The sequence below is a fragment of the Sphingobacterium sp. UBA865 genome, assembly GCF_002295765.1.
In the GTDB taxonomy this organism is placed as follows: domain Bacteria; phylum Bacteroidota; class Bacteroidia; order Sphingobacteriales; family Sphingobacteriaceae; genus Sphingobacterium; species Sphingobacterium multivorum.
On record NZ_DBGB01000004.1, the window covers coordinates 1 to 46,975 of the forward strand.

Here is a 46,975-nt window from a genome sequence, read left to right on the forward strand (position 1 = left end):
CTCTTTTAGTTGTAAATTTTTCTTTTAAAAAAGTCTCCGGTCAAATGTAGCAACTCAACTGGACGACTTGATAAAAGAGCTGGACAACCGGATCTTTTACAGGGCCAACCGGCAGTATGTTATCAATGTCAATGCCATTGAAAGTATATGGATATACGGTCGCAATCAGCTTCGTATTCAAACAAAACCGCAAAGTACAACGCCTATCCTGATCAGCAAAAACAAAGTGGCGGAATTTAAGAAATGGCTCGACCGATGATTAATTATATTTTGACTTTATGCTGCCGAATTTTGACTTTACGCTGGCGCAGGCATCTTTTGTTGTGATTGACCGGGAAAAATGAGGTCTATTTATTTTGAAATCCTACTAAATTCGAAGGGAATCTGGAGACTGTCGCCAGCAACATTGGCCTTCAACTTTTCACCTTCACGCCAGTAGGTAATTTTTTTAGGAAAGGGCAGCGAATCATTATTACACTCGAACAGGCCGTCTTTTAGCATGGTTATCTCAAATGCGATAAAATCTTTCTCATCGGGCGTTTTAACCAATAAATTCCAGTCGCCATCGTATTTTAATAATTGCATTTTTTCCTGATGGATGGTATCCAGGTTTTGCAGGGTAAAAGCAAAACCTGCATATTCAGTGTCTTTGATTTTCTGCCAATATTCAAAAGTCCGTTTATCTTTGGCTTCGTTGGTACGCTGCCATTTTCCCAATAACCAGTCGAAGTTTTCGGATGGCTCATTTTGAATTCCTAGGCATTGGACAAAAACGAGCAGCATGAATACTGAAATCCAAACGTTGATTAATTTTGCCATCTTATATTTCGTTTTAAAGTTTTATCAACTGATGATTGTAACTTGTGAAACAGGTATGCAACATAAACAAGGGGTTTTGTTGTCCCTATGTGAATAAATTTAATGAAAAAAAATCGGAGTTTGAAAAGTATTATCTTGGTAGTCACTTTGTTAATTTAGCTTAATGTTTGTTAAATCGGATCTACCCTAAGCAAACATTTATAAATAATTCGTTATTTAGGTATAAAAGGAAACAGGATGATGTCCGATTTTAAAAAAAATATGCACCTGGCAAATCGCGCCGGATTTGGGATGAGCCTAAAGCAGATTACGACTTTTGAACAGCAGTCTACCGCAGTACTCTGGAAGCAATATGCTCAGGAACATGAATTTCATCCCATCAGTTTCAATACGGACCAGACTGACGTCAATTATAATGCGCTTTCCAAGTTGAATGCCGCAGACAAAAAGCAGGTGCAGCAGCTCAACCGAAAGCGTAATATTGAGATCAACCTTAATTTCCTGAATGAAATGGTGCATAGCGAAGATCAGCTCAGGGAGAAGATGGCCTTTTTTTGGCACGGACATTTTGCTAGCCGGGTTATCAATTCCAATTTTAGCGCCCATATCCTCAACGAAATCAGAAAAAATGCGCTTGGAAATTTTCGGGATCTGCTGTTCGCCGTTTCCAAAACTCCGGCTATGCTCAATTTCCTCAACAACCAGCAGAATAAAAAAGACCATCCCAATGAAAACTTTGCCCGGGAAGTGATGGAACTCTTTACGATGGGGCGTGGCAACTATACGGAATCGGATGTGAAGGAAGCTGCGCGTGCATTTACGGGCTGGTCATACGATAAGGATGGCCAGTTCTTGGTGCGTAAAAAGTTTCATGACTCGGGCAGCAAAACATTTTTGGGAAGAACCGGAAATTTCGACGGCAATGCTATCCTGGAAATTATCTTGGAACAACCCGCTACGGCCCGATTTATCACCGATAAACTCTACCGTTTTCTGGTCAACGAACAAGTGGATCAGAAAATCGTCGACACGCTGAGTAAAGATTTCTTCGATTCAGGATATGATATCAGGCGGTTGCTAGACCGTGTATTTACGGCAGCCTGGTTTTACGACTCCAAAAATGTGGGCAACAAAATAAAGTCACCGGTGGAACTCATGGCTGGTATCATACGCATGCTGCCCATGGAGATAGCGAATCCCGAAAACCTGATTGTTTATCAAAAGTTGCTGGGACAGATGCTCCTGTATCCGCCGAATGTAGCGGGATGGCCATCTGGAAAAGCCTGGATCGACAGCTCTACCTTGTTGCTCCGGATGCAGATACCACAGATATGGACAGGCTTACGGCCGCTGGACCTTGATGCACAGAATGACGACGACCTCGATATGGGGCTGAAGCAGTCGCGGGCGCTGGCTAATGCCTACAAAAATCCCAAAATATCCGTTGACTGGGATGGGGTAGAGGCTGCATTTGCAGATCGGGATCCCTTTGAGCTCTTGTTGCAGCAGCAACCTTCCTTTGGTAAAACACTGCGCGATAGCTACGCTGGGGGAAGCCGCCGTAGGACTATTATTGAAGTAATGAGTATCCCCGAATATCAACTCTGTTAATCGTAATAAGAAAGCCATGATCATCAAAAGACGCCAATTTCTCAAAGCAGGTTCACTTGCAACAGCATCACTGCTGCTGCCCAATTTCTTAAAAGCCATGTCTTTGCCCGAAGCGCTGGAAAGGGGACATAAGGTGTTGGTCATCTTGCAGCTTAGTGGCGGCAATGATGGGCTGAATACCATTGTTCCGATGCGCAATGATATCTATTTTCGGGAAAGGCAGACGATTGCGGTCGATAATGCACTAACGCTCACAGATGAAGCAGGTATTCATCCGGCTTTACCTTTTTTCAAGACACTTTATGATCGTGGCGAACTGGCCGTACTCAACAATGTCGGCTATCCTGATCCCAATAAATCGCATTTCCGCAGCATGGATATATGGCATAGTGCGAGCCGAAGCGACGAGTATCTGGAGAGCGGCTGGATAGGTCGCTACCTCGACCAGGCCTGTTACGACTGCGGTCATCCGACGCAGGCGCTCGAAGTGAATGATATGCTGAGCCTTGCCCTCAAGGGAAAACAGAAAAAAGCGTTTGCGTTTAAAGACCCCAAGAAGCTTTATCAGACCAGCCGTGAAGAGTACTTTAATGCACTCTATCAGGAACATCAGCATCAGCATGATGAGGAGACAGTCGCCTATCTGTATCAGACACTGGGCGATACGATCAATAATGCCGACTATATTTTTGAACAGAGTAAAGCCAGGAAGACCGCAGCAGCGTACCCCGATTCGGTGCTTGGAAAGGATCTGAAGACGGTATCGTCGTTGATTAAATCGGATATCAATACACAGGTATACTATCTGCAGATCGGTAGTTTTGATACGCATATCAATCAGCAGCAGCGGCAGGAGAGTCTATTCCACACCATCAACGATGCCGTGGAGGCGTTTGTGGACGACCTCAAGAAAAATGGTCTTTTTCAGCATGTCATGCTGATGACCTTTTCGGAGTTTGGTCGTAGGGTGGCCCAGAATGCCAGCAATGGCACTGATCATGGTACGGCCAACCAGCTTTTCTTTCTATCCGGAGGCCTAAAAAAACAAGGCCTGCTCAATGCTTTGCCTGACCTAACCCAGCTCAATGAAGGGGATCTCCAGTATACGGAAGATTTTCGAAAAGTATACGCAACACTGCTGAAAAACTGGCTTGATGCGGATTCCACCAAAATATTGGGCTGGAAAAATGGGATTTATGATTTTATCTAGCCAACTGCGACGTCTTTCTTGTTTATTTTTCTTGTCACAGATTCCATATAAGGAATGATACAAAACCATATTGTTTCATTTTCATACGAACAATTCTACTGTTTGGTTGTTTAAATTAGAGAAAATGTAATTTAATGTGCTTTATATTAGAATAAAAGCAACATAATACTCTTTTTGTTTCTAAACCTTACATTTTTAATAAAATAAATACTGATATGAACAATTTAGAAGTGAACGATGTCCAGCAACATTGGAATAATTTTATTTCCTCTGCCATTGCCTGGGCGCCCCGTATTATTACTGCCGTAATTTCTGCTTTACTTATTTATCTGATCGGATCCTGGATCATCCGCCTAATCAAACGGATGATAGACAAGGCATTTGAGCGGCGACAAATGGATGTCTCCTTGCAGCGATTTTTAAGCAATCTCATCAGTTGGATTTTAAATATCTTATTATTTATCGTTGTCGTTACACAATTGGGGGTGCAAACCTCGGCATTTGTGGCCATTATCGGTGCAGCAGGTCTGGCCATAGGTCTGGCCCTGCAGGGATCCTTGTCCAATTTTGCCGGCGGTATACTGATTTTACTCCTCAAGCCTTTCCGCGTGTGCGATTACATAACTTCCACTACAAATATCGCGGGTACGGTGACAGAAATTGATATCTTCAATAACAAGTTAAATACACCACAAAATCGACAGGTGGTTGTTCCAAATGGGGTGTTGTCAAATAGTAGCATCACCAATTATACAAACTTGGAACACGTCGCACATGGTTTGACATTGGCGTTGCCTACGATGCTGATCTGAAACAGGCAAAAGAAATACTCCTCAATATCGTTAGAAGCAATGAATTTGCCTTTAAAGAGCCGGCGCCGCAGGTGGTGGTGACAGAACTTGACGACAGTGCAATCAATCTTTCTGTGCGCGTCACGACTTCCAACGAAAACTTTTGGACCATGCAGGAACAGCTGATCATTGACTGTAAGGAAGCTTTGGATAAGGCTGGGATTGAAATTCCATTTCCGCAGCGCGATGTACATATCCGAAATAATTCCTAATTGAGGAGAGAGGCTATCGACTGGTAGAAGAAATCCGCGCTATGTTAACTTTTTTCTCCATGCTGAATATAGTGCAGCACAAAGCCGTTTGAGCGAACTCAGACGGCTTTGTTTATTGAAACGTAAATGAATGTTACCCGGTAGAAGATTGGTGATTGTCCCCTATGTCCTTTTTTATCGGTTTATTATCCGGTTATGGAGGGCGCTATAGGGCTGATACTTTTACTAACCAAAAGTAGGTATTCAATGTACATATTTCCGCCAGCTTTTCTTTACCAATTTACTCAATTTTTAGTGGAAGAAAAGATAGTTGAAAATAAAGTCTACTAATATTGTAGATTTTATTTTATGTTTACTATATTTGTTTTATCAACCTAGGAGATAAGCTTGGGGCTGATCGCCTTCGGATTTATCAAGTTCTTTCCCATGCAGATGCCATTTCCATCACTTGCCAATCTGAATACCGATATCGGTGAATATGCCCCCTTTAAGTTGTATTGGCAAATCGTCGGTGTATCCTATAAATATGAGATCTTTTTAGGCTTTTTGGAGATAGCGGCGGGAAGCCTGCTCTTCTTTCGGCCCACGGTCGTAATAGGAGCCATTATCAATGCTGGAGTCCTCTTTAACATTGCCCACGCCAATATTGCCTACGATGGCGCAGTTCATGTATACAGTTCATATTTTGTATTGCTTTCCCTTTTTCTATTGCTGCAGTATCTGCCTGCAATCTGGAAGCTTTTTATCCTGCGCGAACCAGTAAGCACCTATTACTATGTGCCCAAGTTTGTCAGGAAGTGGAATAAGCCATTTTATTTTGGCCTAAAGGCGACCATTGTGGTCCTGTTTATTTTCGTTTATGGCTTTTATCGCTATGAACGATTCTATGATGAAGGGCGTCTAAAAGAACCCATACTTCCTGGGCTAGCAAAAGCTGCAGGACATTGTGAGGTTTCGAGTTTTCTGCTGAATGGAAAGTCTCAGGCTTATTCACCTGCCGATTCGGTACGCTGGCATGAGGCCTTTTTCGAACGATACTCAACCTTGGTCTACAAGGTCAATAAAGCCAATTCGATCGATCTTGGCAATGGTACCCCAGCTTTAAATGATGTGCTCAAAACTTACGAGTTTACAGGCCGGGCCGGAGGGAAGAACTACCTCTACTATGAAATAGACTCGACAGAACATGCACTGTATCTGATCGATAAAAATCAGAAATTTAGTAAGGAACAACGTAAAAAACTAGATGAAAAACTAGATGTGGGACTGAAAGCGCTGTATGGAAAAGCGCAGGGCGATAGTCTGCATGTGCTGAAATGGGTGTACGAACGACCAACAGCAGAACAGATCAAACTCAAAGGGCTGGATGCTAGTGGTAATAACCTCTAAATTACCCTCAATCGCGTCAAAGAATCCTATCTCACCGGTAAAGAATGGTATATGAAAAATACACTATTTACCTACTAATTGTCTAAAAAAAAGAATGTTATGAATAGAAGATCATTTATCCATCGTTCAGCTGTCCTTTTTACCCTTGCTTCGGCAGGTCAGGGGGTATTCTGTTTTGGAAATACCAATAATTTAGCGAATGGCTATAGCATCAGGCAGTTTGAAGATGAAGGCCTGGTACAGTTTTCCTATGCGATCTTGGCCGACAAGAAAATTGTGCTTGTGGACCCGGCCCGTGATCCAAGGCCCTATTACGCTTATGCAAAGGAGCAGGGAGCGAAAATTATCGCGGTTGTGGAAACACATCCGCATGCTGATTTTGTGAGTTCCCATCTGGAGATTCATCAGGATCTGAAAGTTCCGGTTTATGTCAGCAAGCTTGTCCGTGCGACCTATCCCCACCATACTTTTGACGATGGCGATACCTTAAAGATTTCGGACCATATTGTTTTGCATGCCATCAATACAGCCGGACATTCACCAGATAGCATCTCTGTTTTGCTAAAAGAAAATGGTCGCGATGTGGCGATCTTTTCGGGGGATGCGGTATTGATTGGTGGAGTTGGAAGGCCCGATCTGCGTGAGTACTCGGGAGAACAGGCTACGCAGCGTGAAAAACTGGCGCGGCAGCTCTACCACACCGTCCATGATATCTATGCAAGGTTAGGCGATCAGGTGCTTTTGTATCCAGCTCATGGCGCTGGATCACTTTGCGGAAATGCGATAAAGGGTGCTAAGCAAAGTACCATTGGTGCTGAAAGAACCCATAATTTGGCTTTTCAGCAAAAATCGGAAGAAGCGTTTGTCCAGCAGATTCTGGCAGACCGTCCGCCTGTACCGATTTACTTCCCTTATAATGTAGCATTGAATCGTCGGGGAGCAAAGCCATTATTGGCTTCTTTGTCGGGTATTTCAGTGGTTTCGGCAGCGGCGGTGCCCCAGGCGCTGAGCACTGTCCTCGATACCCGCCCCGCTTCAGAATTTAAGGCGTCACATTTTCCGGAGGCCATTAATATTCCCGAACGTAGCAAGTCAGAATCTTGGGTAGGGACTTTTATTGAACCGAAAGACGGCTTTTATCTTGTTGTCGATACCAAAGAACACGGTCAGGTGCAGCTCGAAAAGCTGGCTAAAATTGGCTATGAACAGTTTGTTAAAGGTATCGTGTTGTATGGGGATTTCGCGGGACAGCCTTCGACAGCTTTTGATCAGGCTGCATTTGACAGGGCGCAAGAGCAATATTTTATAGTCGATGTACGTACGGCCGAGGAAGCTAAGACTGGACCAGTATTCAAAGGGGCACATAACATTCCGCTGGCTGAATTGAAGGCACATATTGCCGAACTACCAGTGGATAAACCTATCGTTGTGCACTGCGCTTCGGGCTATCGCTCGGCCATTGCAAGCAGCCTCATCAGTGAATGGGCGCCAAAAGCGCAGGTCTGGGATATCGGTGAACATATTAAAAGCTATAAGCAATCGGTGAATTAACGAGAGGAATTACACTTAAATGCATACATGATATGAAAGATTTAAAATTATTGGCTAGCATGTTATTAGCAGTGGTGGTGTTGCTCAATGTGACCAACTGCCAATCCAGGCAGGATACGAAGGAAGCCGTAAAAAATAGTCAGGTTTCGTTTAAAAAGCAAGAAGGAGTTCGCTTTAAACAGGAACTTGAAAGCCTCAATGAAACAAACAAAGTGCCGGTACAAATTCCCGACAATCCGCGGATCGTCTATGCGACCGAACAGGATGTGCTGGAGCTGGAAAATGGTATTGTCCTTTTTGGATGGCCCAGCTGTCCATGGTTTCGGAATGCCATAACGCCGCTGCTGGAATTTGCCCAGGAGGAAAAGGCGGCTATTTATTACCTCAATATTCACGATATCCGGGATCTTAAGGAGAAAGATAAGGACGGTAAAGTGATCACGACCAAGGCCGGTAGCCCGGGTTATGAAGCTATTTTGGCAAAATTTCACGATATCCTAAATCCTTATACAGCTGTGGGGATTGATTCCATTAAACGGATTTCTTCGCCGACGGTATTATTTATTGAAAAAGGTAAAGGCGTGCATAAGGTTGTTTCTACGGTCGTTTCACAGACCGATCCGAAAATCAAGCTTGATAGTACACAGCGAAAGGAGCTAAAACAACGGTATCGCGCCTATTTTTTGGATGAACATATTATATAAATGATATTTCTTATAAAGTTGTTTGATAGGATTGTATATAAGTTCTAAAGATGGGTGCGGCCCGGAAAATAAATACTTTCAATGCAGGTGAAAATTTGTATCCAAGGGCATAAGTTATAGTAAGGGAATCAGTAGCTGAAAAAGCCATAAGGATACATGGTGTAAACATTATCGTAAATTAAATGGATAACATATGAAAAAAATAATCAATCTTGGACTTTTAGCGTTTGTTTTAACGACATTTACAGTCTCCTGCGGATCTGCAGGTAAAAAAAAGGATAATAGCAAATCGTTGTCCGATTCTACTTCGTCAAAGCGCTCAAAAAAGGAACAACCCAATACAGGCTGCGACTAGGAGTCATTAAAAACTAGCTTATGCGAAAATTTGATGCAATCATTATTGGTTCGGGACCAAATGGACTTGCTGCAGCGATTACCTTTCAGCAGCAGGGGCTGAGCACGTTGCTGATTGAGGGTGCCGATACAATCGGTGGGGGAATGCGAACCAAGGAACTTACAATTCCGGGTTTCAAACATGATGTCTGTTCGGCAATTCATCCCATGGCTATGGCATCGCCATTTTTCAGGAGTTTACCTTTGGAAGCATTTGGGCTATCTTTTGTTAAGCCTGAGTATGCGGCAGCACACCCATTGGACGAAGGGGAAACGGTGATTCTTTACCATAGTCTTGCCGAAACGGTAAAGGGTTTGGGGACGGATGGTGAAAGGTATCGTAAGCTGGTGGAAAAGGTCGTGACAGTTTGGGAGGGCCTTGCGACCGATATTATGGGACCATTATCCTTTCCGAAGCATCCTTTGTCTTTAGCCTCGTTTGGGCTGGATGCACTTCAGCCGGCAAGCTGGACAGCAAAGCGCTTTACTTCCGTGCAGGCACAGGCTTTATGGGCAGGGATGGCGGCTCATGGAATTCAGCCCCTAGACAACTGGACAACTTCTGCAATTGCCATTGTACTTGCGGCGGTAGGCAACAAATATGGCTGGCAAATACCGATTGGCGGCTCACAATCCATTGCCAATGCGCTGTTAGGCTATTATCAATCGTTGGGCGGGGAGATCCAAACAGGTTTTTGGGTAGAGGATGTTTGCGATCTGCCGTCCCATAAAGTTCTACTCTGTGATATCACACCCCGGCAGTTGTTGCAGCTCAAAGGTATAGGTCTTGCTAGCGGCTACCGCAGGCGCCTCGAAGGCTTTAGACAGGGAATGGGGGTATTTAAAGTCGATTGGGCGTTATCAGAAAAGACGCCTTTTAAAGATCTGCGCTGTCAGTGTGCGGCTACGGTGCATTTGGGAAATACCTACGCCGAAATTGCCGAAAGCGAGCAGCGGAGCCATCTTGGGAAGCAAGTGGATAAGCCTTTTGTGCTGTTTGCGCAACAGAGTGCGTTTGATTCCACTCGTGCTCCCGAAGGCAAGCATACGGGATGGGCGTACTGCCATGCTCCTAATGGGAGTAGGGTCGATTATACCGAAGCGATCGAAAATCAGATTGAGCGCTTTGCGCCGGGTTTTAAAGAAACCATTCTGGCCAAGCATAGCTTTTCTCCTATGGAGCTCGAAAAGTATAACCCAAATTACATCGGTGGTGATATCAATGGCGGTATTATGGATGTTTCGCAGTTGTACAGTAGGCCCATTTTGGCTCTAAATCCATACCGAACCTCTGTCGACACGATTTATCTCTGTTCATCATCGACGCCTCCGGGTGGTGGGGTGCATGGCATGTGTGGTTATCATGCTGCACGGACAGCACTCAAGGAACATTTCGGTTTGCTGTTGTAAACCACGCCGAATAAGCATTTCCTTATCTGCCTCTTTTTGTGGTACTTGTGGCTACAGGTTGGAAGAGAATACCTACTTGGATTTTAGGACAAAGGACAGTCTGTTATTCCAGGGAGCTACAAATTCTGCTGAATTGCAAGCTGTACTTGCCCAGTTGCCACAGAATAAGTGATTTTAGCCGTTTTTTTATTTTTCCGCAGCATAAAGTCTTTAGAAAAAATAAGCTAATGGCTGTGAGTTTCTAATTTCGGCAGTATTTTTGCAATATAGGGCTACGAAAACACCCCAAATAATATGTTGCATTAGGCCAAGATAATTTCTTGGCCTTTTGTATGTAATTCCCCCTTTCGTATGTAGACAATATCCCAGGTTAATACTTATGATGGCAATATCGGTTTCGATGTTGCTTTTTCTATCGCTAAATACTAAATAAAAAGAAATAAATCGATAAGAAGAAATAAATCGGTGCGTACGGCAAGTATAAACTTAGGAAAGACACTTTGGCCGGGGTAAGCTGGGCTCCTGACGCAATAAAATGCCTACCAAGCTATGATGCCGAAAAAGGAAACTTTAACACAGGTCAGGCAAAAGTTCATCTTGCCATCGCAGGGCGTACTACAGATGGATGGTATCCGATGGGTAAAGTTGATGTGTTATAAAGAGAACAATGTGTAACTATCTATTTATATTAACTAGGTCAAATGTCTTATTAATATAGATTTATTATTTTTTATTTTTGATATTGTGCCAGTTTGTCAGCCGTATACATAGGTACTCAATAGGCTTTAATGAAGTGTCTTGATTTCCGAAAGCAGTGTTTGTAAATAGGGCTATCCTAGACTTTGCTACAGGAGAATGCGGTCAACTTGTGCATTATCTTGACGAATGGGGTCAAGGGCCGGCTCACTTCGTTGTTTTTGTGTGCTGAACGCCTCAATTTAGCTTTTGTGGGGATGGATTAGACTCTGGTTTTTGCCATGGAAATGTCGATGGTGCGCTGTTATTTTATAGGGATGTCGGACTGGCTCCATTCGGAAAATCATGAGCCGTAGAGCAAATAAATTAGAGTTGTTGTGTTTTTAACAAATATGCTAATTATTTATATACAGTGTATTGTGTGTTTTATATCAATTAAAAGTATAGGTTTTGTTTTACCTCTTAAAGGCCGCTAAGGTGTCTTTGAAAAGACGATGTGTGGGATGAAAGGATGAAATGATTGTGGAAAAAAATCCATAAATTAGGGGAACTAAACAAGCTGTTTTATGAATGGAAAATTTATCCTAAAAGCTTTCTTATTATTTGCGCTTTGCCTGATCCATGTAATCGGTCATACGCAGGAAAGCAACAACAATAAGAAATTGTGGGCAAAATCAATTTTGAATCAAAAGGCGCCAAAACTTGAGGTGGAGCAGTGGCTCACAGATGTGCCTGATACAAAGGGTAAGTTTATCCTTATTGATTTTTGGGCTACTTGGTGTGGACCCTGCCGGAAAGTAATTCCCGAACTCAATGAATGGCATAAGAAGTATGGTGATAAACTCGTGATCATTGGCCTTTCGGATGAAAAAGCAGAGGTCATTAAAAAGGCGAAGGAGATTAAAATAGATTATTTCTCAGCGATTGATACGAAAGCGAAGTTGAAGAAACAGCTCGAAGTTCAGGGAATACCACATTGCATTCTAGTGGATCCTGAGGGCATTGTGCGTTGGGAGGGTTTTCCGACGTTAGAGGGGCATGAGCTCACCGATGATGTTGTTGCTCATATCATCAGAAAGTATTCCAGAAAGCGCGGGAGATTCAAGGATAGCAGTCCATACTTTCTGCGACAGGAAGAAGTGATGTTGGCTGGATTGTAAAAAGTCCTCCATATGCCAGACCGATCAATCGTCCGATTTTTTGCCGTACTTGGGTATGGAATAGATAAAAAAAAAGTGTAACGGTTGCCCGTTACACTTCGCAAGAAGATAAATAAATTATCTTCTTGTGTGTTTACTTAATTATGCGATACGTACGTTAACAGCATTAACGCCTTTTTTACCGTTTTCTACATCAAATGTTACACTGTCATTTTCGCGTACTTCGTTGATTAAACCAGATACGTGTACGAAAATGTCGTCTCCACCACCAGCAGGCGTAATAAAACCAAAACCTTTTGTTTGGTTGAAGAATTTAATAGTTCCTTCTTGCATTGTTTTATAAATTATATTAAAGTAATCTGTACTGCACTATTGTGATAAATGAATATGAACAATAGTTAATCGATTTTTTGCAAGAAATAGGATCTGATTTTAATGATCTTGGATTGACTCAAGTCCAAAAAGGTCTTTACCTCCGTTTTGCTAACAAAAAAGCTTCTGAAAATGCGAAAACTGAGTGTTAAGTATAACTTGACGATTTCAGATAAGCAAAGGCGGAGCCGATTATAATACAAATTTAAGTATAAAATATTGATATATACAGTGTTTTGTTATTTTTTATGAAATAAATCCTATGCAGGCTCTGTGTTAGCATAATAGCTACACGATGTAGTGGCAAAATTACATTAAACCCGATAAGTAAAAGCATTGATATTCATACCGGCGCCAACAGACGCAAATAGGATGATATCGCCTTCTTGAAGGGATTGATTGTCTAACTGACCACGGGCAATGAGATCATAGAGCGTAGGAATGGTTGCTACGCTGCTATTTCCAAATGTATGGATGGTCATTGGCATAATATCGGGCGGGGGTACTGTACTGTATAGTGCATAGAATCTCATCAGAATGGCTTCGTCCATCTTCTCGTTGGCCTGGTGGATCAGTATTTTTTTGATTGCCGTGATATCGATATCCGCTTTTTGAAGGCAATCCTGCATGGCTAAAGGAACTTTGCTGAGTGCAAACTCATAGATTTTACGTCCTTTCATTTTAATATACCGTATATCGGGGTTCTGCTCTTGTTGATAAGAGCTCCCAAAATTGAGATAGTTCGCTTCCTCAAGCGCATAAGTTGCACTTTCATGTGATAGGAGCCCTTGCTCTGTCGTAGTGGCTTCGATGATTACGGCGCCAGCGCCATCCGCATAGATCATCGAATCTCTGTCAAAAGGATCTATAACACGGGAAAGCGTCTCTGCGCCAATGACCATACAGCGCTTTGCCATACCTGATTTTATGAAAGCGTTGGCATGCAATACGCCTTCGTTCCAACCCGGACAGCCAAATAGTAGATCATAAGCCACACATTTTGGATTGCTGATACCGAGCTTTTTCTTCACCCTGCTTGCTAAACTTGGTACAGTATCCGATTGGATTTTGCCAGATTGCACATCGCCATAATTATGTGCAACAATAATATAGTCCAATGTTTCAGCAGCTATACCGGCGTCTTCAATGGCACGTTGACCAGCTAGGAAAGCAAGGTCTGAAGCCACTTGGTCAGGATCGGCGTAGCGGCGTTCCTCAATGCCGGTGATTGCCTTAAATTTTTCAATGACAGAAGCCGGCTCCTTGAACGGCAACCCATTTTCATCCAAAAAAAGATGGTCGGCGAAGTCTGCATTGGTTATTTTTTTTGATGGAATATAACTGCCAGAACCGATAAATCTAATGTTCATAATTGTTTCTCCGTACGTATTGTGTTTAAATATATTTCGACGATCATCCCCTTATGCTATGCTGATTCCTTATGGTCGTATACATTCACATTTCTGGCGGCTTATTTCCTTCTCAGCCTTAATTTACTAAATATTATCGGGATGGCGCTAATTTTCTTTCTCACACCAGTCCAGCAGTGGCTTGTATAAGCTCTGAATATCTTTCGGGTTATTGTCTTTATACAGGCGGAACAATTCGGCGTTAAATTCATCTGCTTTGGGAAATCCTTTTTTATTGACCATCATATCGTTGACGTTTTCAACAATCTGGCCAAAAAGATCATGATCATTTCCAAATTTATCGTAACAATATAAGATGAAAAGCCCCCAAGTTAAATACTCATCAAATACTTTTACCGGACTTGGATAATGAACTGTACTTTTGTTTTCTATATCGACCCATAAGTCCCTATTATTGAATATGGTATCAATCTGTTTTTTGTTTTTTTCGCTCAATGGACCTACGTAGTTGTGGTCTATCTCCGTAAAAATAATGCGTGTATTGAATGCTTTTTTGAATTTGGGGCTCCAGGATTCGTCTTCGCGGAGGGTGGGTAAAAAAAGCAAAATTTCTTTGAAACCTTTGTACTTGAAGGTGTGAGTAGCATTCATTCCGGCAATCAGGGGGGAAGTCAATACACGATAGCTATTGATTGTATAATCGAACTTCTTTTCTAACCATTCTTTTTGCTCGGCAATGGAAGCATACTCCTGATATGCTGTACGAAGGCTGTCGTAATAGCCTTGATGATCTTTGTAGAATGCCCGGTATCCGCTCTTTCTGGCGAATTCTTCCAGGTCGTTTTTATAAGCAGGGATAGGATTTGATTTCACTTGATAATTTCCAACTCCTCTCGCTGGAAAAATATAGATGTTTGTAGGTACTAATTGGTCGTTTTTGAACTTAAAGCCATATACATTGGCTGCTAAGAGGAAATAGTTGGTTAGATTCGCTCGCAGTTGCTGGTCAAATTTCTTTACGATAGGCAGATTGGAAAATGGGGTAAAATGCGCTTTGACCTCTTCAATATACGCCGTATTCTGCTTGGTCATGTTTGGATTTTCCTTACCAAAGTCAGTTATCGCAAAGATAATATAGATGAGTTCCTGTGCTTCATTGATTTCAACAGTTGTCTTGCCGTCGTTTTGGGCAATGTAGGCTTTGCTAAAATCGACGTCTTTTTCTTGGCAGATGGCCACGTTAGCCAGTAACACAAAGCATATTAAAATAAAAAAGATATTCCTTTTCATCGTATCGTTATTTCATATAATTATTGATAAGACATGTTGCTGACAACGTAACGTTTTACCGGTTATGGTCATGTCTGATTGGGGATTTCACTATGAAATGAAATATTCCCGACTGCAATTATAGGGAGATTTCTGCTTGTTTTATAATAAAATTTGTACAATTAGAAATGAATTCGGGTAATTGAAGAGGCTCTATATCATCAATAGCAAATAAATAACTTGCCAGGTTATCAGCCATAAGGGGTTGGAGCTGTATCACACAGTGGTTACAAAAGTACAAGGTGATGGGCAAGCCCGTATGGGGGAAGATTCGTACCTGCTTCGTACCTTATTCGGATGCGATACAGATATTGTACAGGTGCTGAACAGATATTGTCCAGACCCTAAACAGGAATTTTCTGGTGAAAAGCTGGTCAATAATTGTTGCAAGTCTGTTCATCTCCGAAGGTGGTACGAACACAATACGAACGCAAGCCGAAGACATTAGCCCACGACACAAAAAAACAACGGGTTAGCCTGCAGCAAAAAGTGGATTGGATTGGAAAAGCTCCAATGGAATTGAAGCCTTCATCTGGCGCCCTTTTTGAGCGTTAGATGAAGGCTTTATGTTTTAGTTAAATAGATATGCTGCAGGACTTCGCTGCGAAAAAGAATACAGCGAGCCATATGAGTCCTTTGGCCAGAAAGAAGAGAAATGCTCCAATTCCGGCACGCTTAAGCCATTTAGATTTGTTATCTTTTTGCTCCATTTATGGGATTAAACACGAACACTCCAATTTTAGTTCGCACTGGCAATAGGAGTGAATACTTCGCCAAAGTTATAAAAAGTTTGGTTTGCAATCTCTACTGCGCGATCGTAAGTCGCCGGATCTTCTGAATATTTGTTTAATACGGCTGTAAAACCAGCCCACATCTCACGGCTATTTTCGCCATAACCTTCGAAGAAAGAAGTTCCTTTGGTAACACCATATTTGTTGAGCATCTGCACGATATACGGACCACCCATGATTGAACCTTCCAAAACATATAATGATGCAAGTGCTTCCTGTACATTTGCTACAGCTGGAGCATTTGCTTCCGGCAGGCTATCTACGTTGCCACCCAGAGCTTCGATGTCGCTTTTGATGTAAGATGAGTTGCGGCGTTCGGCCAAATCTGGCAATACTTCTTCGGTTACAAAAGGAGCGATACTATCTTCTACGGCACGGAAATAAGCATAAAAGCCTTTCAATACTTCGGCGTAATCTGCTTCTGAACGAATATTTTTCAATTGGCGCACGATCGTTCCTTCTACGTTTTGGTGAGCTGCGTGCGTTTGCTCTTTGATATGTTGACTTAACATGTTCTTATTTTTATTTATAACGATTCTATACAAAGATTCGTATTTATTTCCACAAATTTATGCTGTTTTCTGCTTTATCATCTATGAAAAATGGTTTTAATTTAAACATAAGTATGACTAAATCCGGCTGCAATAAGTTTCTTACTTTAACCTAAAGTTTGTTTTAAGTAGCAAATTTTCGTCTGCTGGCATCGAAAAATAAGTAACCGACGAAATTGCTGTGCGGTTTTCGTCTTTTGTAATGTCCTTTAGCGCTGCTGCAAGCCAGGCTTCCTTTGGATCCCCGGGATGGCGGGAGGTTTCTACCGGAGCTAAGGCCAGGTCGACGGGTATGCCATCAAAATAATCACACCAGCCATTGGCATTCCGGATGAGAAATGAAGCTAGGTATACATCGAAATCTCCAATGTGGACTGAAAAAAAACCTACGGGTTTGCCAAATGTCTGCTGACCAATCAGGCGTATCGGAATATAAGGTTTGAAACTGCTGATCAGGAGTTCGCTTGCCGAAGCCGTGCGTTCTGATACAATGCATGACAGCTGCTGTAGTGAATTGAAATGTCCCTTTTTGATAAAGTAATGCGTATTGGCTTTTTCACTATAATCCACATCGGCGAGGGTGGCAGGGCGTCCTTTGTATTGGACCACTTTGCCATTGGCATCCAGATAGGGTTGCTTAAGGAGTAGTTTTGCTTTGCCTTGCTGTACATTCGGATGAAATTGTTCGCTGAACATAACTTTTTTATCCAGTTTGGCTGGGCTAATGAGGTTGGCTAAATATTCTGCCGTTTCCACATAACCGCCACCGTTATGTCGTAGATCGAGGATTAAATGAGTAACTTGCTTTTGAGCCAGTTGGGCTGAAAGCTGATCCAGTTCGGCCTTCACTGTCTGGAGCTGAGGAAAAGAGGGAATGTAAAGATAAGCAATCCGTTTGTTTCCCACAGACCAGTAGGACAGGTGTGTAGCATACTTGTAGGGTGTTTCTATGCTGGCTATGTGACCACTACTTTTCTTGTCGTTACGACGACGCTCCAGATATGAATATTTGGGTTTATTGGGGATGGTCGACAATTCGTAAGGTCTATCTTTCTTGTGCAAAGCGTATTGGCTGAGGGCAAAAAGTTCACGTTCATAGGCCGTTTGCTCGGGTTCTATTTGGGCATATTTTGTCCGCGGATCAAAGGTGGTATACGAAGGGAGAGCTTCCTGCCAGCGGTAGAGCTGTTTGGCATACAGGTAGATTGAGTCGAGCGTCAATTCTTTTTTTGTTCCTGTTTTTGGACTAATAAATTCATCGGGCAGCGTTGTTGTCTTACTGCCGTTCTGACAAGCTGTTATAGCAGTTATTGTAACTAATAGACCAACTATTGGGCGGATTCGATTCATGATTTGATGCGCATTTTGTTCCTTATGTCTGTAGTAGCTTCGCTACAAAATGGGTAATTATCTGAAATTTAATACTTTTTTACTTTTTTATTTCATATAAAAGCCTAATTTTGTGCCAATTTATTTAATTTTTGATGCCTCCGCTACTGTGGAGTACTCAAAATGTCCCAAAGGTATCCCCTTTGGGATTTTTTATTTTAGGGCAATACAGGTCGCTCTGTTTTGCTTGGCACATTGGATAAACTCTCCAAAAAAGCCAAGATATTTTCCTGTTCTTTACTACTTAATCGGACATTTTGGATATGTGGCGATAAGGTGCCATTGACCTGTTGTCCTGTCTTTTGGGGCATCCCTTGACTCAGTAGGTTGATCAGTTCACCTAAGCTCGAAATACTACCATTGTGTAGGTAAGGGGCAGTATGGACCACATTGCGCAGACCCGGTGTGCGAAATTTACCTTTGTCTGTTTCCAGGCCTGTTGCCTCAAAGCGACCATTGTCCAAGGCACCTTTGCTGGTAACAGCATAGCCCAGGTTATGAAAATCGAGATCGGTAAAGAAGGCACCATTATGGCAGTTGATGCATTTTCCTTTGGTCCGAAACAGATGTAGGCCTTCGAGCTGTGCATCGTTTAATGCCTGGTAATCTCCTTTGATAAAACGGTCAAAGGCGGTTTCGCCGCTGCTAATTGATCTTGAATACGCTGCTATGGCATCCAGCAATCCTTCGACGCTCATCGTCTGGCTCGAATAAGCCGCCTCATATAAACCGAGGTAGCCTGGTATAGCTTGCAGCTTAGCGGGTAAAGCAGCTGTATTTCCGCCCATTTCGATGGGGGAGTTGATGGCTTCGGCAATCTGCTCTCGATAAGTCATTGCGCGGCCATCGTGGAAGAGTTTGCCTTCCAGGTACCAGACATTTTCTAGGGAAGGTGTATTGCGGTGATGCAGTGCGATCCCATCTGCCGTTGTTTTTTGGTCGATCCAGTAGGTGTCCGGATGATGACATGAAGCGCAAGTCTTCATGCCATTACCGGTGCGGGGGTCGAAAAATAAGGCTTTGCCAAGTGCGATTAGCTCGGCCTTATCTTTCGATGGGTTTTCGGGTAAAGCGGCCAGTTCATGTACCTTGATATTGCTGTACCAAGCAGCAGCTGGCCATTGCGTTACCGATTTACTATATTGTTGGCGTAAGGTTTCTTCAGGTTGAGGGACAATCATTGGCTCTTCTGGTGTAGACTTACCTTTGCGGCAGCTGTATACAATGATAGCTGCTAATGCGATCATGATAAACTGCTTTGTTTGATTAGTGATAATCACGATTAAAATGAGTTGGTAAGGCGTATTAGTTTAGCGTGATATAATAAGTATCCTCTAATAATACTTTTCCTGATTTGTCTACCATTTTTAGCTTGTTGATTCCACTACCCGCTACGTTGGACGGTATAGGGATGGTGACCGTCATTGCGTTCACATCAAATACCGCATTGTTTATACTATATTCTTTATTCAGGTTATCCACTGCGATGAAATGGTCAAAATCGCTTTTAAAATAACGCTCGTAAAGGACTTTACTCTGCAAAGGAGCCACAAAGTTCTCTCCTTTTTTAACGCTATATAACAGATTATTCTTTATTAATACATTGAGGACGCTAGGTAAGACAGCCTCAAATGGATCGCTTACGATGGAATAACGGCCTGAGACCAATTTGACCTTATAGCCAGTACCTGCTTTGAAGTCATCTGGAGCAGCAAAAGTAACAGCAAAATTAGTGGGTACTATATTTTTGCTAATCGAAAGTAATGTTTCTTTTCCATCTTTATCTATTAAATAGCCTTTAGTTTGTGTCTCGCTAGGGATAATGTTTTCTCCGATAAAAGTAAACGTATTCGGATCAGTGATGTAGTATTGACCAGACGATAAACTATTGAATGTAGCTTGCACGAGGGGCTGATTGTATTGGAAGGTCAATGTATAATTTTTGCTGGATCCGTCCTGTGCGCGAACAGTATAGGTGATGGGTTTTTCGGATTGGAGTTTTATCGGTGTACCTGATGCCGGGGTAATAGTCGCTAATTCTGAAACTTTAATCGTAGGTGTAATGCTTTCGGGCTGCGCCACTAAGGGAGGCCAATATAAGATAATCTTGTCATTCACAATGCTGGCTGACAGTATTTTACCATTTGCATCCTGAATGCTAAAAGATTCGATGTCATTGTAGGGCAGGCTTGGGTATTCCGTTTTACAGGACCAGCATGTTAGTGCTAGCATAAAAATAGCTAGAAATTGAAGGATATGTGTTTGTTTTTTCAAAAATGAGTGTTGCATAATTTTTTTGGTTAAAAAAATCGTTATGCGGATGTTGATTAGGCTAAAAAGATCCGCAACCCATCCACCAGGTTGCGGAATCTTTCATTCATTAAATAGGAAGGACTATAATGCCTTAACTTCGATATTGGTATCTGCTTTTACTTGTAATTGACCTGCCACTACTTGTTGGCCAACATTTGTAAAGTTAATTAACTTAACAGCATACGAAGCTCCGGAAGAATTTCCGACCAATACGGTCAAAGGTTGGATTGCTTGGTTTGCATGGCTATCTAAATCATATTCATACCATTCGCCACTGCCCTGTGATGATACTGGAGTCGCTGTTGCCCAATCTGATGCTGTAACGGAAGAGATGTCTTTTGCTACCGTTCTGATCGAATAAGATCCATTAGCCTTGATCGAACCATTTACATGGCTAAAGAATGCAACCTGACCAGAGCTACTCAAGCTTTGTGCACCTGTAGCAAGGTCTACATATACCGCAGGCCAAGTTGCTGCAGCGGCTGGGCTCCACCATTGACCTACAACAGAGTAGTTACTATTTGCCTTAGCTTGGTTCAGCGCCAAAGGAGCTGTTGCTGATTCTGTTGTTGGGGCTGCTGCCCATACTGCTGCCGATAGCACAGTCACGGCCATCGCTGATTTTAAGATAGTTTTGATGTTTGAGTTCATGTTGAGATCTCCTCTTGTTTTAATTTATTTAATTTTGATGCCACCATGGCATACTGTGGATGCTTGTTTAGGATTCCGTTATTGTACTTGGAGACAGCTGTGTCTTTACAACATCGGCCCAGTCTTTAAATTGGAATTTGATCTGCAAATTATCAAAGGTTCCGATTGGCAGAGTCGCTGGTAATGAAACTGTCATTTCGGTACGGTTATAAGATTTGATTGTCAATGGATAATCTTTTCCATTAAGTGTCATGATAACGGCCGTAGGATCTAGAATAACCTTATCTAGGCCAGCTTTTATGGTCCAATCTTTATTTTTTGCGAGATTTAGACCCAATAAGCTAACAATTACATCAGGTTGACGATACGTAATTTTGAGCGGATTGGCTAGTGTAATGGTGTGGTTGATGTTGGTCACCTCCACATCATAGGTGCCTGCTTTAATATCGGACGGAATACGGTTTTCTCGTTCAGTTCCCGTATAACTTAATTGATAACCAACATTTCCTGATACTTTCAAGCTATTGGGCTTAGCCATCTTATAGCGTTCTTTGGTCTCTTGATTAATCAATGCGATACTGACCAATGCGGGATTGGTATGCATGAAAGTCCCATTTATCGCTGGAAATGCACCTCCAGGCCCTTTTGTAAGTGAAATGGAAGATGTCGATGCAAAAGTCGCTTCAAAAGATGGCGTACTTTGTAGCTCAATCTTTAAGCTATAGGTTCTTGTGGTGCCTGTAGCGGACTTTACGGTATACGTCTGTTTTTTTTCATCTGTTTTAACGGGCAAAATTTCTTCTGTTAAACTGGCTCCGTTAGCAACTTTAATAGTCGGATCGATGACGAGCAAGCCATAATAATAAGGGAGATATACCGTAATGGTATTGGCCTCATTGTCAATGGCACCGTAAATGACATCATCATTGGGGAGGTTGGTGACCTTGTATTCGAGTATTTTATCTGCAGGAAGTAAGGCTAATTCTTCCGTTTTGGTGCAGCGGGTTAGCAGCAATCCTAAAAAAAGGAAGCTTAAAATGCTGTATAATCTTTTCATGTTAGTTTAGTGTCTAAATCAGAATGCGTAGCTTATCGTATTTAGTTAGCAATCACAAATTTGCTACTACCAGCTTTGGCAAGTACATATTGGAATGTAAAGAATGGTGTTGGTGAATCTTTAAACCAATCTTTTGGATCCAAAAGGTCTTTGTAGATACTTTGTATCTTGATCTTGGCGTAGTTCCCCTGGGCTGTACGGACGATCAATGTATTACTTTCGATGGGATAGCAAACGTGTTTTTTGTTTTCCGCTCCACCACCTTTGATTACGCCGTCAAAATCATATAAATACCAACCTAGGCCTTCACCAAACGCTCCTGAGTCATCTGTACCATAGGCTTTTTCACCTTTTCGGAATTCGGCATCTGAGGGGATATCGATTACATCTTCAAATTTTTTCTTGACAATTAAGATACCGCCTTTGCCTGGGCCTCCTTTACCAAATCCGTTTGCTGTGTTGTTGCAATTGATAAAACTGCGGTATATTTCTGAGCAAGAGATGTCCCATCGTGCGGTTAGTTTATAATCCGGTGTCACAGCTTTGTTCTGTTCCAAACTATAATATATTGGTGATTGCGCTGTGTTTGGTGCACTACCCGCGGGTAAATCTTCGCCAAAATTCTTAACCGTAATCAAGCGGTTGAACATAGCTTCTGGTGCAACAGGATCTGGTTCAGGCTCTACTGCTGTGGGCTCGCTTTTGCTGCAAGACCCCAACACAATTAAAAATGCCAATACCGGTATGAATTTTAATAGTTTACTGCGTTTCTTTATTGTCATTGTTACTCGTTTTTTTTGTTAGTTGATAACTTGTCCCTTTTCTATACATGCAGTAGGGGTATTAATACGTTATTTTTATTTAAATTGATTCTAAATAATAGTAAAGATAAAATCTTTTGCTGATAAAGTGTGTATGAAAATTGGTATTTAATATATTTTTTTCGGTTTTTGATTTTTGCTTAACAAAGGCAGCTGGAATTTTAACCAGCTGCCATGTAGGTATTATTTAAATTCTTGGTAATCGATGGAGTAGAAAAAATAATTGTTTGGTGCGATTTCACGATTCATCGTTTCATTCTCATAAACATTATTCATCCTAATTTTAAAAAAGGGTTTACCTTCCTTTGAAATGATAATTGTTCGATTTGCTACAGCTAGAACTTGGTGATTTGGTTGTCCTGTATAATTCGCCCAACCAATTACATTTGGGGCGTAAGACGATTGAAGTCCTAAAAGATTATTTGAAGCAGACGTAAACTGGTCGGTAGATTTTACATCTTCAAAAGCTTTGTCAATAAAGGATAAGGTGTAGCCTTTAACATTATTTGTTATTAAATCTACATTGGAGCTTTTCGCGTTAAAAGAAACAATAAAATCGCTCGCATTTAAGCCATCATTCTCTTTAAAATCAAAATAATAGGTTTGCGCTGCAGTTGTTGTTGCTTTTCCATCTTCACCGATAGTAAATTGTTTGAAGTTACGTAGTGAATAGGTATTGCCTGTACGCTTGATTGTTCCTTGTGTATTGATCGTTTTGGAAACCTTTGTTAAATCAACAGTTTCACCGTCTTTGACCATAACCTTAGCTTGGTATTCCGGCTCGACTTGCTCCACCTTATCATCATCCTTGCTACAAGAAGTAAAACCTAAACTCAATGCACATAGTAGTGCTGCTGTTGTAAATAATCTATTCATCTTTAATTTAATTGTGTAATTTTTCGTATTATAATGTGTTTGTATTTAAATCTTTGCTGCCATCCTGCTGTACATAATATTTAAATGTATAGTACGGGGCAGGCCAATTGAGGTTGGTTACCGCCGCTGGATTTCCCTTATAGGCATTGATCAGCTGTAATTTGGCATATTTGCCATCGGGTAAGCGAATCGCATAGGTACGATTGGGAAGCGCCTGCATAATATGGGTGCTTAAACTATAGCGAAACCATCCATCCGAACCATCGGTTGCTGCCCAGCCAATTTTGTTGACTTCACTTTTATTAAACTCCTCATCCGAAGGGGCAACAGTGACACTCTGATAGGCTTGTCGTAGTAAAACAACAGCGGTATTATTTGCCTGGCCGCCATAACCCGGATTGTATTCATGCTGGGCATTGTTCAGATAGATCTCCGAATTGTAAGGACCTGTAAAGGCAATATCCCAATCTTTTGTTTTAAGCCACTGCGCAGAATCGGCTTTTGTTTTAACCCATATTTGCTTTTGGTCTTTAAAACGAAAAAGAAATATAAAAAATGGTCTTTGCTCTTTTCCTTCAGTACCTTCGCCCATGGCTGCATCGGTATCGCCAGCAAGATCTTTGATCAGAGTACTTTTGCCATCTTCCAATCCGATAGTATAATCTTTGTCTTTCCCGCAGGATACGAGTGTCAATAGCAATAGTGCTGAAAAAATACAACGGCCAATCTTGTGAAAGGAAAGCCAGATGCTACATTCTCCTATAATCATGCGAATCGTTCTCATCTTTTATCTTGTACTTGATGTGCTAAATTCTTGTTCATTAGTCCTTATTATTCTTTTATTCAACGGTAACTGACACCACCCATAATAACCCGTCCAGGCTGCCCGAGTAGATAACGGCTTGTAAAATTGAATAAGTTATCACCGATCAGGCGGAGGGTCAATCTCCTGTTCATCAGACTCTTTTCCACAGTCATATTCACGAGTGTGTGATAGGGAATAAAAATGTCGTATTTGTCAATAAACTGGTTGCCATTGTATTCCTGAAAAGGTGTGGCACTTCTGAAATTGACCCGCGCATTGACATTAACGCCCCAGGGTTTATATTCATATTGGGCTTTTGCGTTGAACATGTGTCTCGAACGGTCTTCAATACCCCAATAATCCGATTTTTTACTCTGGCGATATTCGCCTGTAGCGGGATCGTTGATCTGGTTATAGGGATAACTGCCCTTGGCAATACTATCCAATACACTCAGGTCTTTGGCAATCAGGTATTGATAGCCCATCGACAGTTGCAGATCTTTGGTTGCCTGATAGGTCAATGAAACTTCGAAACCTTTATTCATGGCTTTAGGCAGGTTGCGGTAGCTATAGATCTGTGCGACTTTGGTACCGTTACCTACACTAACTGTGTTGATCTGATTGTTGATCCGATGGTAGAAGACAGAGAAATCGGCCTGTAATCTCTTGGACGGGTTCCAGGTCAGTCCAATATTGTTTGAAATGCTGGTTTCGGCTTTGAGGTTGCCCGCCACCAAATTGAGCATATAGCTGTTTTTATAACTGAGTTCTCCGGCTTGATCCATGGCTGCAATTACATCGGCTACGCGTTCCGAACCGATCACAAGATAATTGGCTGCTGGATTGAAGAAGACCTGATAGCGCATTTTATAGTCGGGGGCTTTGAATCCTGCACCAACACCACCTTTGATCAAAAGTGTAGGACTGAGATGATATTGCAGGCCTAAACTCGGGCTGAGATGACCATTGTAGACATTCATCTGATCGTAGCGTAAGCCCAGCGTCGTTAATAAGCGGTCTACAGGTTTCCATTCGGTCTGCAAATAGGCGAATGCGCTGTTCAAAGAGCGTTTGGCATCCAGATCTTGGTTGTCCATCCGTTCAAGGCTACCACCTATACCGCCAGTAAGTTTAACCTGTTGTGCAGGGCTATACGCAAACTGCTGTTCAATGCGGTGTACATTCTGACCAAATTGCTCGGCGCTGGCAACAATACCTTGTTGCAACCATTGTGCGGCAATCTGGGAGTGGAAACGCGAGAAATAGTAACGTGTAATACTACGCAGTCGAGACGCAAAATTATGGTCGTAACTTGCCGAGAGATTGATGTCCTGATCTTTTTGTTTATCCTGCAGTGTGGCCGATTCAGACCAGGCATTGATCATTTCAGATTCCCGGGCTGCATAACGCCCTGTCACGCCCAAAGTGCCATTTTTGCTTGTACGATAACGTACTCGCCCCTGGAAACTATAGTTGGTATAGGGCGGAAAAGTGGTGCTCTTGGAATCTAGGTATTGCTTGTCCGTATTAAAACCATCCGTGCGGTAATAATTGCCTGAAAACACTGCGCTGCCGCGCTGATTAGCAAAAGGTGTCTCAGCTTCCAAAGTGGCATCGACGGTATTGAGACTGCCGTAAAGAAACGATGCCTGTGCCTGTGGTGTGATAGCACCATGGCGTGTAATGATATTGATTGCACCACCTAATGCGTCACTGCCGTATAGGCAGGAAGAAGCTCCCTTGATGATCTCGATACGCTCAATATTGGTCACCGAAATACGGGACAGGTCAAAGTTGCCACTGTTTCGCCCCAGCATAGGTTGCCCGTCTACCAGAACCATCACGTAGTTGCTGCTGAATCCCTGGATCTGCACACCGACAGCTCTGGAGCCTCCGGCGATATCGTTAACAATGGCGATACCCGTCTGTTCTTTTAAAACTTCATCCAGACGACGGCTGCCCATAAGCTCGATCTCCCGCTTGGTGATTACTTTAACGGGCATGGCTGCATTTTCAGCCTTAACGAGATTGTCTACAGCCTGCACTTTACCCTGCACATCAACTACATCCATCTGCCGTTCTTCAGCTTTTAACACAATGGTCAATTGCTGATTTTTGTCTTCCAAATCGATAACTTGACGGTACTGTTGATAACCCATGGCCTGTACCTTTAATTCGTAGCGCCCCGCATAGAGCTGGGTGAATTGAAATCTCCCTGCAGTATCTGTTTTAAAAGCATATTTATCTGGATAAAGATAGATAGTCGCATTGGCGACGCCTTTATTGGATTCGTTTTTCAATACACCGGAGATTTTCCATTTTTCCTGTGCTTGCACAGTGTAGATCTGGCAGGCGCAAAGGGCGATCAGGGTGCTTGTTCGAATAGGTGAGCTGCTTTTAAACACTATTTTTATTTTTAATAATTCTAAATAATGTTACAAAAAAAGGTAATCCTATTGGATTTTTCTCTATGCAAAATGTCATAAATTCTATTTAATCCGTTTTTTATGGACTGAAAAGTAGTTTGGATTTAGTTATATATTGCTGTTTATTAATGGTTTGTCAGGCTTTTTATGTTGAAGTATGCTGTTCTAAAAGAAATAATATAATTTGTATTTAGACTGATTATTGATTTGTTTTGTACTCAAGTTGAACGGCGAGAGGTAAAACCATTCCTGGTGATCCGCTATCGCCATAGTGGAGATAAAGAATTACAATGAGTAGATTTTATGTTATTATACTGTGTTTTTTGATGCAAATCGGTGGATGGGCAAGGGCACAGCAGAGAATCATTACGTTAAACAGTTCGTTGACCGAAACGATCTATGGACTGGGAATAGGTGAGCACATGGTCGCTACCGATGTGACAAGTATATCGCCCAAAGCAGCGGCGGCCTTGCCGAGGGTAAGCAAGAACCGTTCGGTATCGGCCGAAGGTTTATTATCTTTTAAGCCAAGCATCGTTATTGCGAATGAAGGCGATGTATCCAAATCGGTCATTCAGCAGATTCGTGCGGCTGGTGTGAAATTTGTCTCCATTAAACCAAACTATTCTGTTCCGGGTGCACTTCGTTACATTCAGGAGGTCGCAGACGCCGTCGGTGAATCTGCTGCCGGTAAAAATCTGGTTTCGCGAACAAAATTAAGCCTGGATCATACCATGGAATTGGTGAAAAAGGAAAATCAGGGTAAAGCGGCACCCAAAGTATTGTTTTTATATGCCCGTGGTACGGGTACCATGAGTGTAGCGGGTAAAGGCAGTAGTCTGGATGCGATGATTAATCTGGCTGGTGGTAAAAACGCGGTTCAGGAATTTTCGGATTTCAAACCCTATACAACGGAAGCGCTGGTGCAAGCCAATCCAGATATTGTGTTGCTATTTGATTTTGGCGCAAGTAGTCTTGGCGGTGAGGATGCTATCCTCAAATTGCCGGGGATGCGTATTACGAATGCGGGTAAAAACGAACGTATCTTGGTGATGAATGCCTCGCTGCTGGTCAATTTCAGTAATCGGCTGCCAGACGCAATCTTAGCATTGCACCGTGGATTTGGAAAAGTGATGGATTCAAAATAAAGCCGGTGCAAAAGAAACAGAAATTTATCCTATTGACTTTGGGCCTGGTATTGGGTGTCGTCAGTATTGTTGCCTTGGGGATGGGGGCCTACCATATTCCACCCGCTGATATCTTAACGATGTTGACGCAAAAATTGCACTTCGGAAGTACGGGAGGTGCGCATAATATGCACGAAGATGTTCTTTTTGAGATTCGTATGCCGCGTCTTTTGCTCGGGCTTTTGGTGGGTGCAGCATTGGGTATATCGGGGGCTGCGATCCAGGGTATATTCCGCAATCCCTTAGCGGAGCCCGGATTAATTGGCATTTCATCTGGAGCTTCTCTTTTTGCGGTACTGATCATTGCCTTTGAGACTTTTCTCTTTACCTCTTTGGCTGCTTGGATTGGGTATTATATATTGGCTTTTGGCGCTTTTGTGGGCGCTGGTTTGACCGCTTTTTTGGTTTACCGTATTGCCAGTAAAAATGGCCGCCCCAATGTGACGACGATGTTGTTGGCAGGTATTGCCATCAATGCCTTTGCGGGTGCGCTGACAGGTTTGATGACCTATATGTCCACAGAGCAACAGTTACGTACCATCACTTTTTGGATGCTGGGTAGTCTTGGTGGGGCTACTTGGGATAACTTAAGGGCTTTGGCGCCATTTATTTTGATCCCGGTGCTGATCTTGCCCTTTTTTGGAAAGTCGCTGAATGCTTTTTCCCTCGGGGAGTTGCAGGCAGATCTTTTGGGTATGCGTACCGATCGCGTCAAACGCTGGGTGGTTGTTTTATCCACACTTGCTGTGGGAGCATCCGTTGCGGTATCGGGGATCATTGGTTTTGTGGGATTGATTGTTCCGCATACCGTTCGTCTGATGGGCGGGGCGGATCACCGATTTGTACTTCCTGGTTCATTGCTATTGGGGGCGTTGGTGCTGACGTTGGCAGACGTGATTGCCCGGGTTGCTGTTGCACCCATTGAATTGCCCATCGGCGTCATTACAGCTTTACTGGGTACACCGGTATTTTTGTATATTTTAATCAAAGATAAATAGTCTTTTGGCAGAGGCCTTAAAAATAATTGCATTATGCTACGTGTAGAGAAGATCAACTACGAAGTAAACGGACGAAAGCTCCTGAAGGATATCACCTTTCAGGTACGTAAAGGTGAAATTCTGGCAATCCTCGGAGCCAATGGCGCTGGTAAATCGACGCTGATGGGGGTGCTTTGTGGTGAAAAGAAGCCGGATTCGGGTGCTGTTCATCTCAATGGCAAGGCGCTATCGACATACGAACCTGCGGCTTTGGCGAAATGTAGGGCTTTACTGAGTCAACAGCAGCAGATGACATTGAGCTTTAAGGTAGAAGAGATCGTGCTGATGGGTCGGTATCCGCATTATAGGAATACGCCCAAACAACAGGACTATAAAATCGTGGCCGAAACCATGGAACTTTGTGGAGTATCTGCCTTTGCTGAACGGGATTTTTTGAGCCTCTCGGGCGGTGAGCAGCAGCGTGTTCATCTTGCACGTATCCTGGCGCAGATATGGGATAACCCAGATGCACTGTTGTTATTGGACGAACCTATTTCTGCATTGGATCTGCATTATCAGCAGAAAGTACTGGCCATTGCACGGGCACTTGCCCGAAAAGGATTTATGGTGGTGCTGATCGTGCATGACGTCAATTTTGCTGCCATGTATGCCGATCGAATTCTGATGCTCAAAAATGGCCGCAAGCTCTTTCATGGTACCCCAGTGGAAGTGTTGGCCCAAAAGGAGATCTATACGATCTTTTCGGTCGAGTCCAGTGTCATTATGAATCCAAGAACATTGAAACCTTATGTTCAGTTGGAGGAAATGGATATTGACTTGGATTAATCCTGTTATTTAGAAAGATTATAAATAATTTTAGAATACCATCTTATTTCGTTAATTTTAACTGCTTCAGGCTTATTTAGGATTTGTAATCATGTTGGTGAAAAGTAAAATAGTAGAGTTGGCAGATTGGCTTTTTGAAGAAGAAATTCCGGATGGCTATGTTCCCGACAAACCTTTGGTCGAAAATAGGATATCCATATCCAAAGATCCGGTCCATATGGAGAATTTCCAGCTATCGACTTCAGGATTGTTTATCTTGCATTCGAAAATGCAGTTTGATCGGCCAGTGCAGGTTCTTACGGAGATCGAGGGCGAGACCATAACCAGCCAGTTTATTTTCTTTAAGCCGACGGATAGCAAATTGCCTTACGGCATGAGCCGGCATAATATACGCTACATTCCCTCGGTCAAATCCATCCATGAAGTGGAACCCGGTATTGAGTATACTTATTTTATAGCCGTTATTTCCAAAGAGTATTATCTCAATCTGATCAAACGCGATTCGTTATTGCATCAGCAATTTGTGCATGAGATCGAAAAAGGCGAATACGTTTCCTTCTCCGAAGAAGATCTGATGGCGACCTATGAGATGCAGCATACCATAACCGAGCTGATTGAATCTAAAAAGAAAGGGGAGATCCGTCGACTACATACCGAGTCGCGTGTTGTTGAGCTGCTGATGTATCAGTTTGAGCAATACAATGAGAAAACGGAAAGCAATGATTCGCTCTTTCATGAGGAGGATGTGCAAAGGTTGGAGATGGCACGCCAGATTCTTGAACAGCGTATTGCCAATCCGCCGACGCAAAAAGAACTGGCCGCGGAGGTGCTAACCAGTGAAAGCAAATTGCGTAAGGACTTTAAGGAATATTTTTCAGTGACCATTCACGACTACCTTACACGAGTGCGGATGGAAAAAGCCAAAAGTTATCTGCTCGAAGATAAAATGACTGTCTATGAGGTGGCCTTGTTGACGGGCTATGGTCACCAGAATAATTTTAGCAGTGCTTTTAAAAAATATTACGGAATCTCTCCCGGGGAGCTCAAGATGTAATATAAACTGCTGCTTGGATTAGTTTCTTCTGATCGGGAAGATATGATCGTCCGAAATAGCATAACTTTGATATTGGGAAGACAGGTCTTTGCTGTCCAATCCCGTAAAAGTACTAAAAGCGGGAAGGATAATCTGATGAGTAGATACCAGAAAACAGGGTAGGCGAACCTTCCGTTTTGGTGGAATAACCAGGCTGATACCCGGATGGATATGTCCACTAATCCGAAATGAAGAGGAATCTGCTGCATCAGCGGGGTGATGTTTAAATTGGATCTGTTGCATTTCGAAAACTTCTTTGTGATGCTCTATACCGAAGCGAATGCCCATTTGTTGCGATAGGCGGTCGTGATTGCCTTTGACAAGATGAAGGTGGAGCTCAGGGTGGCGTTGTCTGAATGATTCCAGTAAAAGTACTTCCTGATTGATGCCGGCATGAATGAGATCGCCGACAACGATGACTTGCTTAGCTTGATAGTACGCTATTAGGGATTCTAATCGAGTAAGGTCCGTTATGGCAGTATCCATCGGGATAGCAATGCCATGCTTCCTGAAATGTGCCGCTTTGCCCAGATGTAGGTCAGATAAGATTAACGTTTTTTGGTCTTTCCAGTATATAGAGCGTTGTGTGTTAAGGGCTAATTCCTGTTTATTGAAGGTAATTGTTTGTTCTCCGATTTTCATTTTCTGCGCTTCTTTTTTTGAGCATTGGTCTTTTCCATGCGTTGAATCCGTTCAATCAAGGCTTCGCTCGACAGGGATTGCCGGAGGCTATCCACTTTTATCGGAAAGCTCAATGGCGTATACTCTTCGACAAAGGTATAACGTATTTTGCTCTGATTGATCCTTTCGAATGCGTTTATTAACCGATGTTCTTCCAGTTGCTGGTTGAACACTTCGGTAAAAGCCTGTTTGAGCAAAAGGTTAGTGGGATCGTGTTCCATCAGTACGCGGAAAATAATCCCTGATGAGGCCTGTAATGATTTGTTGTTTTGCTGGGTGCCCGGATAGTTCTGCACAACCAGTCCCGAGATGACAGCGATATCCCTAAATTTGCGGCTGGCCATTTCTGCAGAGTTAATACTACTGATCACATCTTCCATCAAATTGCTGCGGCTCAATACCTGTTCGAGCTGCATTTGACTGAGCTGAATTTGCTTATCGGAATAGAGTTCGAAGCCATAGTCGTTCATGGCCATGGAAAAGCTGATGGGGTACAACTTGCTAATGCGGTAGGCGACAAGCGCTGCCATGACTTCATGGATCAATCGGCCTTCCAAGGGGTAGAAAAATAGATGATGACCTTCTCTGGTTTTGATATGTTCGACGAGGAATTCCGCTTCACTTGGCACGGCTGAAAGTTCAGCCTGTTTTTTGATCAGTGGCGCCAGGAAATGAAGCTCTTTTTCACTGGAAGGAGCGCTGGCTGCTGCAGCCAATTTTTTTCTCAGGAAATGACTCAAGTTGGACGATAAGGGAAGTCTTCCACCGAGCCAGCTTGGAGTAATGGCTTTACCCGACGAATTTCTTACGAATACGGTCATTTCCTTGACCATCGCTACTTCGAGTATCCGCCCCGCAAGGATAAAGCGTTCACCTTTTTTTAGTTTGCTAATAAAATATTCTTCGATCATGCCGATGTAACCACCGGAGAGAAACTTCACGCGCATCATGGCATCACCGACAATGGCACCTATATTGAGTCTGTGAAGTAGTGCAAGACGACGGTTTTTGATGATCCATTTGCCATCTTCATCTTGGATAACCTTGTGAAATTCTTCGTAGCGTTTTCCAATTTTTCCACCCGCGGTAATAAAATACATACACCATTGCCATTCTTCCGTTTCCATGTAGTGAAAGGCATGGGTATTGGCGACGATTGCATGCAGTTCTTCCGAACGAAATCCACCGCCCAAGGCGATGGTTACCATGAATTGAACAAGCACATCGAAGGTCTGAACCATGGGATCCCGGTTTTCGATCGTCTGCGTTTTTACGGCCTCCTTCAAGGCGGCGACCTCGATGAGCTCCAGGGAATGTGTGGGGACGAAATAGATCGTGGACGTTTCAAATGGACTATGTCCACTTCTTCCAGCGCGTTGCATAAATCGAGCTACACCTTTACTGGAGCCAACCTGTATGACTGTATCTACAGGTTTGAAATCTACCCCTAAGTCCAAGGAGGAGGTTGACACGACCGCTTTAAGTTTGCCGCTGCTGAGATTTTCTTCGATCCATTCGCGGATATGGGCGTCAATGGAGCTGTGATGCAAGGCGATTTGTCCAGCAAAATCGGGGTGAGCCTGCAGCAGCAATTGGTACCACATCTCACTTTGGCTCCGTGTGTTGGTAAAGAGGATCGTACTTTTACTGGCAAGTATAATCGGGACGACCTGATCTACGAGGTTGCCGCCGAGATGCCCTGCCCAGGGAAGCAGTTCCACTGTGCTGGGGAATATCGGTTTGATGGCAATTTTCTTTTTCTCCTTGGCAACAATCTGGATACGTTTTGCAGCTTGTGGAAGCAAAACTTCCATCGCTTCTTCAAGGTTTCCGATGGTGGCTGTGATACCCCAAACGCGTAGGTTTTTTATATATGCTTTCAGAAAGGAAAGTGCCAGTTCGACCATTACGCCGCGTTTGTTGCCCATGAGCTCGTGCCACTCGTCAACCGTCACACATCGGAGATTTTTAAAATATTTATCGCGTTGTTTTTGAGCAAGCAGTAAGTGCAGGCTTTCTGGAGTAACGAGTAAAACGTCAGGCATGGAGCGGGTTTGCTGCGCTTTGATCTTGGGATCGGTGTCACCATTACGCACCTGTACGATCCAGTCGAGTCCAATTTCGTCTATTGCTGTTTGCATGGCCCGCGCCAGATCTTTGGCCAAAGAGCGTAGGGGTGTAATCCAAAGGAGCTTTAGCCCCTTTTGATAGTGTTCCGGATGATTGAGGAAGTCCATCAGTACGGCCATAAAAAGGGAGAAAGTCTTCCCAAACCCTGTAGGCGCGATGACCAGCCCGCTATATCCTTGCGCATATTTTTCCCAGGCCTTGGTCTGGAAGCTAAAAGGGGTATTTCCCTGCGATTTAAAATAATCACTGATTATTCGAAAACCGTCACTATATGCTATTTTTTCGTTCAATGTGTATGAAGCTATGCCTTATTGTATCAACTTTTTAATATCTTCAAGACTATCGATCTCTGCGGCGGTCTTGTCTTTTCGCCAGCGTAATATCCTCGGAAAACGTAGCGCGACACCCGATTTATGACGTTTGCTGTATCCAATGCCTTCAAAGGCAATTTCAAAAACTAGTTCAGGTTTAACGGTTCTTACGGGGCCGAATTTCTCTAAAGAATTTTGTTTTACAAAGCGGCTAACTTCTAGAATTTCCTTGTCTGTAAGACCTGAATAGGCTTTTGCGATCGTTACAAGCTGATCGTCATCCTTTACGGCAAAAGTATAATCGGTATAATGGGCACTTCGGCGGCCACTTCCTTTCTGTGCATAAATGAGGACAGCGTCTATACTCATGGGATTTACCTTCCATTTCCACCAGTCGCCTTTTTTGCGGCCGGCGTGATAAGCGGAATCCTTTTTCTTGAGCATAAGTCCTTCGCTGTTGACCTCGCGCGAGTTTGCCTGTATGTCTTGTAGCGCGGGCCAATCTGCTGCATGTATCAAAGGTGACAGCTCTAAAGCACCTGGAGGATTTGCAGCATAACACTGTTCTAGCAGTGTACGTCTGTAATTAAGAGGCTTATCGCGCAGATCGATGCCATCCAGTTCGACAATATCATAAAGGTAGACTGAAATAGGTACTTCTTCACGCAGTGACTTTGGAATGGTCTTTCGGTTGATTCGTTTTTGCAGTTCGGAAAAGTTGAGGACACCGCCGTCTCTGACAGCTAGGATTTCGCCATCAAGCACAAAATTTCCTTTCCACTGATGGAGGGCCTCGGTAATTTCAGGGAACTGCGCTGTCACGAGTTCCTCTCCGCGAGACCAGATATGTATTTCATCTTCGCGCTTGATGAGCTGGCCACGTATACCGTCCCATTTGTATTCTGCCTGCCATTCGTTGAGAGAGCCTAGGTCTTCGGGGGCCTTTTCTAAAGGATAAGCGAGGCAAAAGGGATAAGGTTTGGAACGGTTGGTATCGCTGTAAGCGCCATTGACGAGTTTGTCGAATTCTACCGCATGCGGATTCCATTCGCCCATGATACTATGCGCTACAGCGCTTGCTTCACTGTTGGTATACTGCGCGATTGTATTGATTAATCCCTTATCGGAAACACCTAACCTGAAGCTGCCACCGAGCAGTTTATTGAAAATGAAACGCTCTACGGTATTTAGTGCATTCCAGGAACGGAGAACAAAAGCCTTTTTTTGGGCTATACTGTCATCCCGGATGGCAATGATCTCGTCCATCCATTCACTCAGGCTTTTTTCGATCTGCTGTGATGGTGGTGGGAGCAGCAACGATAAGGTCTCGGCCAGATCACCTACGGCAGCATACGATTCTATAAATAACCATTCGGGGACTCCGGTGATTTCTAAGGCCCATGTTTTAAGATCCTTGATCGCGATGCTTCGTTTCGGTCTCTTGCCGGTCATCAGGGCAAGAAACCAAAGTTTGTCTTTTTCGGAAGCCTGATTGAAAAAAGTTAAAATAGCTTCTTTTTTCGAATTGGTCTTATTGCTGCTGTCAAGCGCATGGATCAATGTAGCAAATTCTTTCATAGGCTATTCTGTGGTTTGGCTTTGAGGGTCCTCTTCATCTCCGTATTGCGTTTTAACTTCTTCGGCCTCAATACCGATTTCATTCAGATATTTGGCAAATGTTGCTGTCTGTCCGTGTGTGACATATACTTTTTCGGCAGCGCTACCACGTACCGCCTGCAATAAGCCCTGCCAGTCGGCATGATCGCTGATCGCAAAGCCGGCATCAGCGCTGCGCCATCGCCTTGCCCCACGGATTTGCATCCATCCGGAGCAGATCGCATGGGCAACATGCGGTATTTTCTGTAGAAGCTGGCTGTCTAGCAGAGCAGGCGGCAGCAGCACAATTTGATTGTCAAGCTGTTTGAGCTCCGATTTTAAATCGGCGATGCGGTAATTTGGCAATTTTATACCTGCCTGACTATAGGCTTCGTTTAGCTTGGCAATGCTGTAATGAACGTATACGGGCCCCATCTCATGAACAGCGTTGAGAATGCGCTGCGATTTTCCAAGCGAATAACCGATAAACACAGAGGTTTTGTTGTTGCTCTGATTGGTTTTAATCCATGTCTGTAGGCTTTCATTTTGCGCTTCTACGGAATCCCAACGGTAAATAGGGAGGCCGAATGTACTTTCTGTAATAAGTTCATGGCACTTTATGGGTTCGAACGGTGTAGATAAACCATCGTCCTGAATCTTGTAATCGCCCGTAAAGACGACAACTTTACCTTTATGTTCCAGGCGTATCTGTGCAGAGCCAATGATATGGCCAGCTGGATGTAAGGAGACCCTGACTCCATTGATGCATACCGCTTCGTTGTAGGCAAGGCCTTGAACCTGAATGTCTGGACCTATGCGACTTCGTAGGATATTGACCGTAAAATGGTGGCATAAGTATTTCTTCATTCCCCAATGGGCATGATCTGCGTGACCATGGGAGATGACTGCCAAATCAACTGGCTGCCATGGATCAAGATAAAACTTGCCCGGAACACAGTAAATACCTTTTGATGTAAAACGTATCATTATTCATTAAAACAGGGTTTCGTGGGCTAAAGTTTTACTTATTTGCTGTCTTTTCAATTTACTGTTGTCTTTGCGTATTAATGTTGGGGGTATTCAGTTAATTTTTTTAGATTTGTTAACCTTGATGCTAAGTTTTAATACACTATGATATTAATTGTCGATGATAATCCGGATAATATTTACTCTTTACAAAAATTGCTGGAATCCAAGAATTTTAAAGTTGATACCGCTCATTCTGGGGAAGAAGCTTTAAAAAAGATCCTAAAAAATAATTATGCATTAATCATATTGGATGTTCAAATGCCGGATATGGACGGCTTTGAAGTCGCCGAGAATATTGCCGGTTTTAGTAAGACAAAGGAAACACCGATCATATTTTTGTCTGCGGTCAATACAGATAAAAAATTTATTACGAAAGGCTATGATTCCGGTGGTTTGGATTATGTCACTAAACCTGTTGATCCGGATATTCTAATGCTGAAAGTCAAGACGTTTTATCGCCTTTATGAGCAGACGCAGGCATTGAAAGATGTTCAGCAGACCTTGGAGCTTGAAGTAGAACGACGAAAGCAGGCACAAAAGGAGCTTCGGTCTAAGTTGGACTATTTACATACGCTTTTGGAGTCGCTTCCTCAAATTGCATTTACTTGTGACAAGAGCGGCAATATTGATTTTGTCAATGGCCGCTGGTTTGAATTTTCTGATGATGCCACTATTTTTCCGCAGACTTACCCTGGTGACCGACCTATCGCTGCCGCGCTTCACGGTAGCCTTCAGTCAGGTGAACCATTGGAGATGGAAGTCCGTTTGAAAAAGACCCATTGTGGAGAGTATTCATACCAATTGTTGCGGGTGTGGCCAATCTTGCAAAATAGTGAAAGCAACTGGATAGGAACTTTCACCGATATTGACGCACAAAAGCGGGCGGAAAAAGAGAAAGATGAGTTTCTGAGTATTGCCAGTCATGAGTTGAAAACACCGTTGACAAGTATAAAGGCCTATATGCAATTGCTTGACCGCAAGTTGAAACTGGAAGAGGAAAGTGCTGAAGCAAGGTATGTTCATCGGGTGCAAGGACAAATAGATAAACTCAACAGCCTTATATCGGATCTTTTGGATCTATCAAAAATTGACAATGGGAAGTTGCTTATCAATAAAAAAGTATTCTCACTTGAGCATATGGTAAAAAGTGCGGTTGATTCCATTATTCAGACGCATGACCAAAGCAGCATGAAGCTTATTCGAACCGGTGATATCACAGCGGTACAAATATACGGTGATGAGATCCGTCTTGAGCAGGTATTGGTTAATTTCTTGACGAATGCATACAAATATGCGGCGGGCACGGAAAAAGTCATTGTAGATTGTACGGTTGTCGACGATGCTGTGAAGATCAGTGTAATCGACTTCGGCATTGGGATACCCGTGGAAAAGCAAGCCGATGTTTTTGAGAAATTTTATCGTGTGGAAGAAACATCATTTGACTTTCAGGGACTCGGGATAGGCCTTTACATCTGCGCCGAAATTATACGAAGCCATCAGGGAACGATTGGTGTAGAGAGTTCGGGTGAGCGTGGTGCAACCTTCTATTTTACCTTACCCTTAAATTAATTTAAGAATGCCAAATAGTAAGACAATCAATAATCTAACGTGGGGGATCGGTTTTTCATTGGTCGTGCTGCTTATTAGTTCTACAGCATCCTACATTGGTATACAGGAGCAAAATAGGCATCGCCAGGAGCTTGCGGTAACAAGAAAAATAATCAGCACTTCAACTAGTTTACTAGCTTCGTTACAAGGTGCTGAAACTGGAAACCGGGGCTTTCTTCTGACTGGTAAAGAAAGCTATTTAGAGCCTTTTAATAATGCCTTGGAAAGTTTGCCCAAAGAATTGCAGGAGATAGAAGCCCTCACCAAGCAGGATCCGGTGCAGAAGGTTCGAGTAGACAGTCTAGTAATTGCAGCAAAATGGCGGCTCGACATTTTAAAGGAATCAGTTGCAACGAAGAGAAGGGGCGGCGTATTCGGCTTAGCACAATTGGATGAGAGTAAAATGGCTATGGATAAGTGCCGTGTAATTATCAAGGATATTAATCAGTATGAGGACGATAATATCGATAGGAAATCGGCTAATTTGGATAATTCTTCGTTTATCACAACCTTGTTTATTGTTATCAGTGCCTTACTTTCTCTTATTATTACCAGCTATTTTTATTTTAGGTTACGTGCCGACTTCTTGAAGCGTGCAGCACTCGAGAAATCATTACGTGAGAAGGATGAAGGTATTTCTAGGCGCTTAAATTTGGTTCAGAAGATTACCAATCGAATCGCATTGGGGGATTATGATGTCAAGGCAGAGGAGGTCGGAGACGATGATCTCGGTGAAATTGCGAAAGCCGTCAATAGGATGTCGAAGGCGTTGAAAAAATCATTTGAACAGCTAACAGATAATGATTGGCTTCATGCTGGATATGCCAAACTTTACACTGGATTGATGGGAAATAAGAGTGAGCAAACAATTGCTGCAGATTCCATCAAAAGTCTTGTGGATTATACCGGTGCTATCAGTGGCGCGATCTATATTTTTAACGATGACAAGTTGGAAATTTCAGGAGCATATGGTTTGGATACGCAGACACAGCGATATTTTTTGCCGGGAGAAGGCTATATTGGGCAGGTATTTGTTGACCGGGAATCTAAGACACTTCATAATCTGAATGCAACGGATTACGTGGTTAGTTTTGCCAATGGAAAGATCCATGTGCAGCATATTATTTTCTTACCGATGCTGGTTGATGATCAAGTCCTGGGCGTATTGGAAGTTGGTCAGATGGATAGTTTTACTACGGTAGAACAGACATTTTTGAATGAATGTGCCCGACAGATTGGGATTGCACTAGTTTCAGCAAAAGGAAGGGCAAAAATCCAGACATTGCTGGAGGAAACACAGGTACAGTCTGAAGAGCTATTAACACAACATGCCGAGCTTGAAAGTTTAAATACTGAATTGGAGGCGCAAACATTGCGTTTGCAGTCTTCAGAGGAAGAGCTTAAAGTACAACATGAGGAACTGATGCAATCCAATCAAGAATTAGAGGAACGCTCGCGATTGCTTGAAGATAAGAACTTAATGATTGCCGAACGGAATCAGGAAATTCAACAGAAAGCCGAAGAGTTGGCGTTGAGTACTAAATATAAATCCGAGTTTTTGGCTAATATGTCCCATGAACTCCGTACACCGCTCAACTCGATATTGCTGCTATCGCGTTTGCTATCGGAGAATGTAGAGGAAAACTTAAATTCAGATCAGATTGAATCTGCTAAAGTCATTCTAAGTTCGGGAACGAGTTTATTGACGTTGATCGATGAGATTCTGGATCTTTCCAAAATTGAATCGGGTAAGATGACCTTGGATTATGCCTCGTTGGATCTAAATGATATTTTGTCGGATTTGAATAGTTTGTTTTTGCCGATTGTACAGGAAAAAGGCTTGATTCTAAAAACGAATATCAGTGATAAGGTAAACCAGAGATTTCAGGGAGATCGGCTTCGCATCGATCAGGTACTCCGTAATTTGATTTCAAATGCGATAAAATTTACCAAAGAAGGCGAAGTACGTCTGGAAATCTATGAAGATCCAAGTGATCGCGATCGATTGGTATTTGCTGTAGTCGATTCGGGTATTGGTATACCACTTGAAAAGCAGAAAATTATTTTTGAAGCCTTCCAACAAGCTGATGGCTCAACGAGGCGGAAGTTTGGCGGTACTGGCCTAGGACTTTCTATTAGCCGGGAGATTGCACGTTTGCTTGGTGGAGAGATCAGGTTGGAAAGCGAAGTGGGTAAAGGTAGTACCTTTTTGTTCATTATTCCGAAGTCCAAAGTTGAAGTCAAAGAGATATTGACGAAGGAGCAGCAATTGGTTGAGGAGATATCTTCGGAAGTAGAAGAGGTGATTGAGATTGTTAAAGAAGATACCTATAATCCAGTCACAATTAGGATCCCCGAGGAGATTCCAGATGATCGAGATACGGTTGCAGAGGGAGACAAGGTGATTTTGATTGTGGAGGATGATGTTAATTTTGCCAAGGCACTCTTGAAATATACACATACACAAAACTATAAAGGTGTAGTTGTTGTTCGTGGTGATCATGCACTCCCTGCAGCACAGAAGTATCATCCAGTTGCTATTCTGCTCGATATTCAATTGCCAATCATGGACGGATGGGCTGTCATGGATCAATTGAAGGGCAATAAGGCTACGCGGCACATTCCGGTTCATATCATGTCTTCGCTTGAGGTGAAGAAAGAAAGTTTATTAAAAGGAGCAATCGACTTTATTAATAAGCCTGTTGCGTTGGAGCAAATGACTTCGGTATTCCAAAAAATTGAATCGGCCTTAAGCCGTTCACCGAAGAAGGTACTTATTGTTGAAGAAAATCCAAAGCATGCCAGTGCACTGTCTTATTTCTTAAGTAGTTTTAATATATCACTTGAAGTAAAAGATAATGTAGAGGAAAGTATTACTGCTTTACGCACGGCAGATGTGGACTGTGTGATTCTGGACATGGGGGTTCCTGATGAAATGGGCTACCATACGTTAGAAGCAATCAAACAACATGAGGGATTAGAGAACCTGCCGATCATTATCTTTACAGGCAAGAACCTGTCTAAGGCTGAAGAGTTGAAAATTAAGAAATACGCAGACTCCGTTGTTGTAAAGACGGCCCATTCTTATCAACGGATTCTAGATGAGGTCGGATTGTTTCTTCATTTGATTGAGGTTAATAATTCAGACGACGCCAGAAGGAAGAACAATGGGCTTGGAGCTTTGACCGATGTATTGAAGGGCAAGAAGGTCCTTGTTGCTGACGATGACGTCAGGAACATCTTTTCAATAACCAAAGCATTGGAGAAATTTCAAGTAAAAGTAATTCCTGCAATGGACGGTAAAGAAGCGTTGGAAGTATTGACATCAGGAGAACCTATTGATATTGTATTGATGGATATGATGATGCCAGAGATGGATGGCTATGAGACTATTAGGAATATCAGGCAACATGTTGATTATGCAAGATTACCAATCATCGCTGTTACGGCGAAGTCGATGATCGGCGACCGAGAAAAATGTATTCAGGCAGGAGCTTCGGATTATATCTCGAAGCCGGTAGATATCGATCAGCTCTTGTCTTTATTGCGTGTGTGGTTATATGAAAATTGAGGACAACTGATATATGGATCAGAATAAGGTAATATTAATTGTGGACGACGATCAACGCAATATTTTTGCATTGCGTTTGACGTTGAAAGCGAAGGGATATCAAGTATTGAGCAGCACGAGTGCGAGCGAGGCTATCGAGATCTTGGAGACGAATAAAGGTGTAGCGCTGATATTGATGGATATGATGATGCCTGAAATCGATGGCTATGAGGCGATTCAGCTGATCCGCAATTCGAGTTCGCTGGGCAAAATTCCAGTTATTGCCGTGACAGCGCAAGCGATGAGTGGAGACCGGGAGAAATGCTTGGAAGCTGGAGCCCAGTCGTATGTCTCGAAGCCGATTGATGTCGATAAATTGATAGGTGAAATTGAACGGTTAATCTAAATGTTGGGCTATAGTATCATAAAAGACCATGAAATAGATATTTTGCTTGAAGATATCTATCGCGACTACGGGTATGATTTTTTGCAGTATAGCCGTGCATCGATGAAGCGGAGGATTAATCGGCTTATGACGAATGACCGTTTGGCAAGTTTTGCTGAACTTCGTTTTGTATTAAAAGACAACCCGGCATTTTTGCAGCATTTTGTTGAAGAGATTACTGTTAACTTGACCGAGATGTTTCGAGATCCCTTATTCTTTCGTCAACTGCGGGAGGAAATTCTCCCTCAATTGGGGACATATCCATTGATCCGTGTATGGATTGCAGGATGCTCCACAGGAGAGGAAGCTTATTCGATGTCCATTTTGCTAAAAGAGGCTAATCTGTATCACAAGTCATTGATCTATGCAACGGATATTAATCCTCGGGTACTCGATATTGCCCGAAATGGTGTATATCCATTGAGCCAGATAAAATCTTTTTCCGAAAATTATATAGAATCTGGAGGAAAACAGGACTTTTCGAAATATTACACAGCAAATTATGAATGGGCAAAATTCGATGCCGATCTTAAGCAAAAAATGATTTTATCTACCCATAATCTGGTGTCAGACACATCATTTAATAGCTTTCAATTAATCCTTTGTCGGAATGTTTTGATCTATTTTAATAAAGATTTGCAGGAGCGTGTTTTTAAATTATTTGACGCGAGTCTAGAAAATTTAGGATATTTGGCATTAGGTAGTAAAGAAACCATACGATTTTCAGGGATTCAGCATAACTTTACAGCTGTAGGGGATCAAAAGATTTGGAAAAAACTTTATACCTTATAGGGGATTGCAGGAAGGCATGAAAGTTTTGTGCCTGATGTAAAAAATGACGGTATATATAAACTATTTTATATGAGTAAAACAAAAACGGTGTTGATATTTGAGGACGATACCATTATTTTGGAGGTTATAACGGTTGTTTTGACAGATTTGGGGTTTCACGTTGAAGTTTCCGAAACTTCACATGATATTATCCAAAAGGTGGAATCTGCAGAGCCCGATCTTGTTTTAATGGATAACTGGATTCCAAACATTGGTGGGGTTGAAGCAACCAGATTGCTTAAATCAGATCAGCGTTTTAGCCATATTCCCGTAATTTACGTGTCGGCAAATAACGATATTCAATCCCTGGCAGATCGTGCCGGAGCGGATGATTTTCTATCTAAACCTTTTGATTTGGAAGATTTGGAAAATATTGTCAATAAATATATTGTATAGATCAATTTAAGGTTAGACTTAAAGGCTGCAAATCTCAGATTCTCGCAGGTTAGTTTAGTCGATGGAAGTATGCTGGTCTATGCCAGCATCAATTAGCTTTTGATCTATTATGTATTTGGTAAAAATGTATCGGTGATCTGACTACCAGGTATTTAGACCTTCCTGTAAAATAGTGTTATAGGTCTCCACGTTGAATTTATAGAGATCAGGAGCTTTATGGGCTCCGCCTTTCCGCTGTTCGTCAAGTTTTTGGAGGATACCCATATTTTTCATTTTACGATAAAAATTGCCACGATTAAGTTTCTTACCAAGCACTGTTTCATAGAGTCCTTGCAGGTCCGTCAGCGTAAACTTGTCTTGTAGCAAATTGTATCCTATTGGTTTATAAGAAAGCCGCTCGCGAAGAGTCCGGAGAGCCTTGTTGATGATTTTGCGATGATCCATGGTGATATTGAGCTCAGTGATGTCCCTAAAGTCGATCCACTGACAAGTCTCACTTAAGGAATCAGGTTGAGGAATTACGTGTTTGTAGTTTACCAGCGCGTAATAACCAATTGAAATAAATCGCTGTTTGTTCCACAATGTGTCTGGGTAATCTGCAAAGGATTGCTGGCTGCGCTGTGGGCATCCAAATACCGCAAATTCTTCCAAGAATATATCCTTCACACCTGAGCGTTCATAAAGTACGCGTTTGACCGCCTCGTCCGTATCTTCCTCTTTCCCTACATAGCCACCTGGCAGAAACCATTCTTTATTATAATTCATTTTTAGCAAAAGGATTCTCAAGGAACCTTGGTCGAAGCCAAAGACGACGGTATCCACAGAAATGTGAGGTAGAAATTTTTCATAGCTCTCTGCTGATGCGTTAATTAGCTGTGTTCTGAAATCCATATAACTGCTGTTTTTGGGTTAATATTACAAAAAAATATCGCAATGGGAGGTAAGTTGCCGGATAAAACTCGAACAATTCCTTATGCAAAAATTACATAAGGTGCTTTTTTGATAAATCAATTTACTGGTAATTAGTTGTTTGTGTTATTTTGTTGATTTTATTTTGTAATTGAACAAAAAGATTGTACACTTGTATTGCTTCATTATGAAGCAATGTAAATAACTGATTATAACGTGTTAAGCCAAATGTTTTTTTAGCCGTGAGGCGAATGTTTGACTACGAACTCATGTATTAAACGAACAGATTTTATGAATGTAAGAAACCTAATATTCGCTTCATCTTTCAGTCTATTTTTAACTTTTTCAGCACAAGGCCAGGTTTATCAAAAGATTGAGAATCAGTATGGCCCTGTTTTGGGGTATTCAACAGCTTCGGGCGTGAAGATCCTAAGTATTGCTGGAAATAAATTTAAGGATCTCAATCGAAATGGAAAATTAGACCGTTATGAAGATTGGCGTTTGACAGCAGAGGAGCGAGCTAAAGATCTCGCCTCAAAATTGTCTGTTGATCAGATTGCTGGGCTTATGTTGTATAGCAGGCATCAAGCTTTACCGGCACCGGCCTTTGGATTTATGGGAGGCACTTATCAAGGAAAAAACTATCAGGAAGGTCTAGTTTCACCTTGGGCTCTGACCGATCAGCAGCGTGAGTTTCTGGAGAAAGATGGGCTGAGGCATGTCCTGTTGACAGCAGTGAAAGATCCGGAGACCGCTGCCCGTTGGAATAATGAGTTGCAAGGTTTTGTGGAAGGCTTGGGATGGGGGATTCCGGCGAATAATAGTTCCGACCCACGTCATAATGCTGTTGTCAGTGCAGAGTTCAACGCTGGGGCAGGGGGGCAAATTTCAATGTGGCCGGATGGGCTTGCGATGGCGGCGACATTCGATCCAGCTATCGTCAAACGTTTTGGGCAAGTAGCGGCTTCGGAATATCGATCCTTGGGCATCACGACGGCATTATCACCACAGATAGATTTGGGTACCGAACCGCGTTGGTATCGTATCGGTATGACTTTTGGAGAGAGTCCCGAGTTGACAACAGCGATGGCTAGAGCTTATATCGATGGTTTTCAGACATCGAGTGGAAAAGACGAAATTGCCTTAGGCTGGGGGTATAAGAGTGTTAATGCTATGGTGAAACATTGGCCCAGTGGAGGGCCTGAGGAAGGTGGTCGGGATGGCCATTGGGCTATTGGAAAGTTTGCGGTATATCCAGGTGATAATCTGAAGCAACATATTATGCCATTTGTCAATGGAGCTTTTCAGTTGACAGGAAAGACGAGCAAAGCTGCCGCAGTTATGCCCTATTATACGATTTCTTTTGGTCAAGACGAGAAGAATGGTGAAAATGTGGGAAATGGTTATAGCAAATATTTGCTTACCGACTTGTTGCGCGGCACCTACGGTTATGATGGTGTGATCTGTTCGGACTGGTTGATTACGGGAGATGAAGCGCCTAAACCAGATGGATTTGCAGGTAAACCCTGGGGGGTAGAACAGCTGTCGGTGGCAGAGCGTCATTATAAAGCATTGATGGCAGGCATAGATCAATTTGGTGGCAATAACGATAAGGCTCCTGTTTTGATAGCCTATGAACTGGGCGTGAAAGAGCACGGACAGAAATTTATGAGACAACGATTTGAAGCTTCTGCCAGAAGGCTTCTGTTAAATATTTTCCGGGTAGGACTCTTTGAAAATCCATATTTGGATGTCGAGGAAAGTCGCGCCACTGTCGGTAATCCGCTCCATATGAAGGAGGGCTACGACGCACAGGTAAAGTCCATTATTTTACTAAAGAATAGTGATCAGCAATTGCCTATTCTTGGACGGAAGAAAGTTTATGTTCCGAAGATGTATAGTGCAGCAATGAAAGATTGGTGGGGAAACTATGCACAGGCACGATTGGAATACCCCCTCAACATTGATCTCTTGCGAAAATATGCCGATGTAACCGATAACCCCAATGAAGCTGACCTTGCAGTCGTGTTTGTACAGAGCCCGATCAGTTCCGAAGGTGGATATAGCGAAAGAGATCGCAAGAATGGTGGAAATGGCTATGTTCCGATTTCCTTGCAGTATGGCACATATACAGCCTCAGATGCACGAGCGGAGAGTATTGCCGCAGGTGATCCTATAATCGATCCATCGATTAAGAATAGGTCTTATAAGAATAAAATGGTGACTGCTGCGAATGTGATGGATCTTCAAACGGTATTGGATACGAAGGATATGATGAAGGGGAAACCTATTTTGGTGTCTGTGACAGCAAACAAGCCCATGGTATTTGCCGAGTTTGAAAAGGAGGTATCAGGTATTATCCTAAATTTTGGTGTATCAACACAGGCTGTATTGGATGTTATGTTTGGAAAGTACGAACCTTCCGGTCTATTGCCTGTTCAAATGCCCGCAAACATGGCTACAGTTGAGAAACAAGCTGAGGACGTGCCTTTTGACATGGAAGTCTATGTTGATCAAGCAGGACACGCCTACGATTTTGGTTATGGTTTAAACTGGTCGGGAGTCATTAAAGATAAACGCGTAGGAGAGTTTGTGAGGAAATAATAGGGGATCATACCGAAAGTTTGGG

At 42.7% G+C, this 46,975-nt stretch carries 41 protein-coding genes; 22 read left to right on the forward strand and 19 right to left on the reverse strand.

Translation table 11 applies throughout. From position 1 onward, the window contains the following. The first annotated feature begins 58 nt into the window (after window positions 1–58). Window positions 59–259: a LytTR family DNA-binding domain-containing protein gene (locus B2O97_RS01745; RefSeq protein WP_115048430.1), complete on the forward strand. Its 201-nt coding sequence runs from the start codon at window positions 59–61 to the stop codon at window positions 257–259. Between the two features lie 92 nt (window positions 260–351). On the opposite strand, the gene B2O97_RS01750 is transcribed toward B2O97_RS01745, so the two are convergent. Then, window positions 352–819 carry a hypothetical protein gene (locus B2O97_RS01750; protein WP_201303525.1) on the reverse strand — a complete coding sequence of 156 codons (468 nt, stop codon included), beginning with the start codon at window positions 817–819 and terminating at the stop codon, window positions 352–354. A 237-nt stretch (window positions 820–1,056) separates the two neighbouring features. Here B2O97_RS01750 and B2O97_RS01755 point away from each other — a divergent pair, with 237 nt between their 5' ends. The 11 genes from B2O97_RS01755 to B2O97_RS01805 all read left to right on the forward strand — a co-directional run bounded on the left by B2O97_RS01755 (window position 1,057) and on the right by B2O97_RS01805 (window position 12,006). Then, window positions 1,057–2,430 carry a DUF1800 domain-containing protein gene (locus B2O97_RS01755; protein WP_286766823.1) on the forward strand — a complete coding sequence of 458 codons (1,374 nt, stop codon included), beginning with the start codon at window positions 1,057–1,059 and terminating at the stop codon, window positions 2,428–2,430. Between the two features lie 16 nt (window positions 2,431–2,446). Further along, the gene (locus B2O97_RS01760; protein WP_286766824.1) at window positions 2,447–3,640 is read left to right on the forward strand and encodes a DUF1501 domain-containing protein; all 1,194 of its coding nucleotides are present in this window, start codon (window positions 2,447–2,449) and stop codon (window positions 3,638–3,640) included. A 215-nt stretch (window positions 3,641–3,855) separates the two neighbouring features. After that, window positions 3,856–4,452, forward strand: coding sequence for a mechanosensitive ion channel family protein (locus B2O97_RS01765; RefSeq protein ID WP_286766825.1), 597 nt, complete (start codon window positions 3,856–3,858; stop codon window positions 4,450–4,452). A 26-nt stretch (window positions 4,453–4,478) separates the two neighbouring features. Then, window positions 4,479–4,703 carry a mechanosensitive ion channel family protein gene (locus tag B2O97_RS01770; protein WP_349675887.1) on the forward strand — a complete coding sequence of 75 codons (225 nt, stop codon included), beginning with the start codon at window positions 4,479–4,481 and terminating at the stop codon, window positions 4,701–4,703. Between the two features lie 426 nt (window positions 4,704–5,129). Then, entirely contained in the window at window positions 5,130–6,092 is a 963-nt protein-coding gene (locus B2O97_RS01775; RefSeq protein ID WP_286766826.1) for a hypothetical protein, read from the forward strand. A gap of 99 nt (window positions 6,093–6,191) precedes the next feature. Then, window positions 6,192–7,643 (forward strand): MBL fold metallo-hydrolase, encoded by a 1,452-nt coding sequence (locus B2O97_RS01780; protein WP_286766827.1) that lies wholly within the window; start codon window positions 6,192–6,194, stop codon window positions 7,641–7,643. A gap of 32 nt (window positions 7,644–7,675) precedes the next feature. Beyond that, window positions 7,676–8,347, forward strand: coding sequence for a hypothetical protein (locus tag B2O97_RS01785; RefSeq protein WP_286766828.1), 672 nt, complete (start codon window positions 7,676–7,678; stop codon window positions 8,345–8,347). Window positions 8,348–8,540: 193 nt separating this feature from the next. Then, window positions 8,541–8,702, forward strand: a complete 162-nt coding sequence (locus tag B2O97_RS01790) for a hypothetical protein (RefSeq protein WP_153847574.1) — start codon at window positions 8,541–8,543, stop codon at window positions 8,700–8,702. Window positions 8,703–8,722: 20 nt separating this feature from the next. Then, window positions 8,723–10,150: a phytoene desaturase family protein gene (locus tag B2O97_RS01795; RefSeq protein WP_286766829.1), complete on the forward strand. Its 1,428-nt coding sequence runs from the start codon at window positions 8,723–8,725 to the stop codon at window positions 10,148–10,150. A gap of 500 nt (window positions 10,151–10,650) precedes the next feature. Next, window positions 10,651–10,809: a hypothetical protein gene (locus B2O97_RS01800; RefSeq protein ID WP_286766830.1), complete on the forward strand. Its 159-nt coding sequence runs from the start codon at window positions 10,651–10,653 to the stop codon at window positions 10,807–10,809. Between the two features lie 603 nt (window positions 10,810–11,412). Next, window positions 11,413–12,006, forward strand: a complete 594-nt coding sequence (locus B2O97_RS01805; RefSeq protein WP_286766831.1) for a TlpA family protein disulfide reductase — start codon at window positions 11,413–11,415, stop codon at window positions 12,004–12,006. Between the two features lie 141 nt (window positions 12,007–12,147). Here the strand turns inward: B2O97_RS01805 and B2O97_RS01810 are convergent, their stop codons facing one another. The 13 genes from B2O97_RS01810 to B2O97_RS01870 form a co-directional block, all read right to left on the reverse strand. Next, window positions 12,148–12,339 (reverse strand): cold-shock protein, encoded by a 192-nt coding sequence (locus B2O97_RS01810; protein WP_070566486.1) that lies wholly within the window; start codon window positions 12,337–12,339, stop codon window positions 12,148–12,150. A gap of 353 nt (window positions 12,340–12,692) precedes the next feature. Continuing rightward, window positions 12,693–13,748, reverse strand: a complete 1,056-nt coding sequence (locus B2O97_RS01815) for a 3-oxoacyl-ACP synthase III family protein (protein WP_115048445.1) — start codon at window positions 13,746–13,748, stop codon at window positions 12,693–12,695. 147 nt (window positions 13,749–13,895) lie between these two features. Beyond that, a complete protein-coding gene (locus B2O97_RS01820) occupies window positions 13,896–15,038 on the reverse strand; it encodes a DUF4932 domain-containing protein (RefSeq protein WP_286766832.1) in 1,143 nt (380 codons plus the stop codon). A gap of 778 nt (window positions 15,039–15,816) precedes the next feature. Next, window positions 15,817–16,380 carry a biliverdin-producing heme oxygenase gene (locus B2O97_RS01825; protein WP_286727603.1) on the reverse strand — a complete coding sequence of 188 codons (564 nt, stop codon included), beginning with the start codon at window positions 16,378–16,380 and terminating at the stop codon, window positions 15,817–15,819. A 141-nt stretch (window positions 16,381–16,521) separates the two neighbouring features. Next, window positions 16,522–17,769, reverse strand: a complete 1,248-nt coding sequence (locus B2O97_RS01830) for a S41 family peptidase (RefSeq protein WP_286766833.1) — start codon at window positions 17,767–17,769, stop codon at window positions 16,522–16,524. A 197-nt stretch (window positions 17,770–17,966) separates the two neighbouring features. Beyond that, entirely contained in the window at window positions 17,967–19,055 is a 1,089-nt protein-coding gene (locus tag B2O97_RS01835) for a cytochrome-c peroxidase (RefSeq protein WP_286766834.1), read from the reverse strand. Window positions 19,056–19,113: 58 nt separating this feature from the next. Then, entirely contained in the window at window positions 19,114–20,097 is a 984-nt protein-coding gene (locus tag B2O97_RS01840; RefSeq protein WP_286766835.1) for a hypothetical protein, read from the reverse strand. Between the two features lie 105 nt (window positions 20,098–20,202). Then, window positions 20,203–20,772 carry a hypothetical protein gene (locus B2O97_RS01845; protein ID WP_286727599.1) on the reverse strand — a complete coding sequence of 190 codons (570 nt, stop codon included), beginning with the start codon at window positions 20,770–20,772 and terminating at the stop codon, window positions 20,203–20,205. 67 nt (window positions 20,773–20,839) lie between these two features. After that, on the reverse strand, window positions 20,840–21,829 hold the full coding sequence (locus B2O97_RS01850) for a hypothetical protein (RefSeq protein WP_286766836.1): 990 nt from the start codon (window positions 21,827–21,829) through the stop codon (window positions 20,840–20,842). A gap of 41 nt (window positions 21,830–21,870) precedes the next feature. Continuing rightward, entirely contained in the window at window positions 21,871–22,611 is a 741-nt protein-coding gene (locus B2O97_RS01855; RefSeq protein ID WP_286766837.1) for an HmuY family protein, read from the reverse strand. Window positions 22,612–22,833: 222 nt separating this feature from the next. Next, the gene (locus B2O97_RS01860) at window positions 22,834–23,526 is read right to left on the reverse strand and encodes a hypothetical protein (protein WP_115048471.1); all 693 of its coding nucleotides are present in this window, start codon (window positions 23,524–23,526) and stop codon (window positions 22,834–22,836) included. 28 nt (window positions 23,527–23,554) lie between these two features. Continuing rightward, window positions 23,555–24,310, reverse strand: a complete 756-nt coding sequence (locus tag B2O97_RS01865) for an HmuY family protein (RefSeq protein ID WP_236560179.1) — start codon at window positions 24,308–24,310, stop codon at window positions 23,555–23,557. Between the two features lie 59 nt (window positions 24,311–24,369). Then, a complete protein-coding gene (locus tag B2O97_RS01870; RefSeq protein ID WP_286766838.1) occupies window positions 24,370–26,736 on the reverse strand; it encodes a TonB-dependent receptor in 2,367 nt (788 codons plus the stop codon). A 311-nt stretch (window positions 26,737–27,047) separates the two neighbouring features. On the opposite strand from B2O97_RS01870, the gene B2O97_RS01875 reads away from it, so the two are divergent. The 4 genes from B2O97_RS01875 to B2O97_RS01890 all read left to right on the forward strand — a co-directional run bounded on the left by B2O97_RS01875 (window position 27,048) and on the right by B2O97_RS01890 (window position 30,821). Beyond that, window positions 27,048–27,905, forward strand: coding sequence for a heme/hemin ABC transporter substrate-binding protein (locus B2O97_RS01875; protein WP_286766839.1), 858 nt, complete (start codon window positions 27,048–27,050; stop codon window positions 27,903–27,905). 5 nt (window positions 27,906–27,910) lie between these two features. After that, a complete protein-coding gene (locus B2O97_RS01880; RefSeq protein ID WP_236560181.1) occupies window positions 27,911–28,942 on the forward strand; it encodes a FecCD family ABC transporter permease in 1,032 nt (343 codons plus the stop codon). Between the two features lie 33 nt (window positions 28,943–28,975). After that, window positions 28,976–29,767 (forward strand): heme ABC transporter ATP-binding protein, encoded by a 792-nt coding sequence (locus B2O97_RS01885; RefSeq protein WP_115048475.1) that lies wholly within the window; start codon window positions 28,976–28,978, stop codon window positions 29,765–29,767. Window positions 29,768–29,858: 91 nt separating this feature from the next. Further along, window positions 29,859–30,821 carry a helix-turn-helix transcriptional regulator gene (locus tag B2O97_RS01890; RefSeq protein WP_115048478.1) on the forward strand — a complete coding sequence of 321 codons (963 nt, stop codon included), beginning with the start codon at window positions 29,859–29,861 and terminating at the stop codon, window positions 30,819–30,821. An 18-nt stretch (window positions 30,822–30,839) separates the two neighbouring features. Here the strand turns inward: B2O97_RS01890 and pdeM are convergent, their stop codons facing one another. From pdeM to B2O97_RS01910, 4 genes are read right to left on the reverse strand one after another with little or no spacing between them, the layout of a single operon-like run. Then, on the reverse strand, window positions 30,840–31,502 hold the full coding sequence (pdeM, locus tag B2O97_RS01895; RefSeq protein WP_286766840.1) for a ligase-associated DNA damage response endonuclease PdeM: 663 nt from the start codon (window positions 31,500–31,502) through the stop codon (window positions 30,840–30,842). Then, entirely contained in the window at window positions 31,499–33,961 is a 2,463-nt protein-coding gene (locus B2O97_RS01900) for a ligase-associated DNA damage response DEXH box helicase (RefSeq protein ID WP_286766841.1), read from the reverse strand. The genes pdeM and B2O97_RS01900 overlap by 4 nt, the downstream gene beginning before the upstream one ends. A gap of 18 nt (window positions 33,962–33,979) precedes the next feature. Continuing rightward, window positions 33,980–35,560: an ATP-dependent DNA ligase gene (locus tag B2O97_RS01905; RefSeq protein WP_286766842.1), complete on the reverse strand. Its 1,581-nt coding sequence runs from the start codon at window positions 35,558–35,560 to the stop codon at window positions 33,980–33,982. 3 nt (window positions 35,561–35,563) lie between these two features. After that, window positions 35,564–36,565 carry a ligase-associated DNA damage response exonuclease gene (locus tag B2O97_RS01910; RefSeq protein ID WP_286766843.1) on the reverse strand — a complete coding sequence of 334 codons (1,002 nt, stop codon included), beginning with the start codon at window positions 36,563–36,565 and terminating at the stop codon, window positions 35,564–35,566. A gap of 144 nt (window positions 36,566–36,709) precedes the next feature. Between B2O97_RS01910 and B2O97_RS01915 the strand changes: the two genes are divergently transcribed. The 5 genes from B2O97_RS01915 (at window position 36,710) to B2O97_RS01935 (ending at window position 43,437) form a co-directional block, all read left to right on the forward strand. Next, entirely contained in the window at window positions 36,710–38,176 is a 1,467-nt protein-coding gene (locus B2O97_RS01915) for a response regulator (protein WP_070566465.1), read from the forward strand. A 7-nt stretch (window positions 38,177–38,183) separates the two neighbouring features. Continuing rightward, complete coding sequence (locus tag B2O97_RS01920; protein WP_286766844.1) at window positions 38,184–41,786, forward strand: response regulator; 3,603 nt, start codon at window positions 38,184–38,186, stop codon at window positions 41,784–41,786. A 13-nt stretch (window positions 41,787–41,799) separates the two neighbouring features. Continuing rightward, window positions 41,800–42,171 (forward strand): response regulator, encoded by a 372-nt coding sequence (locus tag B2O97_RS01925; RefSeq protein ID WP_115048490.1) that lies wholly within the window; start codon window positions 41,800–41,802, stop codon window positions 42,169–42,171. Beyond that, on the forward strand, window positions 42,172–43,002 hold the full coding sequence (locus B2O97_RS01930; protein ID WP_112374664.1) for a CheR family methyltransferase: 831 nt from the start codon (window positions 42,172–42,174) through the stop codon (window positions 43,000–43,002). A gap of 69 nt (window positions 43,003–43,071) precedes the next feature. Continuing rightward, complete coding sequence (locus tag B2O97_RS01935; RefSeq protein WP_070566459.1) at window positions 43,072–43,437, forward strand: response regulator; 366 nt, start codon at window positions 43,072–43,074, stop codon at window positions 43,435–43,437. A gap of 141 nt (window positions 43,438–43,578) precedes the next feature. On the opposite strand, the gene B2O97_RS01940 is transcribed toward B2O97_RS01935, so the two are convergent. Further along, window positions 43,579–44,328 (reverse strand): NUDIX hydrolase, encoded by a 750-nt coding sequence (locus B2O97_RS01940; RefSeq protein ID WP_070566457.1) that lies wholly within the window; start codon window positions 44,326–44,328, stop codon window positions 43,579–43,581. Between the two features lie 309 nt (window positions 44,329–44,637). Here B2O97_RS01940 and B2O97_RS01945 point away from each other — a divergent pair, with 309 nt between their 5' ends. Further along, on the forward strand, window positions 44,638–46,950 hold the full coding sequence (locus B2O97_RS01945; RefSeq protein WP_286766845.1) for a glycoside hydrolase family 3 protein: 2,313 nt from the start codon (window positions 44,638–44,640) through the stop codon (window positions 46,948–46,950). Window positions 46,951–46,975: the final 25 nt, after the last annotated feature.

Bases quoted from the DNA above. Each gene is read 5' to 3' on its own strand.
- B2O97_RS01750 (WP_201303525.1), bottom strand. From the start codon at position 819: ATGGCAAAATTAATCAACGTTTGGATTTCAGTATTCATGCTGCTCGTT.
- B2O97_RS01755 (WP_286766823.1), top strand. From the start codon at position 1,057: ATGATGTCCGATTTTAAAAAAAATATGCACCTGGCAAATCGCGCCGGA.
- B2O97_RS01760 (WP_286766824.1), top strand. From the start codon at position 2,447: ATGATCATCAAAAGACGCCAATTTCTCAAAGCAGGTTCACTTGCAACA.
- B2O97_RS01765 (WP_286766825.1), top strand. From the start codon at position 3,856: ATGAACAATTTAGAAGTGAACGATGTCCAGCAACATTGGAATAATTTT.
- B2O97_RS01775 (WP_286766826.1), top strand. From the start codon at position 5,130: ATGCAGATGCCATTTCCATCACTTGCCAATCTGAATACCGATATCGGT.
- B2O97_RS01780 (WP_286766827.1), top strand. From the start codon at position 6,192: ATGAATAGAAGATCATTTATCCATCGTTCAGCTGTCCTTTTTACCCTT.
- B2O97_RS01785 (WP_286766828.1), top strand. From the start codon at position 7,676: ATGAAAGATTTAAAATTATTGGCTAGCATGTTATTAGCAGTGGTGGTG.
- B2O97_RS01790 (WP_153847574.1), top strand. From the start codon at position 8,541: ATGAAAAAAATAATCAATCTTGGACTTTTAGCGTTTGTTTTAACGACA.
- B2O97_RS01795 (WP_286766829.1), top strand. From the start codon at position 8,723: ATGCGAAAATTTGATGCAATCATTATTGGTTCGGGACCAAATGGACTT.
- B2O97_RS01805 (WP_286766831.1), top strand. From the start codon at position 11,413: ATGAATGGAAAATTTATCCTAAAAGCTTTCTTATTATTTGCGCTTTGC.
- B2O97_RS01810 (WP_070566486.1), bottom strand. From the start codon at position 12,339: ATGCAAGAAGGAACTATTAAATTCTTCAACCAAACAAAAGGTTTTGGT.
- B2O97_RS01815 (WP_115048445.1), bottom strand. From the start codon at position 13,748: ATGAACATTAGATTTATCGGTTCTGGCAGTTATATTCCATCAAAAAAA.
- B2O97_RS01820 (WP_286766832.1), bottom strand. From the start codon at position 15,038: ATGAAAAGGAATATCTTTTTTATTTTAATATGCTTTGTGTTACTGGCT.
- B2O97_RS01825 (WP_286727603.1), bottom strand. From the start codon at position 16,380: ATGTTAAGTCAACATATCAAAGAGCAAACGCACGCAGCTCACCAAAAC.
- B2O97_RS01830 (WP_286766833.1), bottom strand. From the start codon at position 17,769: ATGAATCGAATCCGCCCAATAGTTGGTCTATTAGTTACAATAACTGCT.
- B2O97_RS01835 (WP_286766834.1), bottom strand. From the start codon at position 19,055: ATGATCGCATTAGCAGCTATCATTGTATACAGCTGCCGCAAAGGTAAG.
- B2O97_RS01840 (WP_286766835.1), bottom strand. From the start codon at position 20,097: ATGCAACACTCATTTTTGAAAAAACAAACACATATCCTTCAATTTCTA.
- B2O97_RS01845 (WP_286727599.1), bottom strand. From the start codon at position 20,772: ATGAACTCAAACATCAAAACTATCTTAAAATCAGCGATGGCCGTGACT.
- B2O97_RS01850 (WP_286766836.1), bottom strand. From the start codon at position 21,829: ATGAAAAGATTATACAGCATTTTAAGCTTCCTTTTTTTAGGATTGCTG.
- B2O97_RS01855 (WP_286766837.1), bottom strand. From the start codon at position 22,611: ATGACAATAAAGAAACGCAGTAAACTATTAAAATTCATACCGGTATTG.
- B2O97_RS01860 (WP_115048471.1), bottom strand. From the start codon at position 23,526: ATGAATAGATTATTTACAACAGCAGCACTACTATGTGCATTGAGTTTA.
- B2O97_RS01865 (WP_236560179.1), bottom strand. From the start codon at position 24,310: ATGAGAACGATTCGCATGATTATAGGAGAATGTAGCATCTGGCTTTCC.
- B2O97_RS01875 (WP_286766839.1), top strand. From the start codon at position 27,048: ATGAGTAGATTTTATGTTATTATACTGTGTTTTTTGATGCAAATCGGT.
- B2O97_RS01885 (WP_115048475.1), top strand. From the start codon at position 28,976: ATGCTACGTGTAGAGAAGATCAACTACGAAGTAAACGGACGAAAGCTC.
- B2O97_RS01890 (WP_115048478.1), top strand. From the start codon at position 29,859: ATGTTGGTGAAAAGTAAAATAGTAGAGTTGGCAGATTGGCTTTTTGAA.
- pdeM (WP_286766840.1), bottom strand. From the start codon at position 31,502: ATGAAAATCGGAGAACAAACAATTACCTTCAATAAACAGGAATTAGCC.
- B2O97_RS01905 (WP_286766842.1), bottom strand. From the start codon at position 35,560: ATGAAAGAATTTGCTACATTGATCCATGCGCTTGACAGCAGCAATAAG.
- B2O97_RS01910 (WP_286766843.1), bottom strand. From the start codon at position 36,565: ATGATACGTTTTACATCAAAAGGTATTTACTGTGTTCCGGGCAAGTTT.
- B2O97_RS01915 (WP_070566465.1), top strand. From the start codon at position 36,710: ATGATATTAATTGTCGATGATAATCCGGATAATATTTACTCTTTACAA.
- B2O97_RS01920 (WP_286766844.1), top strand. From the start codon at position 38,184: ATGCCAAATAGTAAGACAATCAATAATCTAACGTGGGGGATCGGTTTT.
- B2O97_RS01925 (WP_115048490.1), top strand. From the start codon at position 41,800: ATGGATCAGAATAAGGTAATATTAATTGTGGACGACGATCAACGCAAT.
- B2O97_RS01930 (WP_112374664.1), top strand. From the start codon at position 42,172: ATGTTGGGCTATAGTATCATAAAAGACCATGAAATAGATATTTTGCTT.
- B2O97_RS01935 (WP_070566459.1), top strand. From the start codon at position 43,072: ATGAGTAAAACAAAAACGGTGTTGATATTTGAGGACGATACCATTATT.
- B2O97_RS01940 (WP_070566457.1), bottom strand. From the start codon at position 44,328: ATGGATTTCAGAACACAGCTAATTAACGCATCAGCAGAGAGCTATGAA.
- B2O97_RS01945 (WP_286766845.1), top strand. From the start codon at position 44,638: ATGAATGTAAGAAACCTAATATTCGCTTCATCTTTCAGTCTATTTTTA.